We start from the raw sequence: 57,671 nt of genomic DNA on the forward strand, positions 1-57,671 counted from the left end.
CCACCTTTAGATCAAGGTGTAGTATTCCGCCAAATCTCTAGCGGTGGTTTTGCTGGGAGAACTTACCAAACAGTCTTACTCAATGACGGGAGTTTGATTCGTGTACGCATTGGTGATGCTAACGATTCGGAACGCAGTGTGCGCCGTGTTTCTCGCCAACAAGTGCAACAATTTGAACAATTGCTACAACGCACCAGAGGAGAATTTAGAAATGTGAATTATCCAGCACCCACTGGCGCAGCCGATTATATTACTTACACTCTCACCAGCCGTCAGGGTACAGCGCAATACAACGATATTGCCCAAAATAACCTACCGCAAAATTTACAACTAGTCATTAAAGCTTGGAGTGAAATTAACAACAACCAAGCGACAGATGATACCTCTAAGCTTGTACCTATCCCGCAGAGTGAATTACCACCACCTTTAGATCAAGGTGTAGTATTCCGTCAAATCTCTAGCGGTGGTTTTGCGGCTAGAACCTACGAAACTGTATTACGTAATGATGGGACTTTGATTCGAGTACGTGTTGGTGACGCTAACGATTCCGAACGCAGTGTACGCCGTATTTCTCGCCAACAAGTGCAACAATTTGAAAAATTGCTACAACGCACCAGAGGAGAATTTAGAAATGTGAATTATCCAGCACCCACTGGCGCAGCTGATTATATTACTTACACTCTTAGCAGCAGAGTGGGTACAGTGCAATATAACGATATTTCACAAAATAACCTACCCACAAAGTTACAACGAGTAGTTAAAGCCTGGAATCAACTTTTAGGTAATAGTCAATAGTCATAACACTTACGCAAGTGTCAGATTTTTGTCGTTTAGGCTGTCAATGGTCAATAGTCCGAAAAAACCTTGATTTTTGACCATTAACCTTTGACTATTGACTCTTGTACCAGAAAATAGTTGTGCCAGTTGCATAAGTCCTGAGTCAAATGAAGTTTCAATCTGAGCCGAATTATTAATCCAACTCTCGCCGCCCTTCTAAGGCTCTGGCCAAAGTTACTTCGTCGGCGTATTCTAAATCTCCACCCACCGGTAAACCAAAGGCAATCCTTGTCACCTTCGTAAAAGGTTTCAGTAATTGACCAATATATAGTGTGGTGGTTTCTCCTTCTATACTCGGACTGATTGCTAAAATCACTTCCTGGGGTTTTTGCTGGCCTACCCGCCGCACCAAAGGTTGGAGATTCAACTGTTCTGGGCCGATTCCATCCATTGGGGAAATCACTCCACCTAAAACGTGATACTTACCTTTATATTCGCGGGTTTTTTCCAGCGCAATCACATCCCGTGAATCAGCTACGACGCAAATAGTTTGATTGTCGCGGTTAGGATTTCGACAGATTTCACAAACTGGCTCCGCAGATAAGTGAAAACAGACTGAACACAAGCCTATTTGTTTTTTTGCGTCAACCAACGCTTGCGCCAGAGCCTCTACTTCTGCTTCTGGTCGCTTCAAAATGTGCAAAGCCAGTCGCTGGGCTGATTTGGGGCCTACTCCTGGCAGACGTTGCAACTGTTCGATTAACCGTGCTAAAGGGCGTGCGTAAACCGTGGTCTTATCTCCAGAATGTGTTCACCTTAACTATGATGACATAGGCTGAGGAGGAAGGGGAAACAGGGCAGGGTGCAGGGGAGAAACGCCAATGACTGTTGACCATTGACCATTGACTATTGACTATTAACCATTGACTTTTGACACAAAAACAATGGTTGAGCCGATCGCAATACTGCTTCTAATAAACCAGGAAATAGCATTTGTAAATCTTCGCGCCGCAATTGATTGATGTGCTGGGTTCCTTCTTTATGAGTCAAGACTACACCCGACTCTCTGAGAATCTTGAAGTGGTTGGACATGGTAGACTTGGCGATCGCAAAATCAAAATCGGCACAGCATTGCTCCCCTTTGGTTGCTAACAACCGCACAATCTCTAGCCGCACTGGGTCGCCTAACGCATACAATACCGCTGATAGTGATATATCTTTTTTGTCTGGGTGATATAAAAATCTCATACTTGTATTATCTCTTGAACTAGCGTATATTTTAATTATTCGATAAAATCGAATAAACGAATTAAAACAGGAAGGCAACTATGTCATCTGTTACAAATGTCACAGAAGCCACTTTCAAGCCAGAAGTTTTAGACAGTGAGGTACCAGTTTTAGTAGATTTTTGGGCCCCTTGGTGCGGCCCTTGTCGAATGGTCGGGCCAGTTGTTGATGAAGTTGCCACCGAATACGAAGGACAGGTAAAAGTAGTGAAGGTGAACACAGATCAAAATCCCACTGTCGCCAGCCATTACGGAATTCGCACTATACCTACACTTATGATATTTAAGGGTGGGCGACAAGTGGATACGGTTGTCGGTGCAGTGCCAAAATCTACATTAACTAAGACTTTAGCACAGCATATTTCACAGCAGTAATAGCTATGGGTGGGCATTTGCTCACCCAGAAGCTTAAACAAGCTAGTTGAAAATTATACTAAACTCAGGCAGGAGGCAGAAGGTAAACACATTACTGTTTCTGTCCTCATTTGAATGCTCTTGGCTATATAGCAGTCCTAAATCATTTGAGAAAAGATATGGACTTGAAATTAGAAAATAAATCGGCCTTAATTAGTGGTTCGACCACAGGTATTGGTTTGGCGATTGCCCAAACTTTAGCGCAAGAAGGTGCATCAGTAATTGTCAATGGTCGCACAGAACAACGAGTTACCCAAGCAGTTGATAAAATCAAACGTACCAATCCTGACGCGAAAGTTACTGGAATTGTTGCTGATTTAGCGACCAAAGCAGGCATTGAGCAAATTGTTACCCAGGTTCCGCAAGTTGATATTCTCATCAACAATCTGGGAATCTACGAGCCGAAAGGATTTTTCGAGATTACTGACGAAGATTGGCTGCATATATTGGAAGTGAACCTACTCAGCGGAGTTCGTTTGAGTCGCAAATATCTACAAAAGATGCTAGAGCAAAACTGGGGACGAGTAATTTTTATCTCCAGTGAATCAGGTTTTCAAATCCCCGTAGAAATGATTCACTACGGTGTGACGAAAACTGCTCAAATTTCCCTAGCACGCGGTTTAGCAGAAATGACTGTCGGTACAGCAGTTACAGTCAACTCTGTCTTACCAGGGCCAACCCGTTCCGAAGGCGTTGAAGAATTTATCACCCAGATGGGAAAAGAAAAGGGAATCAGCGCCAGCGAAGTTGAGGCGGAATTTTTTCAAAAAGTCCGTCCAAGTTCTCTTATCCAACGCTTTGCAACTAACGAAGAAGTCGCCACACTTGTCGCTTATCTTTCCAGTCCTCTCGCTTCTGCAACTAATGGTGCGGCTGTGCGGGTTGATGGCGGCGTGATTCGCTCGATTATTTAGTGCTGAGTTAGATAACAGGGGACAGGTAATAGGTGACAGGTGATAAAGTGACAAGTCTTTTGCTATCTCAGTTTTATTATTTACCGATGTCCTACTCCTGCTTTCTCTAAACGATAAGTGTTCACATCGAATAGCCAAATATTTATCAATAGTTAAATCTGCTAGTCAACAGGTAGCCAAATATATAATGCCTGTAACCTACCTTTCAGGGGAAATCTCATGAATCCAATTACTCAAACAAAAGCTCTTGATGTACCTACCGCTATTCTTCAGCGTCGTTCTATCAAAACTTTTAAAACAGACCCCATCGAGCCAGAATTACTCAAACAACTAGTAGAGTTAACTGTAGCAGCACCCAGCAGCTTTAACATCCAAGACTGGCGGATTATTCTGATTCAAGATGAGGCACAAAAAGCAGCCTTAGCCGCAGCCTCCTGGAATCAAAAGCAAGTTATCGAAGCACCGGTAACTTTTGTATTCGCAGCTGATTTTACAGCTGGTGAAAAAGATTTGACTCCAATTTTAGACCAGGGATTGCAAACTGGCGCTTGGAATGAAGGTACAGTCAACTACTTTAGAAATTCCATTCCCCAATTCCAAGCTGGTTTAGGAGACAAACGCCGGGAATATGCCATCAAAGATGCCATTATTGCTTCTACCCATTTAGTATTAGCAGCCGAAAGCTTGGGGTTATCCACCTGCTTTATGAATGGCTGGATTGAAGACAAAGTTAAAGAAGTAATTGGTGCAACAGATGATCCAAATTTAGCGATCGCTGTTATCGTTCCTGTAGGTTATGCCGCCGAACCACGCTTAAATCCCGGCCGCTTACCATTTTCTTACAACGTATTTGTAGATAAAGTCGGTAATCCATATCAAGGTTAGAAAAAGTATGAAGTATGAAATTCCATATTTCTGATTTCATACGATGTGCAACTTATTCTTAAAACCCCTCTCCAAACCTCTCACGCCAGTCGCCTCAAGTCGGGAAACCCTTTCGGCAGTTGCTTCAAGTCGGCAAAGCCGCCCAACGCACTGCCTCACCACGGCGCTGGCTCCCCGAAACGGAGAGAGGCTTTGAATCTTACTCCCCTTCCCTGGTAGGGAAGGGGTTGGGGGTTAGGTTTGAAAGAAAGTTGCATATTGCACCAATGACCAATAACCCAGGGGAATCAAATCATGATTAAGCTTTACTATTGGACAACGCCCAACGGTCATAAAATCACGATGTTTCTGGAAGAGGCTGAATTACCTTACAAAATTGTGCCTATTAATATTGGCGCAGGAGAGCAGTTTCAACCAGACTTTCTCAAGATTTCTCCAAATAATCGTATCCCGGCGATCGTTGACCATGAACCAGCAGGTGGAGGTGCGCCAGTCTCAGTTTTTGAATCTGGAGCAATTTTGTTGTATTTAGCCGAAAAAACCGGGAAATTAATTCCTGCTGAACTCAGAAAACGGGTAGAAGTACTGCAATGGTTGTTTTGGCAAATGGGGGGTTTGGGGCCAATGGCGGGACAGAATCACCACTTTAGCACCTACGCTCCTGAAAAAATTGAATATGCAATTAACCGCTATGTCAACGAAACGGGGCGCTTATATGCAGTGCTAAATAAGCAACTGACAGATAGAGAATTCATTGCTGGTGATTATTCTATTGCAGATATCGCTGCTTATCCTTGGATTGTGCCTTATGAACGCCAAGGTCAAAAATTAGAAGATTTTCCCAATATTCAGCGCTGGTTTGAAGCAATTAAAGCTCGTCCTGCAACAATTAGGGCTTACGAGAAAGCCGAAGCATTCAAAAATCAAGCTTTAGATGTGGAAAAATCTCGAAATTTGTTGTTTAACCAATCAGCAAATACAGTTACACATTAAATCTTTATGAAATCGCTGAGTAGTTTTGAATACAACTTTAATGTAAGTGCGAAGGATTGAAAGACCCCTCTCCACACCTCTTCTCGATTCGGGTAGAGGTGTGGAGAGGTTTATCTAACTCACTTTACTCAGCACTTTTTACACAGGAGAACTAAGTGGGTAGGTTAGCAATAGGGCAAACAGGTAAGACACCTGTCTCTTTAGGACTGTTGGGTGCGGCTGCTTTTATGGTGATTGCCGATGTGCGGGTGATTGATCCATTACTGCATATTATTGCTAACGAATTTCATGTTGGTGTTGGTAGTGCAGCAGTAATTGTCTCAGCCTATACAATTCCCTATGGATTATTTCAGTTAGTTTACGGCCCGTTGGGCGATCGCATCGGTAAATTAAAAGTCATTACCGCCGCCTTAACAGCCTTTGCCGTAGGTACAACCCTTTGTGCGTTTGTCTCGAATATTGCCTTACTTACCTTACTGCGGTTTCTTACAGGAATGTTTGCCGCCGGGATTATTCCTGTAACATTAGCTTATATCGGTGACAATTTCCCATATACAGAACGTCAAGCCGCCATTGGTAAATATTTAAGTGCGCTGGTACTAGGTCAAATTCTGGGCGGTAGTTTGGGAGGGATATTTGGCGAGTATATTAGCTGGCGCGATATCTTTTTATTATTCGGGATTGTTTCTTTAGCGATCGCTGGTTTACTATGGCGGGGAACGCGTCATTTTAAAGATGGAAATCGTTCTACAGAGCGATTCAGTCTGGCAACATTTAAGCCATATTACCAATTACTAACTCAACCAACTGCCCGAACGGTGATTATCGCGGTATTTATTGAAGGCTTTTGCTTGATGGGCGCATTTGCCTACATTGGTGCATTTCTCCGCGATAGATACGGCTTACCTTATGTAACCATTGGGTTTATGTTAAGTAGTTTTGGTTTGGGTGGATTAATTTATAGCCGCAGCGTTAAGTGGTTAGTGCAGCGGCTAGGTGAAATTGGACTGATGGGAGTTGGTGGCTGGTTAATGTGCGTTTGCTTTTTAGCGATCGCATTACTGCACAATTGGTTATTATTTATTCCCTTTAGCACCCTAATGGGATTGGCTTTTTATATGATGCACAGCACCCTGCAAACCCAAGCCACCGAACTAACACCAGAAGCGCGAGGTACAGCAGTCTCGTTATTTGCTTTTAACTTATTTATTGGTCAGGGAATTGGTGCAGCAGTCTTTGGGAGAGTGGTAGATAATTTTGGCTATGTACCTTGTTTTATAATTGCCGGAATTGCCCTTGCCATACTCGCAACTTGGTTATTTAAAAAAGGCAAACAGGAAGAAGCGGCTAGAGGTTAAAGACTAGGGATGAGTATTTCAACTCAGTATGTCGCGTCGCAACACACATCAACGATAGGGCTGCTTGTGATGAATTAGGATTAATCCCTGACAATAATTGAGCAAAGCGATACTTCAATTCAGACTGGCCATAATTTCCCTGAAAAGTTTCTGTACCAAGCTGATGGTTGTGAGGATAAGTTTTCACACTAAAACCGAGTGGCTCCAGAATAGTGTGAAAAAGTTCTGATGTGACTCCATCTCCCGGTCGATGATGAACCTCAGTTGCTAATCCCCAGCTTTGTTCTGCGACTGAAGCGTGTCCACCTCGTTTAATTAGCCGATAAAGTCCCAGACGCAACTGCCATAACCACATCCCTAACCCTTGGAAATTCCAAGCACTGCGATGAGGGTCGTGATCTGTGATTAATATCCCACCAGGACGAACTAAACGTGCTGCTTCTGCTAAAACTACATCCATTTGATCACAATGATGTAATGTGGCATTTACCGCCACAATATCAGCAAAACCAGAAATAAAAGGAAGATTGTGAGCATCTGCTAATACAGGTGTATAGCCAAGACTTTGCGCCATTTCCAGCCCGCCATAACTCACATCTACACCAATTAGTAATTTCGGCTTTCCACCCAGTGTGGCAAAGAGATTACCAGGGCCACAACCGATGTCTACCACAATTTTGTTATCCCAACTACCTGTAGCTGCTTGCCAGCGAGACTTAAATATATCGTTACGATGACAAGCTTCAAAGTAGTTTTTTGCCCATTCTGGATGCCCAAAATAATAGCTATTAGCTTCAATTGCTAAGGTTTTTTGGGAGATGGGATAAGTTAAAATGCTTTGTGCATCTAAGTCAGCATTAATGTTAGATGCCAGGTAAGGTTTGAGGGTGGAATATTCAACAGCTTTGATCACTATTACCTCCTTTTTGATTAATAAACTGGGAAAATTAGTAAGCAAAACTTAGTCGAGCTATTTATTGATCTGTAGTTTTTGTATTCTGCACAATCTGATTTACCTGGGCTGAAAGCTGAGTTTTAAGTTGTTGATATTACTTACTTCTTTTCACTTAACCTATCCTGTTGTTTCTAGGTAAGTCTTCCGTAAAATCTCGCAATTCCCAGTTTTCATGATTTCTGCGGAAGGTTCATGAATTTAAGATTGAGGATTTTTAAAACTAAAAAAAGTTGAGGAAAAGTACGTGTTTTAATTTGATGCTAAATCTTATACATTTTTTGGGTTAATGCGTGTAAATTCGTGAAGATTAGAAATTTTGCAATTTCATGAGATGTAATTATCTGGGAAAATAACTTAAAGCAGATTTCAAGTTTTTGAAGCTGCTGTAAACCAGATTATGATGAATTAGTAATGCCCAAAGTTCACGTTAACGAAATTGACATATTTTACGAAGTTAAAGGTAGTGGCGAACCTTTGTTATTGATTGCTGGTTTTATGTGCGATCGCTCTTATTGGTCGCTATTATTACCACACTTAGTTTCGCACTATCAAGTTATTCGTTTTGATAATCGAGGTATTGGGCAAAGTTCTATTCCCAACAGCCCTTATAGCACTCAGCAAATGGCAACAGATACCTCAGCACTACTGGATGTTCTGGGTATAAAGCAAGCACACATCATAGGTCATTCAATGGGTGGTCAAATAGCTCAAGAATTAGCATTGTTGTATCCTGAAAAAATCAAGAGTTTAGTTTTACTTGCTTCTTTAGCTAAAGGTAATGAGCGATTTAATCAACTAGTTGAAAGCTGGGGTGATGTTGCTACAAAAATAGACTTAAAACTATATGAAAAACTCATATTGCCTTGGATATTTACTGATAATTTTTATGCTATACCAGAAATGGTAGACCAACTAATTGAATGGGTAATTAACTATCCTTTTACGCCTACAGCACATGGAATATACCATCAAAGCCGAGCAATCATTAACCATGACACAACCGATAGAATGCAAAATATTCATTGTCCAACTCTAGTCATGGTCGGTAAACAAGATATACTCACTCCTGTAACATTTTCTCAAAAACTTGCTCAAAATATTCCTTTAGCTGAACTGCAAGTAATTGAAGATGGCGGTCATGGTTTTTTAATTGAATCAACAGAAGTAGTTACTCAAGCTATACTGAATTTTTTAGCAAAATTTTAGTAATTAGTTGAATTGATTATTCTATACTAAATAATTTAAATTGCTGATTGTATTATTACTATTGGTGGAAACTATGGAAAACTTCAAACAAACAATAGCCAGTTTTTCAAATAAAGACCTGGAAGTACGAAAAAACTGGTATTCTCCAGCAGCAGAAGCTTATAACAAGGCCAGACCTCGCTATCCACAAAATTTTATTGAACAAGTTATTAAGGCTGCTCAATTATCTCCAGATGCCAAAATTTTAGAAGTAGGATGTGGCCCTGGAACAGCAACAACTTCATTTGCTCAATTAGGTTATTCAATGCTCTGTTTAGAACCAAATCCAGATTTTTTTGAGTTAGCTAAACAAAATTGTCAACTTTATCCAAATGTGGAAATTCAAAACTCATCTTTTGAAGAATGGGATTTGCAACCTGAGCAGTTTGATGCTGTTTTGGCTGCAAGTTCCTTTCACTGGATACCAGCAGAAGTAGGATATCCCAAGGCTGCAAATATTTTAAAAGATAATGGTCATTTACTTTTATTCTGGAATAAAGAATTACAACCTAGTTATGCAGTTTACCAAAGATTATCTGAAGTTTATCAAAAACATGCTCCATCTCTTGACCGTTATGAAAGTTGGGAAACTCAACAAGAAATATTCAAGGGATTCGGGAGTATAGTTATTGATTCGGGAAAATTTAAAGATATACAATTTGGGCAAGTTACTTCTGATGTAGTGTATAGTACCGATGAATATTTAACCCTACTCAATACCTATTCACCATATATACAATTAGATGCAAACACCAAAAAAACCTTATTTGCTGAATTAAGTCAACTAATAAATAATGACTTTGGTGGGAGTCTGCAACTTTCATATATCTCAGCTTTTCATATTGGCAAAAAAAATTAAAATTGCGTTTAGCTTGGTTTTTGCTATCAGACTGATGGAGAATTGCGATCGCTTAACAATTTCTCTAACTCCGTAATTCGCGCTTTTAAAGGAGTCATCATTGCTTCTACCTCATTCACTGAATAGCGAATGGGAATGTGCTGGGGACAATTCTCACTCACAGCTTCAACATGAAACAAAATTACTCTTTCAATTTCTGCTGGGTAGTCAGGGATACGCAGTTGCTCAATTAAAGCTGCATCGCCTTCAATATATTCAGCTGTTCCCCAAACTTTGAGACGTTTGCGGTGACGGTAATCCATTAAAAACAGAAATGCTTTTGCTTCACCTGATAAGTTCCCCACTGTAATGTACTGCAAATTTCCAGAAAAGTCAGCAAAACCCAAGGTTTTTTCATTCAGTACTCTGAGAAAGCCTGGCGCTCCACCGCGAAACTGAATGTAAGGATAGCCATTAGAACTAACTGTTCCCAAATAAAATCCATCAAGATGAGCAATAAATTCCGCAATTTGTGGAGTAATTGAATCGTTAGCAGGGCCATTAGCAATATAGCGTTCATAGGTTTGCCGTGAACCCCGTTGTAACTGCGCGGCTTGAACTTCAGGTGTAAAAGCAATTTCTCCAAACTTGCGTGGCATAATGCACTCCTAAGTGAATTTTATGAGAGTGGACAAGAACCCTTTTGCTCGGCAATTTTTTACTAAGTTCAGTGGGTGATGAGTTGCACAATAAATCTGAAGCGTTGTTTCATACCTGGATTGATGCGATCGCCACCGTTTTAATCGAAGATGGTATGGATGAAGAACTAGTTAAATATAGAGGGGAAAATGCTGCGATCGCAATTCAAGGTTCATTCATTCTGTTTCAGGGGTTGAATGATCTTGCTCTTTTTATGGGCGTTATCCAAAACTTGCCAAAATAACTAATACAAATTCGTAATTAAATCTTACCAGTGACGCAGGACAAAGGACATAAGTAAACCAGCATGAGTGGCAAATTAATTGTATTTGAAGGGGTGGAAGGCTGCGGCAAAACAACGCAAATGCAGCTTTGTGGTCAGTGGTTAGAAAGTTTGGGAATTTCGGTAGTTGTTACTCGTGAACCAGGGGGAACGGAGTTAGGTTCGCATTTACGGCGTTTATTACTGGAGAAATCTGAAGATAAACCAGTTGCAGATGTGACTGAACTGTTATTATATGCGGCTGACCGCGCCCAACACGTTGAACAAGAACTCAAACCCAATTTAGCCGCTGGAAAATATATATTATGCGATCGCTACACTGATTCTACTGTTGCTTATCAAGGTTACGGTCGGGGTTTGAATATGAGTTTAATTGAACAACTCAACTACATTGCGACATCTGGCTTAACAAGTGATTTGACTATTTGGTTAGATGTGGATGTTGAAGTGGGACTCAGCCGCAAACGCAAAGACGCAGCAGGTTTAGACCGCATTGAACAAGAAACCATCGCCTTTCATCACCGTGTTCAACAAGGATATAGCCAGTTAGCTGCGGCGCACCCATCCCGCATTGTGCGAGTAGATGGTAGTTTAAGCAAAGAAACTGTACATAGTTTAATTCAAGAAATTTTGCGCGATCGCCTGCAAGTTCAATCTGTGTAAAACTTACGCAAAAAAAGAAAAATCAAGGGGTTCGGGAAGGGTGTAGATATTCCTTATCCCCCTATACCCAGTCTCAACAGAAAATCTTTGTCTGTAAGCCCTGATAAACTGGAACGTTGATGAAAGTGCGGTTAAAATCACAAGCAAAGCCTCAATTTAAAATCGAGTTATGAAGACTGCTGAAAAATTGGCTGCGGGTTGGCTACTGACACTCGGATTCATGTTTTTGACACTATCTGTCTCTGCGGTAAGTGAGAGAAATACTATGCTCAAGCCAATTCCATCAGGGGATGATGCAGATTCCGGCAAGGATTTTGTGAATAAAGAAGCTCTTTATATGCTGGATACTACCGCCAGCCAAAGTTTTATTTTTGGTGTACCGACAATGATTTTGGGTGGTTGGTTGAGTTTATCTTTATACCGTCGCAGTAAAAGTGAACAAAAAATACTTCAGCAACAAGTAAGCGATCGCTTACAATCGATTTTCTATCAAATGTTACAAGAAAATCATGGCAGAGTTACCGTCTTAGGCTTTGCAATGCAGTCACAACTACCAGCATCTATTGCGCGGGAATTTTTAGACGAAAAAGCTAAAGAATTCAATGCAAATTTTAAAGTCAATGAAGAAGGGGCTGTATCATATCATTTTGATGTCTAAATCTGTTGATAAGTAAGTCTCATGACGCAGATTTTTTTGAGTGTAGCTGCCGTTTTAGGTGGTTTGTCAGTTGCGGCTGGGGCTTTTGCTTCCCATGCTTTGCGAGAGCATATTAGTGAGCGATCGCTGTTAATTTTTGAAACAGGCGCTCGCTACCAAATGTATCATGCTCTAGCACTTTTAGTAGTTGCTCTCCTCATCAGTCGTCTCGAATCACCTCCAACTACTTTAATTGCTAGTGGATGGCTATTTATTATTGGCATTGCTATTTTCTCAGGCAGTTTATACGCCTTGAGCTTAACTGGTATTAAATATTTAGGCGCAATTACTCCATTAGGAGGTGTCGCCTTTATAGCTGGTTGGGGTGCTTTAGCTGTTGCTGCTGGGAATTTAAAGTTTTAAATTTTTTGACGCAGAGAATTGCATAGTATTTTTCGCCAAAATTTAAGGGGTGATTATCAAATCACCCCCATATTCCCCTCTAATTAAAATTTATTTTTAGCACCCTGATAAGGATGTAATCTTACTTTGAAATATTAACTAAATTTTCAACTGGAGCATTAGCCAAGGTTGGCGCTGTAAAAATTTGGGAGTACAGACTTGTGGGCTGTTGACGAGCCACAACTGGTAGCACTTGACGCGCGTGAGTAGCTACTTCTACTGTTTTTACATCATAAGTCTGCGTTACTAGTTTGGGATAGAACCCGATACCGATGATGGGAAGTAGCAGACAAGCAGTGATGAACAATTCACGAGGTTTAACATCAGCAACTACAGCATCTAAATGTAACTCTTCACTTTGTTTGCCGTAGAACACTTGGCGCAGCATGGACAGTAAGTAAATTGGTGTCAAAATCACGCCGACTGCTGACAGTAACACAACTACAATCTTGAAGCTGGAACTGTAAACATCACTGGTAGCTATACCCAGGAACACCATCAATTCGCCAACGAAACCACTCATCCCAGGTAAAGCGAGAGAAGCCATTGCACCAGCAGTATACAGTGCGAAGGTTCTAGGCATTACCTTACCAATGCCACCCATTTTATCCATCATCAAGGTGTGGGTGCGTTCGTAAGTTACACCAGACAGGAAGAATAAACTAGCAGCAATCAAACCGTGGGAAACCATCTGTAACATGGCACCACTGATACCAATTTCTGTATAGGAAGCTAAACCAATCAGCACAAACCCCATGTGGGCAATTGAAGAGTAAGCCAAGCGGCGTTTGAGGTTGGTTTGAGCAAAGGCGCAACAAGCACCATAAACAATGTTGACTACACCCAAGATTGCTAAAACTGGAGCGAAGTAAACATGAGCATTAGGCAACATTTCAATGTTGAAGCGAATTAAGGCATAACCACCCATTTTCAACAACACACCAGCCAAAATCATGGAACCAGGTGCAGATGCTTCACCATGAGCATCAGGTAGCCAAGTGTGCAAGGGGAAGATTGGCAACTTCACACCGAAGGCAATCAATAAACCAGCGTAAACTAATAATTCCAAGGCTTTAGGATATTGTTTCATTCCTAGAGATGCCATGTCGAAGGTGACGGTATCTCCATAGAATGCCATCGCAAAACCAGCTACAAGAATAAATATTGAAGCAGCAGCAGTATAGAGAATAAATTTGGTAGCAGCATAACGGCGTTTTGCACCACCCCAGATAGAAATCAGCAAGTAGACGGGAACTAGCTCGATTTCCCACATGAGGAAGAACAATAGCAAGTCTTGGGCTAGAAACACACCCAACTGAGCGCTATACATTACCAACATCAATCCATAAAACAATCGCGGCTTGTTGGTTACTTTCCAAGCCGCGAAGATTGCGAGTGTGTTGATTAAGCCTGTTAACAAGATGAGGGGCATCGACAAGCCATCAACTGCTACAGACCAATTTAAACCGATTTGGGGAACCCAGGAGTATTTTTCGACGAATTGGTAAGTTGAGCTTTGGAAATCGTAGTTATGCCAGAAAGCATAAATCATTAAGGCAAAATCCGCGATCGCAACTCCTAAACCATACCAGCGGACTGTTTTTCCTTCTTTATCTGGAATTATGGGGATGGCTAGGGCAGCCACCAAGGGCAAAGCAATTATGGCAGTTAGCCAAGGAAATTCCATAGCATTCATCACTTCTGACAATCGTTTTTTGTTTTCGCTTTTAATTACATTATATTAAGTAATCGTTACTTTTGTAAACGTTATTTATCTCCATAAAATTAAATTTTGGTTATTGATGAGAATATATACTCATCAATTCTGTGATTTTGACCATAAACAGGAATAAATACTCATTCTTTTTTATGGCTAGTCCATTCTAGGTATAAATTTTTGTAACGTCAACAAAAACGGCAGCTTCTGCCACCGTTACATTTCTTCATTAAAAATAGGTTTAATCGGAATTTTACCCTAAAGATTTTGGGTTAACCTCTAAACAATACGGTTGACAATTGTCCAAACTTCTCCATCAGAACGGACATAGGGAACTGAGATCGTCTTGAATCCCGTAATAAAGGGCTTGTAATAAACCTGCCAATATAAAGGACTGAGATAATCAGCAGTCGCTTTTAACTGGCGGATTTCACTGGCTAATTCAGCTGCTAGTTCGTTAACACGTTCGGCGTGAACCTGCGCCACTTTTTTGGCTTCTTCTAGTTGCTGGTGTATGGTGAGTTCTTTTGACTCAACTTGCCAACGAGTTAATTGGGCTTGTTTGTGCTGTAGCTGGTTTGTTAAAGCAGCGATCGCATCATCGATACCTTTGAGTTCCACTGACAGTTGAGCATTTTCTCTGGCTTGGCGGCGATAAGCCTCAATCATTGCTGAAGGTGTAATATCGCCAGATATCTCATGATTAAGAGTCAGAACAGCGCGTTCTTGCTGAAGAACTTGAATGTGAGACTTGAGTTCTGCTATCTCGGAATGAATCTGATCCATAGTTAAAATGCTGAGTATTGAGTGCTGAGTTAAAAATTCTCTCCCTGCCTTCTGCCTCCTTCATAAAATTGTTGCGCCTTGGGTGTCTAAAGCAAGCGATCGCACAACTGCATCAATACCAGAGGTTTTCCAGGCTGAAGCCATTGCCAACTCTACATCTGAGGAATGTGCAACATCCGCTAAAGCTAAAAGTGTCGGCCCCGCACCACTAATCACCATCCCATAAGCACCAGCCGCTACCGCCGCCGTATTCACAGCATCGTAACCAGGAATCAAAGCTTTACGGTAAGGCTGATGCAACTTGTCTTGTAAAGCTGCCCTTAACCATTCTCCCTTACCCGTTTCTAAACCGCGTAACAATAAACCTAAATGGGCAGTATTAAAAATTGCATCTGCCCGACTAAACTCAGTAGGTAAAACCCGCCGTGCTTCTGAGGTGGACAATTCAAAATTAGGAATTGCCACGACTGGGACAATACTTTCATGCCAAGGAACATCACAAATTTCCCAACCAACATCACTAGTTGCCGCCAGACGACATCCCCCGATGAATGCTGGAACTACATTATCAGGATGTCCTTCCATTGCGATCGCAATCTCCATCACCTGCACCTGAGATAGAGGTTCACCCGCCAGTTGATTCGCCGCCACCAAACCACCAACAATTGCCGTCGCTGAACTACCCAAACCCCGCGCCAGTGGTACACCTAAAACAATCTCAATTTTCACAGGCGGTGGAGTCTGATCTATATATTGATATAACTTCAAAAACGCCTGATAAAGTAAATTACTCTCATCAGTTTGCACTCGTTCGGCTTCTGCACCTGTGACATGAATTGTTAAACCACCTTCATCTAGGCGTGTAAACTTAAACTGGTTACACAGCGTCAAAGCTGCACCGATGCAATCAAAACCCGGCCCCAAATTAGCAGTTGTAGCAGGGACATTAACTGTAACAGAAGAAATAACAGACATCTGCAAATAACTCACCTAACCAATCAACCAGCATCCCATGTAACTGGTTGATTTGTTCATTTGCCAATCGCATTAAAAATTCAACTACAGTTTAATGGCTAGGGCTGCTAGAGGTATAAAATTGCTCTTAGTCCTTCGTCTACTTCCTCTTGCAAGTAGTCTGTTAATGCTCCAACTTGCTCAACCAAAAAGCTTTTATCAATAGTCAAGAGTTGAGATACATTAACAACAGAATCTCTGGGTAAGCCTGATGCTTCACGCGATAAAAATACATTTCCTGGGGCTGCTGCCAATTGAAGATTGGAGGTAATAACAGCAACTATGACTGTACTGATCCGGCTTTGATTAAATGTATCATCTTGAATTATCAAAACAGGACGACGATAACCAGGCTCAGAAGCAACAGGATCAGGTAGGTTCGCCCACCAAATTTCACCCCGATACATTACCAATCCTCTTGAGGCAGCGACATAAATTGCATCTGTGCCAACACTGAATCTAGTTCAGCAGATTCTTGAGAATAAACTTGGTTCAGCTTGTTCAGAATTTGATTCCGGTTGTGCTTTTGCAGATACGCTTGCAACGCTTTTGTATAAAGTTCACTGCGTGATAAGCCTAACTCTTTAGCCAGTGCTTCTGCTTCTGCAAAAACTGAATCGGGTAGTGAAATAGCAGTTTTCATAGGATTTTTGACAATAATCGCCTATATTTACGGTTATACCTTAGTTATACTTAGGTTGCAATATCTCTCAAGCAACTGAAACATCCCTCTGTTTAACTATTTTTCAAAAACTGCTTGTAAATGCGTTCTCAAATTTTCTATGTTTCCCCAGCGAGACATCAGGTTTGGACTAGTTAGTAATTTTGCTTTCGTATCAAACCAACCCCAATCTGCTTGCAGTGTTTTTCTATCAAACGGAATATTATTAAGATTGTTGAAATCAGCTACCCAATGAACCTTCACCCATCTAAAAATACTCCAGGTATCTGATTTGTCCCATTGGGGCTTATCTTCACTTCCTTCATTAACAAGTTCAACTATATGGGTTAAGTACCGCTCTTGAGCGAATGGGTTTTGGGACAGGATGATTAATGCGCCTTTCGGTAAGTGTAAGGCATGGTTTTCTACTCCTGTACCCTGTTTAAAGTTTAAGTGGTAGTAACCTCCAACCTTGTAGTAATCATATGCCCATTTTTTATCATCATTACTTATATTCTTGATGTATTCCAGACGAGAAAAATCCATTATTTTGTCTGCCAAAGATTTGCGATCGCTACTTTAGCCTTACTTAAGTAATATCGTCAATTTCTATACACTAAATTACCAATTATTCTTTCTCAGCGTTGCGGATTAATTTACCCAAGTGATCACATTAAAATGAAACCACAATTTAATGAATGATTTACCTAAAAACGCTGCAATCATCGGAATGCTAGATTGTAGCTTCTTTGGTAACATCAGATTTTAATCAATAATCTGCCTTCTCATGGATTTAATTTGTCCGTGCTTAGTTTTACTGTCAAGACGTTTTTTTTGAGAATTGCGAGTAGGTTTGGTTGGTTTGCGTATTTGGGGCAATACGACTGCACTTAGTATGAGTTGCTTGAGTCGTTGTAAAGCTTCTTCCCTGTTTTGCTCTTGGCTACGGTGTTCTTGCGCCTTGATGACAACAACTCCATCTTGAGTTATGCGTCGGTCGTTTAGTTTGAGAAGTTGCTGTTTATAGAAAGCGGGTAGTGATGAAGCTTCAATGTCAAAGCGTAAGTGGATAGCTGTAGCAACCTTGTTGACGTTTTGACCACCTGCTCCTTGAGAACGAATCGCGCTAATTTCGAGTTCGCTATCGGGGATGATGATTTTATTCTTAATTTGCAGCATAACTTATATATAGCTTACTGGGCGCGATCGCTATAGTTATAAATTGAGCGAATCACCTTTTAATGACTACAGTTTTGTTTCCAAGCCTGGGTGTTACCCAGGCTTGTAATTACTAGAAGTTATCGAAGTTAGCGATCGCATCTTTCAATTTCTGCACCACTTCATCTACAGAAATTGCACCTAACTCCCCAGAAGCGCGGGTACGAATGCTTAAAGAGTTGGTTTCAACTTCTTTTGCACCTACCACTGCCATTACTGGTATTTTATCTTTCTCGGCGTTGCGGATTAATTTACCCAAGCGATCGCCACTGGTGTCAACTTCGGCACGGATACCCAAAGTCAGCATTTTCGCTACTACAGCTTTCGCAAAATCTAGCTGTGCATCACTCACAGATAGCAAGCGAATCTGCACAGGTGCTAACCACAAGGGGAAATCACCTGCATACTCTTCAATTAATATGCCAATCAGCCGTTCTAAGGAACCGAAAGGTGCGCGGTGAATCATTACTGGACGTTTGCGCGAACCATCTTCAGCGACGTACTCTAAATCAAAGCGCTCTGGTAAGTTGTAGTCAACTTGCACTGTTCCCAGTTGCCATTCTCTTTCCAACGCATCTTGGAAGATAAAGTCAAGCTTCGGCCCGTAAAATGCCGCTTCGCCAATACCTTCAAAATGATCCATTCCTAGCTGTTCCACAGCGCGGCGAATCGCACCTTGAGCTTTTTCCCAAGCTTCATCGGAACCGATATATTTATCACTAGCTGGGTCGCGGAAACTGAGTCTAGCTTTGAAGTTCTTCAATTGCAGACTCTTGAATACCGATAAAATCAAATCCACTACATTGAGGAATTCTGCGTCTAACTGTTCTGGAGTGACAAACAAGTGGGAGTCATCCACAGTAAAGCCGCGCACTCTAGTTAAACCGCCTAATTCCCCTGACTGTTCGTAGCGGTAGACAGTACCGAATTCTGCCAAGCGCATCGGTAGTTCCCGATAAGAACGCAACTCGCTCTTATATATTTGGATGTGGAAGGGACAGTTCATCGGCTTCATAACAAAGCCTTGCTCAAGTGCAGCGGCGGCTTCATCTTCTGCCATCAAGGGAAACATATCTTCTTTATACTTTTGCCAGTGGCCAGAAGTTTTAAATAAATCAACTCTGGCAATGTGGGGAGTCACTACAGGTAAATAACCGCGTTTAAGTTGCTCCTGCTTCAGGAAGTCTTCTAAAACACTCCGCAATACAGTACCCTTGGGAGTCCACAAGGGTAAACCTGGCCCCACTTGGTCTGAAAAGATAAATAATCCGAGTTCTTTGCCGAGTTTGCGGTGGTCACGACGCAGTGCTTCTTCTTTGCGACGTTTATATTCAGCTAGTTGTTCGGGAGTTTCCCAAGCAGTACCGTAAATACGCTGTAACTGTGCTTTGGTTTCATCCCCACGCCAATAAGCACCCGCAACGCTTTCTAAATCAATGGCTTTGGGGTTCAAATCTTGAGTATTTTCCACATGAGGCCCGGCGCACAAATCCCACCATTGATCACCTAAGTGATAAATAGTAATGGGTTCTTTCAAATCTGCCAGAATTTCTAATTTATAAGGCTCGTTAATTTCCTTAATGCGGCGTTCGGCTTCTTCCCGGCTGACTTCTTCTCTAGTTACTGGCAATTTGCGATTGATAATCTTCGCCATCTCTTTTTGGATGGCTTTCAAGTCTTTGTCAGTAAATGGCTCTGGACTGTCGAAGTCGTAGTAAAATCCATTTTCTATCCAGGGGCCGATTGTAACTTGCGCCTTGGGAAACAGCTTCTGCACTGCCATTGCCATCACATGAGAAGTTGTGTGGCGAATCTTTTTTAAATTCTCTGATTCGCTAGTACGGGGTAGCTTAATTTTTTCTGGTTGTTCTGCTTGATGTATATCTTGATTAGGCGACATTGGCTGCTGAACCATTGGCGAAGTGATTGCAAAAAGTAATTTATTAGTTAAAGTGCCGAAAAACTTACCCAAATATAACATCTGGTCATCTTTCAGCTTGACAGACTTTTAGCTGCACTGGATGCACTCTAGCATTCTCTGAAGTCTGAAGTATGAAACTTGATCTTAGCTTGCAGATAGCATTTTCTTTTGTCTACAGTCTTTAGCCTTAACTTTTCAGGGTAAAGGTATTATGTCTTGATTGTTAAAATTTAAATTTTGTAACTACAACGACAGATTTATTTAACTTTTTTTCTAAAGACATAGCATACAATAATATTAAGTTTTGTAAAAAACGTTAATATTAATTAGAAAAATAGAAGTATCCTTCAGATCTATGCAAGACTCAAATTTACCAGGGACTGAGTTGCTAAAAACTGTATTAGAGCCTTTGTTACAAGACTTTCAATATTGGTTTACGCGATCGCGCAACCTTTTAGAAACTGAGCAACTCTCATTTATGAGTCACCAAGAACAATCTGACCTGCTGTTACGAGTCAAGCAAGCACAAGCAGAATTAAATACAGCAAAAATGCTATTTACTGCCACTAATCAACAAGTCGGAATTGATATGACAACTTTAATGCCTTGGCATCAATTGGTTACGGAATGCTGGAAGGTAGCAATGCGTTTCCACCAAGAAAAAGAAAATTAAAGTGTAGTGACTAATTGCCTCTAGCGATATATGACGAGATTCGCATAGATACTATATAATCCTTAATAAATTTTTTATTAACAAATAATGTATCCTATGCTACCGTAAATTGAATAGCCTTTGATAAATTTTTCCAATATTAATCAATAATAAACTCACCAAAAGTGCGTTAAACATTTACACCCGCTGAGATTCCTAGCATCAGCGAAGCTTTTCAGTATAAGGTTTTTAAACTTGCTGCTCCTGGAGGAAAACCATATTATGTTGCACCTACTCTACATTCTTGCTTTTACGATTCTTGCTTGTATCGCGGTTGCTAATTTAATTCGCAATCTAGTCATGTTTAGTTTTGACCGAGAACGAAATTATCCAGTCAGATCTTCTGCAATGGGGAATCAAGGTTATCTTTCTGCCAAAAAATCAGTTCCCCATCCAGAATTGTTAGATAGCGCTGGCAATATTATTAAAGAACCACTGTTAGTTATGCGCTCAATTAACGTTGAAGATGCTAGACAACAGCTAGATGCTATTTACGAAGCTTCTCCCGGACACAAGAGTGAAAATCACGAAAAATAGTAGATAAAGTATAAAGTCTCTAAGAAGAAAGATTTTATACTTCATCATTGATACTTGATTATTAAAGATTACGCTTCGATAACTACCCGGAGATTGCCACGTTTTTTAGCTACGCGGCAAGCCGTAGTATTACCAGAACGCTCAAATTCTAAATCTAGAATTGTCGTGCCAACGCGCAAATTGTGAAATGACAGCTGATTAATCGACTCTGGTAAAGCGGGGTCGATAATTCGTAAGCAGTTATTTTGTGCGTCTGGTACTAAATTGACGATCATTTGCAGTAGTTGGAATACGCTACCAGTAGCCCAAGCTTGGGGTGTACAAGCAACAGGATATTGTACAGGAGCATTGTCGCCATTGCGTTCGTAGCCGCAAAAAAGTTCTGGTGGACGTTGGTATGGCTGCTGACTCGTCATGTCGAAGATGCCTTGAAAAAGTTCCAAGGCTTGATCGATTAAACCAAGCGATCGCAAACCCATCGCAATCAAAGAGTTATCATGAGGCCACACCGAACCAATGTGATAACCCATCGGATTATACGCAGGCGATAAACTGCTTAAAGTCCGAATCCCCCAACCATTAAACATATCAGGTGCGCGTAACCTTTCGGCCACACTGTAAGCTTTTTCTGGGGTAAAGATGCCTAATTGTAAACAATGACCGGGGTTAGATGTAACACTATCGACCTGTTTACCTTCACCATCCAAAGCCAAAGCGCAGAAATCTTGGTCTTCTATCCAAAAGTCACGATTAAAACGCATCTTGAGATTTCTGGCTTCTTCTTGCCAACGGTCTGCTAAATCAAGCCGCTTCTTCATTCTGGCAATTTCAGCTAGGCGAATCTTAGCAGAATAAACGTAAGCTTGGACTTCACACAAGGCAATTGACCCATTAGCCAAATCTCCCTTACGATCAACAATACAATCACCTGAATCTTTCCAACCTTGATTCGTTAAACCACGTTTAGATTTACGATAGTAGCTAAGATAGCCAGTTGCTTGCAGATGAAAATCAATCCAGTCCATTGCAGCTATAGCATTTGGCCAAAGCTGTTCTAAGGTTTCGTGGTCATGAGTCCAAATGTAGTATTCTCCATACAGCATCAACCATAAAGGTGTCGCATCAACTGTACCGTAGTAAGGTGTATGGGGAATTTCTTGGCAACGAGCCATTTCCCCCAAACGTAATTCGTGGAGAATCTTGCCTGGTTCTTCTTCGCGCCATTCATCTTCAGTTTTACCTTGGTATGCTGCCAGTAGCAGCAAGGTTTCTTTAGCAATTTGCGAGTTTAATATTAATGTTTGGGAAGCCGTAATGATGGAATCTCGACCAAACAACGTTGAAAACCAAGGTACACCAGCAGAAACAGTCTTGTACTTGCCAAAGGACTGGCGTAATAAGTACATATCTTGTTCCGCGCGGTCAATAATGTGATTGAGGATACTTTTATCTGAACTAATGCGGGTAATTTGTTGCACCCAATTTTGTTCTTCCATCAATTCTGCGGCTTTGGCCTGTCCTAGGGTAAAAGCAGCACTGACAGTAGAACTAGAGGTATTGTTAGTTAATAAATTGATGCGGTAGCCGATTTTGAGAGTTTCATGAGTTGCTAACTCTAACTGCCATACGGCCGTGTAACCTTTAAAGTAATCTGGTAGGCGATGCTGGAATTGGATACGAGACTCCATCACTAAGCCATCCAGACCTTGATAGGCTAATGTTAAGAATTCGGCTTTGTGGGTCTCAGCATGAAGTGATACAGAACCACCACTATCACCATTCCAGGTGGTTCCATCTTCGGGTTTGGGTTCTACTAAACGGAGAAGTTTACCTCGATTATCTCGGCCATAACCGCGCACTTCAAACAAATCGACAAAATCTGCGTCAAAGCTAATACTGAGTTCAAAACTGACAGTAGTGGTGCTGTAGTTTGATATTTCGATTTCTTCAAATAGTGCGCCATTGAGGACAATTTCACGGCGAATACCGATGTTATCAGCTTTGAGGCGATCGTCAATTCTGGGGTTAGTACACAAAACAGAAAGAGAAAATCCTTTTTCCGCAGTGCTGCCCAGGAGTATAGGCGATCGCCCTTCAATTTGCAATTCCAAACGGTTGAGAAATCGCGTATCACAACAAAACAATCCCATACTTGGGTTGCCTTCATTGAGAGAACAGCCAGAAATGTTCCCTATCGTATCTGTAACTAGGAATAAATCATCATCTTTTACCGTCAGCGTTGGTTGTGGTCTTTCACTCACAACACGAGGCCACTCTGGCATAGGTAACTGTTCTGCTGGAATAAAAGTCTTTCCGTCTAATGAAATTTTTTCTTGGGTGATTAGCAAATCCGGTGTCATCAGCCAAAATTCCGTATACAGGGCTATGTTGTCGTAATTAGAGTAACTTTGATGAATTCAACAGCAGTAAAATCCAAGCAAAAAGATACTGCTCAGAAATGGAAAAAAGACGTTATGGAAAACTTATGAGACAAAATTTACATAACAAATCTTTATAAATTTATATTGTCTTGGGTGAAAGTCAAGGCTGATAATAAAGGATTTTTACTGATATTAAATCAACCCTGGTATATACTCTCGCTTTACTCGCTGTTTCTTCTATTTTGAAGACCAAGCTACACAATTGAAGAGGAATACAGAACTCAGAACTCAGGCAGAGCCAGTCCCGTGGGCAAACTTGAGCCAACGGCCGTACAGAATCAATATCTGGGGAAAAAGACACGCTACTGTTGAAACAAAACTAAATATGTAGATTTATTGGGCGTATTAACACAAAAGTCAATTTTGGATTTTGTAAGAGCGTAGACTTTGCCTTCCCGCAGGGTATGTCCGTTCGCCCATACCACTCCTGATTTCTGTTTTGATAAACTTTCAGTTAACGAAAGAGCAGATCTGACCGAGAATGTATATTGAGCGTAGTAGCTGAGGATTTAAATCATCCCAATGGGCAAAATGTAGATCAAGAAACAACATTTCAGTGAAGACCACAGCATCTTTAGTGTATGGCTATGCCACGTCCGTGCCTAACTACGCTAAGATGCCCACGGAATTGATAACCGTTATTGGTCTTGCCTTTATTCTAGACCGGGATATTTGTCAAGAAAACTACAGACACTCCTCCGACAGTTAGGCAGAGTAACTTGCCATCTGAAGAGTAAAAGCTGAAAAATACACAAAAAAAGTGTTTTGACTTTTAGCAACGTGGAGTGAAAACAAATTGCTGCGACTACCTTTTAACAGCGCTGTTTAGGATTCTTTACATAATGCAAGGTCTGGTCTAGTTTGAGAGTTCATTGTAATTTGTACAATGCAGCTGTGACGTGGATTTTTTCTGTGAAAGTGGCTCCTTAAACAATATTCATGAGCATTTCGACTTCCGTGCTGAGTGATCTGCTACAGTTCATTCCTTACCTACGGCCCCAGCTATATTTCAAAGCTTCACTAACCGCCCTCTCCCACGCGATGGAAGATCAAGTTTTGGCGGCAACTTTAGACAGGCCTTTGGTAATTGCCAGCTTTCAACGAGAGCGCTTTTATCGCCAAGAAGCTCATCGCTATCAAAGACTGGCGCAACGCAGTAATCAAATATACGTTTTATCTGCACCAGAAACGGACTTTGCCAATAGCTCAGAATACTATGAAAAAGTTGCCTTTGAACCGGATGATGCTTTAACTCAAGAGTGGCACTTAGTAGTGATTGCTGATAATTATGCTACTTGCTTGGTATGTCGAGAAAGCCTGGGTTCCATTGCCAAAAATCAACAAGTACCAGAGTTTAGTTCAGGTCTCGATATAGATACAGCACGCAGGTTTGAGGGAGTTTGGACATCGGAGAGAGGAGTCAGCATTAAAGCTGCACAATTGTTATTAGACAGGATTATAGTTTATCGACCAGATTTAGCAAAAAAAATTAAGGAGGCACGCCAACGATTTGGGATTGGGGAGCCAAGAACTTATTCGCAAATCGGACAACCCGAATTTGCTTGTGATATCGATACAGACCCATTTGTGCAGCGATTGGTAACTTATTTGCAAGCTAGTCAGTATAAATTGCACAAAGCTTATCGCTCAATTATTGCCCAAGCCCGCAAAGAACGTTTAATTAATTCTATTAGTACGGCTATTCGGCGATCGCTTGATCCCCATGAAGTATTGCAAATCGCTGCCCAAGAATTAGGGCAACACTTAGGGGCAAGTCGTTGTTTAATTTACCGCGCTCAAGCTACAGAAGCCCAAGCCACAATTGAACATGAATTTTTGACGGCTGACGTTTTATCTGTGTATGGGCAAACCTGGGATTTAGATAATAATCTGTTATTTCAGGAAGTTGTGCAGCAAGGTGAGGGCGTTTGTGTAGCTGACACCCTGAACGACTTGCGGATCAGTACTTCCACAGCCCTTTCCTTAATTGCCAAAAAATTTAGTATTCGTTCTTGGTTGATGGAACCAGTGTTATCTCAAGGACGACTGCTAGGGATCGTTGAATTACACTATTGCAGTGTACCACCCCATCAGTGGCAACCAGGGGAATTTGATTTGGTCAAAGCGATCGCCACGCAAATCGGAGCCGCCTTAATTCAAGCCGAAGCCTACGCCAACCTCGAAGAACTCAACCAACAACTAGAAGCCCTTGATCGTACCCGCAGTAACTTAATCGCTATTACCGGACATGAACTGCGTACCCCCTTATCTACCATTCAAGTATGCTTAGAAAGCCTCGCCAGCGAGCCGGATATGCCCTTGGAATTACAGCAGGTAATGTTAAATACAGCCCTGACCGATTCCGAACGGATGCGGAAACTAGTCCAGGATTTTCTTACTCTATCTAACTTAGAAAGCGGCCGTGTGGAATGGCACCCCGAATCACTCACTTTACAAGAGTGTGTGGATTTAGCACTCAGCCGCATTCGTACCCGCCCTACAATGGAAAATCCTCCCAAAATCAAGGCAGAAATTCCCGATAACCTGCCCTTAGTCAAAGCTGATGGTGATTGGCTAGTGGAAGTATTGGCAAAACTCATCGACAACGCCTGCAAATTTACGCCATCTGAGGGGGAAATTTCCCTTTATGCCATCCAAAACGACAATCAGATGCTGGAAGTCACTGTGGCGGATACAGGGCGTGGTATTGAGCCAAATCGTTTGGAAGTAGTATTTGACCGCTTTTATCAAGAAGAAGGGGCGTTACGGCGTACCACTGGCGGCACAGGTTTGGGTCTAGCTATTTGTCGGCAAATTGTCAATGGTTGGGGTGGTGAAATTTGGGCAGAGTCTAAAGGTAAAGACCAAGGTAGCCAGTTTCATTTCACTATTCCCATTGTTTTGGGTAGCCAGGAAGAGAAGCGGACAAAGATGAAGAGTAAATAGTCATTTGTCAATAGTCATTTGTCAATAGTTATGAAAAATAACAAATAACCAATGACGAATGACAAACAACTGTTACAGACTATGACGCGATCGCAATATGATCGTAATGGCGGTGTTACGATGCCCTAAAAACCTTGAGAGAATGCTCTATGGCAGAAACACTTTCTGGAAAAACCCCACTGTTCGCTGGTAGTACTGGCGGCTTGCTCACCAAAGCAAAAGAGGAAGAAAAGTACGCTATCACTTGGACTAGCCCCAAGGCACAGGTATTTGAATTACCTACAGGTGGCGCTGCTACTATGAACCAAGGCGAAAACTTGCTTTACTTGGCTCGTAAAGAATACGGCATTGCTTTGGGCGGTCAACTCCGCAAGTTCAAAATCACAGACTACAAAATCTACCGGATTTTGCCTAATGGAGAAACCACCTTCATTCACCCAGCAGATGGTGTCTTCCCTGAAAAAGTTAACCCAGGCCGTGAGAAAGTACGTCACGTACCCCGTCGCATTGGCCAAAACCCCAGCCCCTCAGCACTCAAGTTCAGCGGTAAACAAACCTACGATGCCTAGAACATAGGTAAATTCAGGGACTGGGTAAGAAAAAGTATAAAGTGTGAAGTGTAAAGCATGAAATTAATTTTATGCCTTAGCCTTGATGCGGAAATCTTTATCCTGCCCAGTCCCCAATCGTCCATTCCATAACAGTTTATGATTTTTCCCGATTTCTCTGATTTTTCTCAATTAGCTTCGCAAGGTAACTTTGTCCCGGTGTATCAAGAATGGGTAGCAGATTTAGATACACCAGTCTCTGCATGGTACAAAGTTTGTGCTGGACAGCCCTACAGCTTTTTGTTGGAATCGGTGGAAGGCGGTGAAAAAATCGGACGCTATAGTTTTGTCGGTTGCGATCCGTTGTGGGTGTTAGAAGCAAGAGGAGAAACAACAACCCAAACACACCGAGATGGTTCGCAAGTTGTGTTTGCTGGTGATCCGTTTACGGCTTTAGCCCAATGTCTTGAGCCTTATCAGCCCATCAAGTTACCCCAATTACCGCCAGGAATTGGAGGATTATTTGGGTTTTGGGGTTATGAATTGATTCGCTGGATTGAACCGCGTGTCCCCGTCCATCCCCAAGATGAGCGCAATATCCCCGATGGTTTATGGATGCAGGTAGACCAATTAATTATTTTTGACCAAGTAAAGCGGAAAATTTGGGCGATTGCATATTCTGATTTACGTGACCCGAACGTAGATTTACAAGCAGCGTATCAAACAGCCTGCGATCGCGTTACTAATTTGGTCAGTAAGTTGTCTCTACCAGTGTCGCCGCAAAAAACAATCCTGGAATGGACACCTCCCGGTAATCAAAAAGCAGAAAACACCGAATTAGAGTACACCAGCAACTTCACCCGCCCAGAATTCTGCGCCAGCGTCCAAAAGGCCAAAGACTACATCAAAGCAGGTGATATCTTCCAAGTTGTTATTTCCCAGCGACTCTCTACAGAATACACAGGCGACCCTTTTGCCCTTTACCGTTCGCTGCGGCAAATTAATCCTTCGCCTTACATGGCTTATTTCCACTTCCAAGATTGGCAAATTATTGGCTCCAGTCCCGAAGTTATGGTGAAAGCCGAACGTGACCCAGATGAGGGCATTATCGCCACAGTCCGCCCCATTGCAGGCACACGTCCACGAGGTAAAACCACCAAAACAGATGCGGCCTTTGCCGAAGATTTACTCCAAGACCCCAAGGAAATTGCCGAACACGTCATGCTAGTTGACTTAGGACGAAATGATTTGGGGCGAGTTTGTCAAAGCGGTAGTGTTCAAGTTGATGAATTGATGGTAGTTGAGCGCTACTCTCATGTGATGCACATCGTGAGTAATGTGGTAGGTAAATTAGCCCCAAATAAAACTGCTTGGGATTTACTCAAAGCTTGCTTCCCCGCAGGGACTGTTAGCGGCGCACCCAAAATTCGGGCAATGGAAATTATTAACGAATTAGAACCGAGTCGCCGCGGGGTTTATTCTGGCGTGTATGGCTATTACGATTTTGAGGGACAATTAAATAGTGCGATCGCAATTCGCACAATGGTATTACGAGACAACATTGTTAGTGTTCAAGCTGGTGCAGGTTTGGTAGCTGATTCTGAACCCGAAAAAGAATATGAAGAGACACTAAATAAAGCTAGAGGTCTATTAGTCGCCATTCGCTGTTTGCGTTAAAGAAATTTGACGGAAATATAAACAATCCTGAGAACTAACTAGTAGGGACGTAGGCTTGTACTCCACCGGGAGTACGGCTGTTTGCCCCTGCATAGATTTGTTCAAAAATCAAATCGGACTGTTATATCTCTCATATAAAGAGGAACTATCAAGCAACAACTGAGAACTTATTGTAGTTTTGTAACGATTTTGTTATATTTCTTTACAGAGGGTAATTAAATGCGCTCAAGTATTTTGCCTCAGACTTTAATTGCAAAGTCGGTTCAGGTGTACAGTTATTGACCAATTTCAACTACATCAAGTTAGATAAATGATCATTTGGAAGGCGGGCTGTATGGATGCTGATGAACTTCTCAGACGCTATCAGACAGGAGAGAGAAATTTCACTCAGATTTGCCTGCATTCAGTAAATCTTAGTGAGGTGTGTTTAGCTGGGATTAATTTGGATAGCGCCAGCTTGGTAAACGTTACCTTCTCTCATTCCAACCTGAGTGGAGCCAACCTCATTGCTGCAAATTTGGCAGCATCATGTCTGTGGAGAACTAATCTTAGTGGTGCGAACCTAATTTGGACAAACTTAAAAGCTGCTAACTTAATTCGTGCCAATCTGAGTAACGTAGACTTACATAAAGCGTCTCTACAGAAATCAGACCTACGTTTAGCAGATTTATGCAATGCTGACCTCAGTGGTGCAGACTTAAGTGGTGCAGATTTGAGCTACGCCAACCTGAGTGGTGCTAACCTAGCAGGAGCAAATCTCAACGGTGCAAACCTCACTGGAGCCAACTTGAACAAAGCAGATTTAAGCTACACCAGTCTCAAGAAAACCATTTTGTTCAAAGCTGATCTCAGTAATGTAGATTTTTCACAAGTAAGCTTGAAAACAGTTAATTTGGATGACATACTTGTGGCTCAATAGTGCCTGAAATAGCCAACTATTAATCTCAGAGTAAGAGCGTCTCAATTAGGCTTGACACAAGCAATTAGAAGAACCTAATGTATTGTCAATGAAACAACAACTGAGCACCCGAATCATATAATTGTTATCCATAGCGGTGCGTTTCATTTTTTGACGAAGACTACGTTTGTAGGTTTTTTCGCAGTTAAGGGCATTGAGAGCAAAGCGTCTTAAAAGAGCAAAATTCTCGGGACTGTGAAAAGAACGAATACGACAAGCATCTTCGGAAAAAGTACAGTCGAGAGTCCAGTGAGCCTCGTTTTCAATGCCCCAGTGTTTGCGGATAGCTCGACCAATGAATTGAGCATCGCTGTGTAAAGAAGTCAGATAAAACTGAACTTCACGAGTAGTCTGGTTCCAAAGATGACGGACGAGCACAACCATTACTAGGCTTTGCAACCCTGCCCAAACCTTGGGTTGATAAAGCTGACCAATCGCACTTACGGGTACACTCCAAACTTCACGAATTTCCCGACGATGATGAGCTTTCTCAATCCGTTTGTCATAACTAACATCAACGCCTCGGAAATTGTTGGCTTTGTGTGTTTCAAACCATTGTTGGACTTGAGAGTGGAGAGTGGGATGATTAGCTTTGAGTGCTAGGACATAATCAGCTTTCTTAGCAACAATCTGTTTGGCAATTTCGGTTTGTGTCCCCATTGCATCAATAGCAATGATAGCGCCTGTGATATCTAGTAATTCCAATAATGCCGGAATCGCCGTAATTTCATTGGATTTATCTTCGACTTTCACTTGTGCCAATACCAAACGTTGTTCACTTGCCCAGGCACTAATGACGTGAAGTGCTGATTGACCCTGATTGCGGTCATAGGCGTTGCATAAATACGGGATGAAATCATAAAATTCTAATTTTCAAACTCTTGCTCTTTATGCCTTTGCGGCTTTGCGTAAGACAAAAAACATCCCATCAATCAGCAACGCCCGGTCATAGGAACCCCTAATTGTCTTTCCATCTATGGGGATAATCTCTCCTCCCATCGAACCCACCAGGGTTTCCACCCATTGCAGAAAACATCGATTTAATGCTTCTGGGTCGATGAATTCAAATACCCGTCGAAAGGTGTCATCCGATGGAATACCGTTTGGTAACGCCAAAAACTCTTCTAACCATTGTTGCTTGCTGATGCCATAATTTTCGATGTCTTCCCACCCTTGCGCTCCGGCAATGATTGCCAGAACTGCAATTACTAAGATGTCTTGGAGTTGATGTTTTTTGGTTCTCTCTACTCTCGGATCTTTGATATCCCCAAAATGCTCCACTAGACTTTGTTGAATACTGCCGATGTCTGCTATTTCTTTGGACTTTCGCTGACCACGCGAATTTTGAAGTGCATCAGCCGATTTACTTTCAAAGCCTTGTGACATCAACTTGACTCCTGCAATTTTCCACAACAGCATTGAAGTCATCTCATTGATCTTGCTCTTGAGTCAAGTGCGTTTTTTACATCTTTGTTTACCCTTATCTTAATTAATTTGTCAAGCTTAAATTATACCGAATTAGATGAGTTTACCCTGCTATTAATCTATATGAAAAGAAGCGATCGCTTTCTCTTTGATGAAGCGATCGCCTGAATTGTATACTGGCAGATACGAAAATATTTGAAAAAGTACACAGAAAATTCAGTATCTTTTGATAACTCAGAACAGAAAGGTTATTTACTGACTCTGAAACAGTAGTGAGTAGCGAAATTGTAGCTTGTAAATCGATATTGATAGATGCGCCCTTGATATAGGCGTCAAGTTATTAACTTATAACGATTGGAAACATGGTTGTGATGAATTGAAGCCTCAAAAGCTTATTAATCAAGTTGTTAACAATCCAAAAGGCTACTAGCTGTTAGCTTTTTTTTAGAGAACGGCGACGAGTTTTGAGTAAACCAATTGCACCTATACCAGCCAAGGCTAAGGTTGCAGAAGGTTCTGGAACACTAACACCTTTTGTTAATTCATGGGCATTTCTAGAACCAATATCTATGGCAAAAACGACATCATTATAATCTTTGTCGCCGCCTCCCCATAAGTCTTCATAACCCAAGACTAAGAAGTTCTTGTACACATAAGTCATTACGTGTTGTAAACCATCTGGATTGGTAGCTTCATTTAACCCAAATACACCTTTAACTGTTGTTCCTTGTTGGTTCTTTCCGTAGATACCTCCATTGATGTCATTAGAGTGCAATAAGAAATCAAGTGTAGTACCAGCTTGGAATTTACCTAAGCTCACCCAGTCACCAATTTTTAATGGGCTATCTTGTTGGGTTTTATTAGCTAAAGCATCGTTAGGATTTGCACAGAAATCTTTAAAATTTTGAAAAGCACTATCTTTGGTACTACAAGATGTATCGCCAAAGATTTTTCCAGTGGTGACTGTATCACCATAAGTTGCTTTAAAATCTAAACGGTTGCGATAACCACCAGCAGTTTCACCAATAAAGAAGACTTTAGTATCGTGAGCATATTTCAGTGTTAGTTGAGATAAATCAACTTTCTGCGCTCCAATTGTCTCAGGAGATAAGTAACGAGATTCTTTGCCCACAAAATCTTTGAAGTCTTGGATATTATCTTTAAAATCAGCTGGCGCTTCATTTCTGCTTTGAATGTTAACGGCGTTTGCTGGTGCAGCAGATACCCACAAGCCAGCTACTAAAGCTGTTGCAGTAAGTAAATTAGGAAACAATGAATTTTTCATGGCGTTCTATCACTAATTGAATCATGAATCTATTAATAAGAGATTTGCCATGTGTTCGTCTAGTTAATATTGGTGAAATTATTCACTTTTTTATATTTAGAACTATGAATTATAAGTACTTATAAAACTTATGTATTTATACTAAACAGGCATCGATAAACTATCTTTTAATCAGAACTTCTCACAGCTAATTTCTGGGAAAAATACTCAAGTATAAATACACAAAAGACAATATTTAGCAATCCTAAATCATTGGTAAAAAAATATATTATTGACTTTATTTACCAGTAAATTCACAAATCAAATAGGAATGCTGTGGATATTGCGGATAACTCCCAGACATTTTTAGTGATTTTGCTTTTCTTGTTGAGTTTCATCTTCGGAATTTACCAGAGTATGATTACAACAATCTGCGTGCGTGACTGATGGTATTATGTCTGGTACTGGGTCATAACCACCAGGGTGAAATGGATGACAACGCAAGATGCGCCAAATTGCCATCCAGCCACCGCGCACTACTCCAAACCTCTCTATTGCTTGGATGGCGTACATAGAACAAGTTGGTTGAAAGCGACAAGTTGGGGGAAACAACGGCGAGATAAACATTCTGTAACCCCGAATTAGCCAAATAAATAATAGTTTCATTCCTGTTGCCCAAATCTTATAAATTAGAAATAAGGGTAAAAATGTCTAGCGTGTAACATTCTTGTTAATTCTGATTCCTGGTTTAACATCAATTCCACCTTTGTGGCTGCAAATTACCATAGTTGCAGTTTGGGTGTTGCTTATCCTCCTGCTTTCATGGGTGGTAAGTCGCTTTGCTACTGATGATTCAGAAATAGTCAGGAAAATAGTTCATATTGGTACTGGCAATGTGATTCTGCTGGCTTGGTGGCTAGATATCCCGGCTGAAGTAGGTATTACAGCTTCGATTTTAGCGAGTATTGTGACTTTGTTATCTTATCGATTGCCGATTCTGCCGGGGATTAACAGCGTTGGTCGCCAAAGTTTAGGAACATTTTTTTATGCTGTGAGTTTTGGTATTTTAGTTGCCTGGTTTTGGCATTTGCAACAACCACAATATGCGGCGATTGGAATTATGGTAATGACTTGGGGAGATGGTTTAGCAGCATTGGTAGGTCAACGCTTTGGTCAACATAAGTATAAAGTTTTTGGGGTAAATAAAAGCTGGGAAGGCTCTTTGACTATGACGTTAGCCAGCTATATGGTGAGTAGTTTGATTTTGCTGGGTATACAAGGAAATATCTGGCAAATTTGGGTGGTATCATTGGCTGTGGCGATCGCAGCTACTGGTTTAGAAGCTGTTTCCTTGTTAGGTATTGATAATTTAACCGTTCCTTTAGGTAGTGCCAGTTTAGCCTTTGTATTAATGCAACTATTGTCAGCTAACTAGGTTGAGATAGGATGTCTGATCGACAATCCAGAATAATGAATTAATTGAATGGGAATAAGCCAAAAAACTGTACTTATTCACTAAAATTTACTATTTTTACTCGCAGAATACTAGGATATCCTAAACACATAAAAGATTTTTTTATATCTACTGTGAGTAGTAAAACTATTGTTTTGATTTCTATCTATAGATTTATGATTTCCTGACAAACAGTGCTTATAGTTGGTTACTTAGGTGGTCAACCCACCAACTGTAAGTGAGGCTAACAATCATGTCACATCCAATATTTTTATCAGAGTTGTTGAGCGATTTATGCGATCAACGACTAGAGTTAATTTTTACTGGCGCAGAGTTGGCGATCATCTGCGATTTTTATGCTGAATAATTATCACGGTATTGCAAAAGCCAAATTGCTGAAATTTTGGGGTTTTGTAGAATCAAGGGATGAAATTTGTTTTGCAGTTTAACATCTGAACTCATCTCGCATTGATGCAATACCAATTTTTGATATTAGGATTTACGCAGTGAAACGAAAAATCAAAGGTTTAAGGAAGCGTGTAGGGGTATAGATGTTCACAACCCTGACACCCAACCTCAACAGCTAATCTTTGTGCGTAAGTCCTGGATACCACACAGCCATCTGTGCGATCGCTGTCATTATGAGCAGTTTGTTAGTGCCAAAGATAAATAGCTTTTTTCTAGCTTGAAAATCAATTTTGGCAATGATTTTGCCTTAATTAAGAAGAGGGGAGAGGAGATAATTATCACTCGCTCAACGTAAGTGAGGTCTTTGAGGGAGTCTGAGTCTTCTCCTCTGTTTTCTCTCCGCGTTGCCCACGTTAGAGATGTGAGAAAAGTTATTGCTGTGCTTGTTTGGCACACACTTTTCTCTTCCCCCATAACTGATTATAAAGGATTATTTGTGATGATGTTATCTGCTTTTGATCAAGGGAATTTATGCAAAACTTGCTTTGAGCGATCGCATTCTAGATAAAAGCTGAAATTTTCTGAGTTTTTCGCTATGGTGTCAGTGCAGAATTGTCTAATTATTCCTTTTGATTTATTACCAAATAAATAGGAACTCCCTCATTCTTGAGATACACAAAGACAGAATTAACTGTCAATAACAGAGGATGAAGGCAAAAAAAATAAAGATTTTGAAGTTACTGCATCAAGCTTCAGCTTATAGATCAATTTCAAAAATAAGGTGCAATACAGTGAATTTCTTACGCGCTCAGGAAAACTATGCTGACAATAGTTTTAATGACCTGAATCCAGAACAACTCCCTGTATTTGATGTGAATGAATTTCTCCCCAGTATTGGTAAATGGGTAAACATTACTGGGAGCATAATGATCACTATTTTGGTGCTGGGAGTGATTTTATCTTCGATACTCAAGTACAATGTCACAGTGAAAGTTCCGGCAACAATTAGACCTTTAGGAGAACTAAAAGTTGTTGAGTCTGCTATTACTGGAACTGTGCAGAAAATTGAGGCGAAAGATAGTCAGATTGTTAAACAAGGACAAGCGATCGCCTACATTGATGATTCGCGGCTGCAAAATCAAAAAAGTCAACTACAAACCAGCGTTCAAAAGAGTAAATTACAACTAGGTCAAATTGAGGCTCAACTGAGTGAAATTAACATTCAACTTGCGGCTCAAACTGAACTAATGAACCGGACGATTCTTGCGGCGCAAGCGGAGTTAAGTGGTACTGAACGCAACTATCAAGATCAACGAATTAAAGCTTTTGCGGAAATGACGCAAGCACAAACAGCTTTTACTTTAGCGAAATTACAAAAAGACCGATTACGGCGAGAAAAACTCTTAACTACCACTGTGCAAGAAACAGAAGCCGCTTTGGCGTTAGCGAGAGTGCAACGCGATCGCTTACAGGGGGAAAAATTATTGCAATCAACTGTACAAGCAGCTGAAATAGCCTTGCATATCGCTCAAAAGCAAAAAGATAGATTGCAGCGTGATCAATTGTTAAAGATTACTGTGCAAGAAGCAGAAGCCGCTTTGCAAATGGCTAAGTTACAACGCGATCGCTTGCAGTCGATAGTAGCACTAGGAGCCGTACCACTCAATTTATTTGAGGAAAAAGCGCAAGCTGTCAAAGAAGCGGAAGCTAAGTTAGTACAAACCAAAGCCAACACTAAAAATCTTCTGGAAGAAAAAGAACAAGGGGTGATTTCAGCGCAAGCGAAACTCGCCCAAGCTCAAGAAAATGCCAAAAATAGCTTAGAAGAAAAAGTACAAGCAGTCAAAGCGGCGGAAACGAAGTTAGAACAAGCCAAAGCTAATGCGAAAAATAGCTTAGAAGAAAAAGACCAAGCTCTGACAATTGCTGAAACCAACTTAATTAAAGTGAAAACTGCATTGAATCCCAGTGATTCGCCTGTAGCGGTAGCATCTGCACGTATTCAGCAAGAACAGGCCAAGAAAGAAGCAGATTTAGCAGCTTTGAAAAAGGAAAGAGAAACCTTACTTCAGCAGCGCACAGAATTCCAAAAACAACTAGATACCACCCAAAAACAACTCCAACAAACCGACAATGAATTAAGTAAGACTGTAATTCGCGCCCCAAGCGACGGTATTTTATTGCAGTTTAAATTACGCAACCCTGGACAAATTGTACAACCTAGTGAAGCGATCGCTCAGATTGCGCCTCTTGATGCAGCAATGCAAATCAAAGCAAGAGTACCCGCGCAAGATATCGACAAGGTAAAAGCAAATCAACAAGTTCAAATGCAGGTTTCGGCTTGTCCTTATCCAGATTACGGCACACTCAAGGGTACTGTAACCACAATCGCACCAGATGCTTTAGCAGTGGAAAAAAACAGTGCATTGCCTACTGTAGAGCCAGCGCCAGCTTATGAAGTAACTATCGTACCGCAAACTGCATCTGTTGGTAGAGGCGATCGCCAGTGTCATCTCAAACCAGGAATGGAGGGACGCGCTGATATCATTTCTCGCCAAGAAACAATCATGCAATTCATTCTGCGAAAAGCCAGATTAGTTGCAGATATCTAGCACAATTCAGAATCAAAAAATCTATCTTTCTGCATTACGAATTACGAATTATCATGTTTGGTCTATTCAAATTTAAACACCAAAAAAAATATCAGTGTGTTTTACAGTCAAGTGAAGAGGACTGTGGAGCCGCTTGTCTAGTTTCGATTTGCAAACATTACGGACGCTTCTTAAGCATGAGTAAAAGCCGAGAAGCAGTCGGAACAGGACATTTAGGCACAACTTTATTAGGACTCAAACGCGGCTGTGAGACATTGGGATTTAATGCAAGAGCCGTGAAAGCTGCACCGGCGATCGTAGATAGAATTACAGAAATTAATCTACCAGCGATTATTCATTGGCGCGGCTATCACTGGGTTGTGCTGTACAACAAGCGAGGGAAAAAGTATGTGATTGGTGATCCGGCGATCGGCTTACGCTACATTACCCGCGAAGAATTAACTACTGGTTGGAATGGAGTTATGCTCTTATTAGAGCCAGACCCCACGCGTTTTTTTGTGCAGTTTCAGGAAGAAACAAAGCAGGGTTTAGGAAAATTTTTTCAGCGTGTATTACCTTATCGAAATTTACTTGGTCAGGTATTGCTAATTAATATTGCTTTAGGTGTACTGGCGCTGGGTAGTCCTGTTTTACTGCAACTACTAACAGATGATGTTTTAGTACGGGGAGATACTCAATTACTAATTGTTGTGATTTCAGCCGTTGTCATCAGCAGCTTATTTAGTAGTAGTTTGCAAGTCGTACAATCCATGATGATTGCTCATTTTGGTCAACGGCTGCAATTAGGACTGGTAATGGAGTTTGCGCGGAAAATTCTTCAGTTACCTTTGAGTTATTATGAATCGCGCCGCAGTGGGGAAATTTCTAGCCGACTGCGGGATATTGATGAAATCAATCAGTTAGTATCGCAAATAGTCATTCTGTTACCCAGCCAGTTTTTTATTGCGGTAATTTCTTTCAGCATTATGCTGTTTTATAGCTGGGAGTTAACAATTGCAGTTATCTTAGTTGCTTTATTAATTACAGTATCTACTTTACCTTTTTTACCCATTCTCCAACAAAAAACGCGCAGTTTGTTAGTTTTAGGTGCAGAAAATCAAGGTGTGTTGGTAGAAACATTTAAAGGCGCACAGGTAATTAAAACGACTAATGCTGCTCCGCAATTTTGGGATGAATTTCAAAGCCGCTTTGGTCGTTTGGCACATTTAACTTTCAGCACAATTCAAATTGGGATTATTAACGGTACTGTTGCGAGATTAATTTCTACTATTGGTGGAGTAGTTTTATTAGGATTAGGCAGTCTTTTAGTGATTCAAGGAAAATTAAGTATTGGTCAAATCTTGGCTTTTAATGCTTTACAAGTTAATATCTTTAATTTAATTAACTCTTTAGTTGGGTTTGGAGATGAATATTTTCGATCGCAAACGGCTGTCTCTCGGCTTTTAGAAGTTATTGAAGCGACACCAGAAGTAATTGGGGGAAGCCAAAAACCAACTGTGCAAATACTTGCTGATGCAGATATTCGGTTTTCCCAAGTGACCTTTCATCATGCTGGGAGAGTTGATTTGTTAGAAGAATTTTCTCTGAAACTTCCTGGGGGAAATGCGATCGCTTTGATTGGAAAATCAGGGTGTGGGAAAAGTTCTTTAGCAAAACTGATTGCGGGTTTGTATCAGTTGAATTCTGGGAATATCCGCATTGGTTTTTATAATATTCAGGATATCGCCCTTGACTGTTTACGCCAACAAGTAGTTTATGTACCGCAAGAACCGCATTTTTGGAGTCGCTCGATTTTAGATAACTTTCGCTTAGGTAGTCCTCATATTTCCTTTGAGGAAATTGTCAAAGCTTGTGAAATTGCGGATGCAGATAATTTTATTAGTCAACTACCAAATAATTATCAAACTGTTTTAGGAGAGTTTGGTGCTAATCTCTCTGGTGGACAACGACAACGATTAGCGATCGCTAGAGGAATTCTCACTAATCCACCTATATTGATTTTAGATGAAGCAACAGCCGGACTTGACCCTGTGAGCGAAGCACAAGTCTTAGATCGGTTGTTAGCATACCGCAAAGGTAAAACTACAATTTTGATTACTCATCGTCCTAGTGTAGTGCATCGTGCTGATTGGATTGTCATGCTAGATCAAGGTCAAGTGCAATTACAAGGTACACTAGAAACATTTCTCTCTCAACAAGGAGAACATTTAAAGTTTTTATCTTTTTAAACGGTCGTAAATTTGGAACTTAGTCCTTTATATTGCTAATATTTCTGATTTTTTAAGTGTCCAGAAATATTTGTATTTACTCATATTTCATAAATATCGATATTACTATTTATGAATTTTAAAATCAAAAGGTAATTTTAAAATTGTTTTAATTAAGTTAGTCCAAAAGAATGAGCTTTTGTTAAATAAACTATAACCGGAGAATAATTTATTAGAAGACATAATAGCTAATAATAAAGGCGTAGGTTTTACAAAACCTATCAACTAAGTGAGGCAAAGAATTATGTCAAATAAATTAATCACATCTACTTTACTTGTTGACTTATCAACAGAAGAACAGCAGCTGTTATCTGGTGGACAAACTGGTGGACAACCAACAGGTGGTGGTCAATCTCCTTATGGTGGACAATTCCCATCTAACGGACAACCATCATATCCATCACAGGGGGATGAATCCCGCCGTTATCCCACATATATCTGTCGTCCAGTTTACGATGATGACAGTAGTACCTCCGGCGGCGGACAGTAAATAATCAGTAGTTTCAGCTTAAACACTGGGTAATTACCCAAAATTGCTGATTTTGTACCTAGCTCAGTGTTGTCTAGACACTGGGCTTATTGCATTTTAAGCAAAATGGCTTGATTTTAGGCAGCTTTTCTTTAGCTAAATCAGAAAAACTATTACAGCACTCTTGTCACTTTTAAAAGCGTGCAAATTATACTGGTTAGGCTAGTAAAAATAGCTCTAATGCTTGAGCAACCTATGATCGCACTGGAAGGATACAAAATTTTAAGAGAACTGTATGATAGTCCTCGTTCTCAGGTGTATCAGGGATACCGAGAGTCCGATCGCCAACCAGTAGTGTTGAAATTATTGCGGGAGGAATATCCTACCCCAGAAGCGATCGCACGATTTAAACTCGAATACGAACTGACACGCCGCTTTCAAGTTCCGGGAATTATCCAAGCCTACAGCGTCGAAAAATATGCCAACACTTTAGTTCTAGTTTTAGAAGATTTTGGTGGACAACCTCTGCGGAGTTTCCTCAATCAAAAACCTTTAGGACTGGAGAATTTTCTGCACATTGCAATTCAAGTTGCAGCGGCTTTAGGTGCAATTCACCAACAACAAATTATTCATAAAGATATTAATCCTGCTAATATTCTCCTCAATCCCTTAACGCAACAGACAAAGATTATTGATTTTGGCATTGCGACGCTGTTGTCAAAGGAAAATCCTACTTTACTGAACCTGAATATTTTAGAAGGGACACTGGCCTACATTTCGCCGGAACAAACAGGAAGAATGAATCGGGCGATTGATTATCGTAGCGATTTTTATTCTTTGGGTGTGACATTTTACGAATTACTGACGCAACAATTACCCTTTGTTAGTGAAGATCCAGTCGAACTAGTCCACAGCCACATTGCTAAACAAGCGATTTCGCCCCATAAACTAAATCCGGCAATTCCTGTAGTAATTTCTAACTTAGTGATGAAATTGCTCGAAAAGACTGCTGAAGAAAGATATCAAAGCGCCTTTGGTTTGCAAGTAGACTTACAGCAATGTCTCGATTTATTCATAACTACAGGCGAAATTAAAACTTTTCAATTAGGAAAAAAGGATAGTTCTGATAGATTCCAAATTCCCCAAACACTTTATGGCAGAGAACAAGAAGTTACAGATTTATTGATGGCTTTTGATCGGGCGAGTCATGGACAAAGCGAAGTTATGTTGATTGCAGGTTATTCTGGAATTGGCAAATCAGCTTTAGTGCAGGAAATTTATAAACCGATTACCCAAAAACGGGGATATTTCATCTCAGGTAAGTTTGATCAGTTTCAACGCAATATTCCCTACAGTTCTTTAATTCAAGCATTCACAGCTTTAATTCGCCAACTTTTAACCGCAACCGAAACAGAAATCAATCTCTGGCGAGAAAAATTATTACATGCTTTGGGTGACAATGGTCAAGTAATTATTGATGTCATTTCTGAAGTCGAATTAATTATTGGCAAGCAGCCACCTGTTATAGAACTACCACCGCAGGAAGCCCAAAATCGCTTTAATTTAGTATTTCAAAACTTTATTACTGTCTTTACCCAAAAAGAACATCCTTTGGTAATTTTCTTGGATGATTTGCAATGGGCGGATAGTGCATCGTTGCAGTTAATTGAGTTATTAACTAGTCAGTTAGACAGCCGCTACTTGTTGTTGATTGGTGCTTATCGAGATCATGAAGTAGATTCTACCCATCCTTTGCGGAGTGCGATCGCCTCTTTAGAGTCATCTGGTGTCATAATTCACGAAATCACATTAACACCGTTAGAATTACCCCAAATTCATACACTCCTCAGTGATACTTTTAATAGTCACGATTGGGCAAAGTTAACTCCTCTGGCAGAACTATTACAGCAAAAAACTAACGGCAATCCCTTCTTTATGAATGAATTCCTGAAGTCGCTGTATACAGAAGGATTGCTGCAATTTGATGTGCAACGCCGGGAATGGGATTGGCAACTGGGCCAAATTCAAGCGGCGCAAATTACCGATAACGTTGTGGAATTAATGGCAGGTAAAATTCAAAAACTACCAACCGCCTCTCAGCAAGCGTTACAGTTAGCATCTTGTATTGGTAATCAATTTGATTTAAAAACCTTAGCGATTGTCCAAGAAAAATCTTTGCCAGAGACAGCCACTGAGTTATGGGAAGCTGTAGAAATGGGGCTGATTTTTCCTCAAGGTAACGACTATCAATTATTACAAGTAGGTGATCGGGAAATTGCCGCTAACCTGACAAATTTAGATGTTGTCTACAAATTTTTACACGATCGCGTCCAACAAGCAGCTTATTCACTCATTCCCACCAAGGAAAAACAAGCAGTTCACTTGCAAATTGGACAACTGTTATTGCAGAATATCACCACCGAGGAACAAGAAGAAAAGATTTTTGACATTGTTAACCAATTAAACTTCGGCTTAGATTTAGTCACAGATGAATCACAGCGACAGCAATTAGCCCAGTTAAATTTGCTGGCGGGGAACAAAGCCAAAGCCTCCGCCGCTTACGAACCTGCTTTAGATTACCTGACAACGGGCATTAACTGTTTAGCAACATCCTGTTGGCAACAGCAGTATTCTTTGGCTTTATCTCTGCACGAAGCCGCAGTGGAAGCTGCTTATTTGACTGGGGCGTTTGAATACATGGATGAATTAATTGAGATTGTATTACGTCACACCCGCACTACACTTGATCAAGTCCAAGTCTACGCCATCAAAATTCAATCTCTTGTTGCCAGAGATGAATTGTTAACAGCCTCAAAATTAGGTTTGCAAGTTCTTAAACTGTTGAAAATTCCTTTAGTCGCTAACCCTGGACAACTGCAAATTTTGTTAGGACTGTTAAAAACGAAACTGGCTTTGACTAGTAGACAGGTACAAACCTTAGCTGATTTACCGAGACTGACAAATCCTACTAAATTAGCGGCTATTCGTATTTTAGCCAGTATTGCTTCGTCAACTTATCTTGCAGCGCCAAATTTGTTTCCCTTAACTGTGTTTAAACAGGTGGAACTTTCCGCCATACATGGTAACGCGCCAGAATCAGCTTTTGCCTACGCTACTTATGGCTTGATTTTGTGTGGTGTAGTGGGAGATTTGACAGGAGGGTATGAGTTTGGTGAGTTGGCATTAAAACTGATAGAACGGTTTAACGCCAAAAATATGCAAGCAAGAGTATTGTTTGTTGTTAATAGTTTTGTGCGTCACTGGCGAGAACCAATTGTTAATACCATACCTGCATTGCAAATTGCTTTTCAAGTAGGTCGAGATACGGGTGATACTGAATATGCAGCTTTTGCAGCGAATGTTGGTACCAGTCATAGTTATTTTTGTGGTCAAGATTTAAAAGAAGTAGATAAAAGTTTAGCGACTTATTTAGAGGTAATTCAGAAGTTTAAGAAAAAGCCAGTTTTTGATTTAATTCAAATTTATCGGCAGGCGATCGCTAATTTACAAGGCAAAAATGCTAATCCCTGCGAGTTGGTGGGGGAATTTTACGACGCAACTAAAACCTTACCCCTACATATCGAGACTAATTATCGCACAGCAACTTTTACTGTATACAATCATCTACTGACACTGAATTATTGGTTTGAAGATTACAATACTGCTTGGCAAAATGCTGAATTAGCAATTCCTTATTTAGATGCTGTAGTAGCATTATTCATCATTGGATGGTTTAACTTTTATGATTCTTTGGTGCGGTTAGCCTTAGCGCCAACAAAAACTGTCACAGAACGGCAAGCATTACTCAAACAAGTAACAGCAAATCAGAAGAAACTGAAAACTTGGGCGCAATCTGCACCGAGTAACTACGCTCATAAATTAGCCTTGGTAGAAGCAGAATGGTATCGAGTTCAAGGTGAAACAGCAGAAGCGATCGCTTGTTACGATCGTGCCATTAATTTAGCCCAAGAAAACAATTATCCTCACGAAGCTGCTTTGGCAAATGAATTAGCAGCCAAGTTTTATTTAGCCCAAAATAAATTAAAGATTGCCCAAGGATACATGCAGGATGCGTCATATCTTTATTTACAATGGGGCGCAACTGCTAAAGTTAAATATCTAGAAACTCAATATCCTCAACTTTTAAGCCGCAAGTTAGAAAGAATTACTATCCCCCATATTTCTACTAAAAATACTAACGCCAGCAGTATCACCAGTAGCAGTGGTTCCGCATCACTGGATTTGATGACAGTTATGAAAGCTTCGCAAGCTTTGTCAGGAGAAATTCAACTTGATAAATTGCTGGCTAACTTGATGCAAATTTTGATAGAAAATGCTGGGGCGCAACGGGGATTTCTTTTACTGGAAACTAAAGGTAAATTTTTAATAGAAGCCCAGGGAAGCGTTGAACAAAATAATATTCAAGTACTGGAATCTCTAAATATTGAAGATAGTCAGATTCTTTCTGTGGCAATTGTGAATTATGTGATTCGCACCAAAACGAGTGTAGTGCTTAATGATGCTGCTCGCAAAGGTGAATTTATCCGTGATGCTTACATTCGCCAATTTCAACCGCGATCGCTTTTGTGTGCGCCGTTGATTAATCAAGGCAAACTTACAGGTATTATCTATTTAGAAAATAACTTGACCACAGGTGCATTCACTCCTGATCGTTTGGAGTTACTCAACTTACTTTCAGCACAAGCGGCGATTTCTATTGAAAACGCCCGTTTATACACCGACTTAGCAGCCTTAAACCAAGCTTACGAACGCTTCGTTCCCCGTCAATTTCTCCAATTCCTCAACAAACAAAGTATTGTCGATGTGCAGTTAGGTGATCAAGTCCAGCGGGAAATGTCGGTGTTATTTACTGATATTCGTTCTTTCACTACACTTTCAGAAACTTTAACTCCGGCGGAAAACTTTCAATTTATCAACTCTTATTTGAGTTGTATGGAACCAATCATTATTCAACATAATGGTTTCATTGATAAATATATTGGTGATGCCATTATGGCTTTATTTGCTGGTAATGCTGATGATGCAGTACAAGCCGGCATTGCCATGTTACAAGCTTTAGTAACTTACAATCAAGAACGGCAAGCACAAGGAGATTTACCAATTAAAATTGGCATTGGAATTAATACAGGAACACTGATTTTGGGGACAGTCGGCGGATTTAATCGTATGGATGGTACAGTCATTAGTGATGCCGTCAACTTAGCTTCGCGGATAGAAGGGTTAACTAAAACATTCAATACACCGCTATTAATTACAGACCAAACATTTCAGCGGTTAAAAAATTGCGATCGCTCTCATATTCGCGTAGTTGGACAAGTAAAAGTTAAAGGTAAAATCACGGCTGTAACTGTCCATGAAGTATTTACTGCTGATGTTACAGAAGTTCGCCAAGGTAAGTTAGTAACTAAAGAATTGTTTACCGCAGCACTTAAACTTTATGAAGCACAACAATTTACCTCAGCCGCCCAACATTTTCAAGATTGCTTACAACAAAACCCCTTAGATCAAGTTGCACAAATTTATCTTAATCTTTGTCATTCAGAGTTGAAATTATCAACCATTTTTACAGAAGAAATTAAGTTATAAAAATTTTGCTTGTTATGTAAATATAGTAACTAACATTACGAATGTAAAAACTTGCATTGTTAATGCAATTGCTCACATCATGAATGCGATCGCTTGCATAATGAATGTGACAGTTTACATTGTGAATGTAATGACTCACATTCACAATATACCAGTTTGCAATCACACTGCACTCTTAAGTTTAAATATTATCCTACCTAAAAAATTAATCTTACTGATATTTTTTTAGTTGTAATGGGTACATTAAATATGTACTATACTACGGAAGCATAATGGCTACCCAAGACACTACACGTCGTTTATCTCGTCAGACAATCATTCAAGACACCACTTCCTTACACGGTTTGCAAACAATTAACAACTATGCAACCACTCGTGCTGATGCCACAGATGATTCTTTGCAGACAGCTTATCAAAAAATGTTAACACTGCAACAAATTGAAAATGAGAAACTTGCTTTATACCGTGCGGCTACTGATGCAGCAAGATTAGCTGAGTGGGAATTTCACAATGCGGTATTAGCCATGAAAGAAGTTGTACGGGGACAATATGGTTCTGATAGTGATCAAGCCCAAGCCGTAGGATTCAAGAAAAAATCAGACCGTAAGCGTCCCAGTCGCAAAAAGTCAATAGCGATCGCTAGTTAATTAAATTACTTTCACAGTTTAACCTTGTCTAAATACTGTTTACTTTTGCATAGCATAACCATCTCGGTAAGCTAAAGTGCGGAAACTAGCCCACGCAAACGCTCCGCTTTGTCTGTTAACAAAGCAGGGCGTAGCCTGGTAAATTTATCTTCAAGTTGAGCAACGCCCAATTTATTTCTTAAAATAGAGATAGGTAAAAGCGTAAGATTACCGAAAATTTAATTGTGACAACATCTGCTCAAATACTACCACTGGTTAAAGATCCAGAGCGTCTGGAAAGCCGACTAGCTGAAATTCCGCCGGAACCAGGAGTTTATTTTATGCGGGATGGCAGCGATCGCATTATATATATAGGTAAGTCACGGAAGTTGCGATCGCGTGTCCGTTCCTATTTTCGTGAAGGTTATACAAAAAGCGAACGCATCGCCACAATGGCGAGACAAGTAACAGAAATTGAATTTATTGTCACTGATACCGAAGCCGAAGCTTTGGCGTTAGAAGCCAATTTAATCAAGCAGCACCAGCCATACTTTAATGTGCTGCTCAAAGATGATAAAAAATATCCATATCTGTGTATCACTTGGTCAGAAGACTATCCCCGCATCTTCATCACACGCAAACGCCAACTAGGTAAAGAAAAAGATAAATTCTACGGGCCTTATACAGATACAGGTTTATTAAGAGAAATTCTCCGCATTAGTAAGCGCATCTTTTCTCTGCGACAACGACCACAACCTTTATTTAAAGACCGTCCCTGTTTAAATTATGATATGGGGCGTTGTCCTGGTGTCTGTCAACAATTGATTTCCCCAGAAGAATACCGCAAAACTGTGCAGAAAGTAGCGATGGTGTTCCAAGGCCGAACTCAAGAATTAATTGATATTTTGACAGAACAAATGCAAACAGCCGCCGAGGCGCTAAACTTTGAATCGGCGGCGCGAATACGTGACCAAATTTCTGGGTTAAAATCTCTGACGGCAGATCAAAAAGTATCTTTACCAGATGATACAGTTTCGCGGGATGCGATCGCTTTAGCCGCTGATACACAACACGCCTGCATTCAATTATTTCAAATTCGCGCTGGACAATTAGTCGGACGCTTGGCCTTTGTTGCTGATGCACAAGCTGAACCAGGTGCAATTTTACAACGCGTTTTAGAAGAACATTATCAAACTGCTGATGCGGTGGAAATTCCCGCCGAGATTTTGGTACAGCATGAGTTACCCGACGCAGAAATATTAGCGGATGTTTTAACGCAGCGTAAGGGCAGAAAAGTCACAATTTTCACGCCTCAGCGCCAAACTAAGGCAGAATTAATTGAGATGGTCGAGCGTAACGCCCAATACGAATTACAAAGAATGCAAAAATTGGGCGATCGCAATAATCAAGCCATGCAAGATTTAGCTGATGTTCTCGATTTACCAGATTTACCCCACCGCATTGAAGGTTACGACATTTCCCATATTCAAGGTTCCAATGCTGTTGCTTCTCAAGTAGTATTTATTGATGGTTTACCGGGTAAGCAACATTATCGCCATTACAAAATCAAAAATCCCACAGTCACAATTGGACATTCAGATGATTTTGCCAGTTTAGCTGAAGTCATTCAACGGCGATTTCGTAAATATAGCGAAGATACCCAACTACAACGCGCTGGCAATCCTGACTGGCCTGATTTAATTATGATTGATGGCGGTAAGGGTCAGCTATCATCTGTTGTCACTGTGTTGCAAGAGATGAACTTGTTAGAAGACTTGCGAGTTGTGAGTTTGGCAAAACAGCGCGAAGAGATTTTTTTACCGGGAGAGTCACAACCCTTACCAACCGACGCAGAACAACCAGGAGTCCAATTACTGCGAAGGTTGCGGGATGAAGCTCATAGATTTGCTGTGAGTTTCCATCGGCAACAACGCAGTGATAAACTGAGGCGATCGCGTTTAGACGAAATCCCCGGCTTAGGACATCATCGCCAAAAGCAACTATTAGGGCATTTTCGCTCAGTCGATTATATCCGCCAAGCTACACCCGCACAACTCGCCGAAGTTGCGGGAATTGGGACAAGACTAGCGCAGGAAATTTACGATTACTTTCATCCTGCTTGAAAAATTAAACAGCAATATTTCTAAAAAAAAGCATGGTATTAATTAACTAATACCATGCCCATCAAATTATCTTGGAAATCTAACGAGCCATTCCATGAGCAGTAGCAGCATCAATTGGCTTCATCAAGTACAACTTCAAGAAGTGCCAACCATTGGAGATATACAATGGCAACTTCTGGAAGATTTGCAGGAATTGGGGTGTGTTAGAGTTAGCGATCGCACCCAATTTTTCGTTATTCTTGATACATAAATCCAGGCGATCGTAAAACTCTGGATTGTCTACATCCAACATTACCGGGAAGACTCTACCAGCGGTTTCATTGGTTTTCTTGATGACGTAAATATCGTATTCCCGTGCATCTAAACCAATAGAAGCGTAAAAGTCTTTACGTTGGATGTCATTGAGATACATCGTCACAAACACAGACAACAAGAAGAACCGACTCCACAGTTTTGCTTTCCAATCATTCAGCATCTGTGGTTGCGCTCTCATGATGGCATCAAAGAAATCACCATGACGGTTTTCATCTTGACACCAATTTTCAAAGAACCGGAAAATTGGATAAATTCTGTCTTCGGGATGCGCCTCTAAATGACGATAAATGGTGATATAACGCCAATAACCTATTTTTTCGGAAAGATAGGTGGCGTAGAAAATGAATTTGGGTTTGAAGAAAGTGTAATTGCGGCTCTTTGTCAAAAACCCTAAATCTAGAGACAAATTAAAGTCTGACATCGCTTTATTCAAAAAGCCAGCGTGACGTGCTTCATCCCGTGACATGAGGTTGAAACACTCAGCAAGGAGGGGACTTTTATCTTTTAAGCGGCGGCCTAATTCCTTATACAGCAAGAAGCCAGAAAATTCTGCTGTACAAGAACGCTCTAGAAATTCAATGAACAACTGGCGAGTTTCCCCGTCGATGTGATCCCAGGATTGTTCAAACTCGGCATCCCGAACAAAGTGATGGCGGTTATAGTCAGTGCGGAACTCTTCTAAGATGGCTTGTAACTCATCTTCATTTACAGAGATGTCCATCCGTGCCATCTCATCAAAATCGGTAGTATAAAACCGTGGTGTTAATAAGGTTTCTTTTGCCGGGACTTTTATCCCTGGCCGTATTTCTTCAAAGCCTGGTTTTTTGAGGGAATCTACCATGTCTTGATTGCCACGAGTGTATTATCTTGATTACGCCAGAGAACCAAAAGTAATGCTCTCATAAGGCGCAGCAAAGGACAATAATTAATTTGTATAAATTTCAGTCTACCAAGGGGCAGCGGAAAACTGGTATGTGAAACGTTAAGAGTTGCAACAATACTTCAAACTTTTTCTCTGCAAATTTGAACTATCGGCAATTATTTCATCGCTGTTGCTTTGGGACAGGCGTAAGCATTAGACTTTAAAGGATTATCAGCTGTCCCAGATACATCAGAAATGAGAGTAACTTCCCCGGCACCATTGAAGACCCAACCATTGGCAGGTACAATTGCCACGGTTTTGTTTACAGAAGGTGATTTCGTAGTTACGGGTTGATTTCGTCTAGCGATAATCTCTCTTCCGCGAGTATCTGACCACAGAACATCATTCCCCAGCACTTCATAAGGATTGTCAGGTAATCCACCACGTCCCGTCACAATAAATTGGCTATTGTCATTCTCGTCGTCTTTTGAACAATCAGCTGCCAGTAATGTTGAGCTATCAACAACTGTAGCAGGCAATTCACTTAAGCCTTGGATAGGATCAACTTCTGGGGTAGTAATAGTAACTTCTCCATTGACTCCCAGTTGAGAACTAGCAGTAATATCACTAAACCTTGTGTCTCTAAAACGTGGCGTAATCCCAAAAATGCTTTGCGCGGTAATATCTACTCTGCCACCCCTACCATTAAAAGCATTGGCGCTAATGTCGCTATTTTCACCAGAGACAGCAATTAAAAATATAGTGTTGATATTGATGTTTCCCCCATTACCCCCCGCGTTAGCAGTACCTGCATTGGCGGAAATACTACTACCATTTCGCAGTAATACAATATCTCTCACATTGAGATTAATATTTCCCCCTTCACCAGCAGTTGTCCCCGTTGTAATTGTGCCTTGCTCATTTAGTAGTAAAGAACGAGCATTTACTGTGATATCCCCAGCACTGGCGCGTTCACGACCTCGCACACGAGCAAATAAACCACTATTAGCACCGTCATTATTAATTGAGTCACTACCAAATTCTGCCAAACGCGCTGCAAAAGTAGGATCGCTACCAGCAATACTCACCCTATTTTTTGCTTCGATAGTAATGTTACCTGCATTCCCAATATTGGAAGCACTAGTCAGAATTTGACCACCATTATTTAAATCAACGGTATCGGCAATAATATTAATGTTGCCGCCAGTACCTGCACTACCACTACTGGCGCTCACTAATGCTCCATCTGTTATCTGCAAACTCCGAGTTGTAATGTCAATATTTCCCGCTTTACCAATCGCATTACCCACGGTGTCAGTAAATAAACCTGAAGTGTAAAATCTGAATTTTGGGTCTGGAGAAAATCCTACTAATTTGACCGAATCAGTAGCATTAATTTGAATGTTTCCACCATTTCTTGACCCAGTGGTTGCAGATGAAATTGCTGCACCATTAGTTAAAGTTAGGTTTCTAGTATTAATATCAATTAGTCCTGGACTAGCCATACCATCTACTGGAGTTCCAATAAAACTTCTGTTTTTTAAGAAGATATTTTGAGCCTTAATTATTATGTTGCCAGAAACCCCTGTATTGAAGGCAGATGAGTCTAAGGAGGAGGCATCTAAAAAAATGTCTCTAGCTCGGATATTCAGAGTACTAGCATTGCCAGTACTCTCTTGAGTCGCAGTCGTGCTTATGGAACTGTTAGTTAACACAACAGAATTATTAGCTTTTATCAATACTCCATTTGTATTACCCTGTCCTGAAGAGATGGCAGTCAATCTACTATTCCCATTCGTACTACTTAAAGAAACCGAATCAGCCAAGATTTGAACACCATCTGTGTTGCCTATTGCACCACTATTAATATCACTACTAATGACACTGTTATTGCCAATAGAAACAGCACCACTCGCTTCTATCAAGATTCCACTAGTATTTCCTGTTCCATAGGTACTAGCACTCAATGTCGTATTATTCAATAATACTGACCCAGCTTGAATATGAATACCGTCAGTATTACCTGTGGCTGAAGAGAAAATATTGCCCACATCACTATTAATGAAACTATCATTCAAAAACAGTAATCTAGCTTTGATATCAATACCGCCAGTATTACCTGTGGCTGAAGTAAAAAAGCCTCCAAGATTATTGGTTATGTTACTCTCTGTAATATTTATCCTTTCTGTTGCATCAATGATAATATCTCCCGCCTGAGTTCCATTATCGGTCAGACCACCTGTTAGCTGACTACCTGTAATTTCTATATTTCTGCCATTGATTATCAAACTACCGCCACTATTAGAACTCACATTCACATTGGCAGATCCTTTGATAATTGAAATATCGCCTCGCGTTAAGTTCTGGGGATAATTCAAACGCAGATTCTGATTATTTGTATTCAGTTCTACACTTCCTTGTCCGGTTACTGCTCCTAATTCAATTCTTCCACCTGGAGCAGATAAATGTCCGCCATCTAAGGTGACACTACCACCTAATAACAATAAGCTTTGACCATTAGGAACTGATAGACCAATTACAGATGGTGTGGATAGATTTTGATATGTAGATTTATTGGTAATAGATGAACCAATAATTTGGTTGAATAAAAAAGCCGAAGGATTGACTGTAAGCAATGCTGGATTATTGGGGACAGAAGCATTGAAAGAACCTTGATTGCCAAATGCGATCGCATTTGCTGTTGTAGCCACAAATGAGCCACCAACATTTAAACTAGCATTAGAGCCAAATAAGATTCCATGAGGATTCAGCAAAAATAAGTTTGGACTACCAATTCCAGAAGTTTTGAGAGTCCCGAAAATATCAGAACGGCTTCCACCCGTTACCCTAACTAAAATATTTTGAATATTTGCACTAGGATTTATAAAATCTGCTGTGTGCATTTCAGGAATACTAAATTTCTGGAAACTATGAAAAAGGTTATTACCTGCTACAGTACCTGCTGTAATTTCCCATGTCATATTATTGGGTGTAACAACAGAACTTTTAGGTATTGTTGTATCAGGAATAATTTGAGCTTGAGTAACGTTTATCGGAGTCAGACAACACCATATTATGCCACTAACTAAGCAAGAGTTAAAAATGTAATTCTTCATTATGCTGTGTGCCTGAGTTAATTGTTAATGTATTTAAGATAGGTTTGTGATAAATAACTGAGCAAAAATTAAACAAATAGCTATTATTTAGTGATAGTTAATCACACTTCATCTTCCTCAAATTTAGGAGCGAACAGATGCTCGCTCCTACTGAGCTTTTCAAAAATTAGATCGGACTGCTATATTGTATTGCCTAGGATGGGCAAGTTTGAGGCGAAACTTGGTAATTAACCTTGTAACCTTTAAAATCCATTGTGTTTGAAGACACAGTTGCAAAATTCAGAGCAGAAAGTGTTTGCTGAGTTTGAAGTTTTGTAACCGCATCAGCAAATTGTACGGTTGTTGTTGTGGTAAAACAGGTGTCAAGATTTAGTGGTAATTCTTCTCCTGGGGCGAGCGATAAAATGCTAGTTTTTTTGACACTAGTCCCTTGGAGTACAACAATTACTTGACCTGGCTGAGTACTAGAATTTTTTATGGATGTTACGCGCATTTGACTTAGACCTAATAGTGCTATAACAATGGGCTTCTGCATAACATTTTGATTTACAAATACCATTTGTTCGGGAATTATACTTGTAGATTTAGCTGCTAAGGCAGTATTTCCTGGAAATATTAAGGTTATAGTTAGAATGACTACAAAAAACAATTTCAATAGTCGATTTTGCCAAAATTGAAACATATTAATAACTCCTGAATCACAGCAATGAATTTTTCCTATCAGTTATAAAATAATGTGCTGGTTACTCTATTTTGAGAGCTACACTATTCATGAGATTTAGTGTGTTTTACATTACTCTGTCTAACTGATTTGATATATAACTAAGGCTTGAATTTATACTACTTTTAAATCCAGCTATTTGCTGGTTAAATTTTGTATTTTTTTTAAATAAAAATAATTTAAAATTTGTTGCACTTCTCATGGTGTGAATTGCCAAAAGGATATTAAAAAATCTCAGAAAGCAAGAGGAAAGCTCAAATTAGTTTCTTTCTCTTACTTCCTGAGATATGTTTCCTTTGACAAAACAAAGGATTGGTTTGTAACAATAGTTTACGGAATTATTCTTTGCCGAATGTCTAATTTCTACCTAACCATTTTTGACTATTCAAGCGCCGCACTAAGCCAAATACCAACAAGTCAAGGGTAGTTTTGCGTTCGTCAATTAAGAATGACTCAAGAGTGCTGGTTTTTTTGCCTTCGTTGCATGAAAATCCTTTTTGCCCTTGAATATCTTCATCGGGGAAATACACGTTAAATTGACGCTGACCATTTTGCCAACTGCCAATAACTTGCCAGTATTCTTCGTCTGAGGGTAAGCCAGCGATGGGCAGTTTTTGTTTAGCAAAAGATAATTGTAAATCTTTTACGCCTTCCTCCGCGATCGCCTTTTGTAAAGCTGGTAAGTACTCTTGCTGGATAAACTCTGGAAATGGTTTATCTTCAACGGCTGGGGCTTTCTCTTTTTTCGCGGCTTTAGCAGCAGCTGGTTTTTCTTCTCCATCTGCGGCTTTCGCGGCGGCGGGTTTAGCAGCGTTAGGGTTAGCTTTAGGGTTGGCTGCTTTGGGGTCTGGCGTGTTGGCAGTAGGTATATCTGTGGCTACTGGTTCGCTGGTGCTGGGAACTTGATTGTGATTGGTTTCATCTGCCATTGCTCAGGTCAATCCTTTATCTAGCTTTCAGAGCGATCGCTCACCTTTCTGTACTAATTTATCTTGATTTTGACATATAAGAGCTAGTTGATAGTCAAGAGTTAATAGTCCATAGTCAAAAGTCAATGGTTCATAGTTAAAAAGCTTATATTTCTTCAGCAAAATTTAGGATTACTGAGTATTACTTGTATAAGGATTTAGTCTTTTCCCGGTTGTGCTGACATAGCTTAAGAGAAAAAGTTTAACAGATGATGCTAGACACTTTATTTGTTTATGATTTGTTGTACTATTTTAGGCGATCGCTGCCTGAATATCTCTCACTAACTCATCCATTCTGGCTTTAGTTGTATTCCAAGAACACATAAAACGTACTCCCCCGACACCGATAAATGTATAAAATTGCCAATTCTGCTCTTTTAACTTTTGAATAACTTGCTCTGGTAATTTGACAAACACAGCATTAGCTTCCCGCGGAAACATGATTTCTACACCATCTATTTGTAATAGTTGGTTTTCTAAATATTCTGCACATTGATTAGCATGACGGGCATTTTTTAGCCACGCACCTGTTTCTAGTAAACCCAACCAAGGCGCAGAAATAAACCGCATTTTAGAAGCTAGTTGTCCTGCTTGCTTGCAGCGATAATCAAAATCTTCTGCTAAGGCTTTATTAAAAAAAAGAATTGCTTCCCCTAAAGCCATACCATTTTTTGTTCCGCAAAAACACAACACATCTACACCACTTTTCCAGGTTATTTCTGCCGGGGTTTTATTGATTGCAGCGACAGCATTAGCAAATCGAGCGCCATCCATGTGAATTTTTAATTTATACTTCTGAGCAATTTCTTTAATCTCCAAAAGTTCTTCAATGGTATAGATAGTTCCTAATTCTGTTGATTGGGTAATACTAATAACTTTAGGTTTAGGATAATGAATATCTTGACGCTTGGTGACAATGGCTTCTATGCTTTGCGCTGTTAATTTGCCGTTTTCGCCTGGAGCTAGTAGCAATTTAGAACCGTTAGAAGCAAATTCTGGCGCACCACATTCATCTGTTTCTATATGTGCCGTCTCATGACAAATCACACTATGATATGACTGACATAATGCAGCTAAAGATAAAGAATTTGCTGCTGTACCATTAAAGGTAAAAAAGACCTCACAATTAATTTCAAATAGTTCTCGAAAATAGTCAGTTGCTTTTTGAGTCCATTCATCATTACCGTAAGCTGGCGCACTACCAAGGTTAGCTTGCAGCATATACTCTAGTGCTTCTGGACAAATACCGGAGTAATTGTCACTAGCAAATTGTTCGGCATTCATACTCATATTTTTTTGAATAACAAATTACTGAATTAATCAATGGGAAATTATCTGAATTTTAGTTTGAACTACTATAGCAGTCTTAAATCAAGGACAAACAATTTACTCTCTATTCTCTATCTCAATAAAACAAAATCCACCTAAACAATTGTTTGGTGGATTAGTTGGTTATCTTTAGTGGATCCGAGCAGAGTCGAACTGCTGTCCAAATTGGGTATTGACTCCCCGCTCATTCACAGGTTTAGCCTTTCTGACCCTCAAGGCGGGAATCGTTCATTATCCCGAACGTAGGATGCTCTGATTTAATCTTAGCTAACAAGCCAACCAGAGAACGCTTGTTAGAGCATCCGTTGGGGGTTGGTCTCTAATCCTTAACGGAGTCAAACTAGAGACGCTCGAACCTATAAGAGGCGTTTTAGGCAGCTACTAGAGCTTCCCGACGAGCAAATTTAACGATGTTATTCGCATTTACTTTTTTTTGAGCCTTTGATTTGCGAGAGGAGACTCACTCTCGACCTGAATCACAGAGTAGCGTTCGCCAACCTGTCGAAACCGTTACGGACCCAAGTGGTTTATATCTTTATTATAATTCCTAGTGAGAAAAATGTGTTACAAGATGACAAAGAAATATTAAAGGCTGATTTTGGGCGATCGCCTTTGATGGCAATATTCCTATAGATTCTAGAAAACAGAGCCAGATTCAAGGTAAGTTGTGATCGAACCTTGATCAACTCGCGCTACTGTGGATACCTCCGTTTTTGTGCAAACATTCGTTGCGGTGTTTGTCTTGGCAGATGCTGTAGGCAATGTACCAATAGTTTTAGCTTTAACCAAAGGCATGACACCAGAAGATAGAAATAAAGTGATTGATAAAGGAAGTATTGTAGCGATCTCAGTTTTGTTGTTATTTGCCTTTGCTGGTCAATATATTTTAAGTTATCTCGAAGTCAGTATGGCATCTTTGCAGGTGGCTGGCGGGTTATTACTGTTGTTAATCGCCTTACAAATGCTGCGAGGAGAACTAGATACACCCATTCAAGAAGCAGGACGGGATGTGGCAATTACACCCTTAGCTTTGCCATTATTAGCCGGGCCGGGTACGCTGACGACAGTGATGTTATTAATGTCAAAATCTCAGAGTCCCCATTTGGGTGTAGTGCTGGGTATTGTGGTGGCGATGTTGGTCACTTGGTTAATTTTGCGGTTGGCGAACCAGATTGATAAATTCATTGGGGTTGAGGGTACGGTAATTGTGACCCAGCTATTTGGTTTTTTATTAGCAGCGTTAGCCGTAGAAATTGGCAGTACAGGAATTAAAGAGTTGTTTCTACACTAATAAATATTGTGAATTTGCTGGCAAGAAATAGTTCAGAATTTTGAGCAGAAAGTAATGATTGATCGTATTTGATGGTATCAATCTATATCTGCGTTGGGAAGTAATCAGGTATGTCAGATTTTATAGATAAAGGTTCATATCTGACATATCAATTAAACAGTTGAATATAAGATAGGAATTGTTCAGCATAAAATTTTATTTATCGTATGTGAGTAACTACTTACTTATCTATCAAAAATAAAAGTTAAGTACTACTTTCATTTTGCAGAAATTGAGCAATAAATATCCTAATGCTCAATTGACATGACTGCATTGGTTTAAATTCTAACTCAAGCATTATCAAAGTATCTAAGAATTTCATATCCCATAAATCGCCTAGATACTGATTCGTCAAGGTTATTTAATTGTGATTAATGGATAACCGCTGTAATTTCATGAAAAATTAATCCAGTAGAATTCACCAATTTTCTAATATGAACACAACACACCAAGCAGAGAGCAAAAAAACTGCTCTTATCACTGGGGCTGCGAGTGGAATTGGTTACGAATTAGCCTGTATTTTTGCTCGGAACAATTATAATCTGGTATTAGTAGATAGAAATGCAGTTAAACTGACAGAAGTTTCTGCAAAATTTCAACAAGAATTGCCTATTGTTGTCAAAGAGATTGTCAAAGATTTAGCTGTATCAACAGCACCAGAGGAAATATTTAGGGAGTTACAACAAGCAAATATTCAAGTTAATGTACTAGTCAATAATGCAGGGTTTGGTACTTATGGATTATTCAGCGATACAAACTTGAATGCTGAACTAGAAATGCTGCAAGTTAATTTAGTATGTCTGACACATTTAACTAAATTATTCCTCAAAGATATGATTAAACAAGGAGAAGGTAAAATATTAAACGTAGCGTCGGCTGCTGCTTTTCAACCAGGGCCTTTGATGGCAGTTTACTTTGCTACCAAAGCTTATGTATTATCTTTTTCTGAAGCGATCGCCAATGAATTAGAAGGTACAGGTGTAAGTGTGACAGTGCTGTGTCCAGGTACAACAGCATCAGCTTTTCATGAAAGAACTGGGATGGCTGATTCCAAGCTGGTGAAGCGTCAGAAAATGATGGATGCTGAAACTGTAGCCCAAATTGGTTATGATGCCTTGATGAAAGGTAAAACCTTGGTGATTCCTGGTTTGATGAATAAATTCCTAGCCAAAATTGTCAGATTTGTACCGAGAAAGTTAGTGCCAAAAATTGTTAGAAGTATGCAGGAAGA

General features: G+C 40.4%; 46 protein-coding genes, 1 other RNA gene and 2 pseudogenes (1 of these 49 only partly in view). 27 read left to right on the forward strand and 22 right to left on the reverse strand.

Annotated features, from left to right (window positions below; genetic code table 11):
- Positions 1 to 795 (forward strand): annotated as a pseudogene (locus NCWK1_RS30045) (hypothetical protein); the annotation flags it as partial.
- Between the two features lie 175 nt (positions 796 to 970).
- Here NCWK1_RS30045 and recR read toward each other — a convergent pair.
- Both recR and NCWK1_RS06005 read right to left on the reverse strand, forming a co-directional pair.
- Entirely contained in the window at positions 971 to 1,528 is a 558-nt protein-coding gene (recR, locus tag NCWK1_RS06000; protein ID WP_245894836.1) for a recombination mediator RecR, read from the reverse strand.
- 155 nt (positions 1,529 to 1,683) lie between these two features.
- Positions 1,684 to 2,025, reverse strand: a complete 342-nt coding sequence (locus NCWK1_RS06005; RefSeq protein WP_103124076.1) for an ArsR/SmtB family transcription factor — start codon at positions 2,023 to 2,025, stop codon at positions 1,684 to 1,686.
- Between the two features lie 80 nt (positions 2,026 to 2,105).
- On the opposite strand from NCWK1_RS06005, the gene trxA reads away from it, so the two are divergent.
- From trxA to NCWK1_RS06030, 5 genes are all read left to right on the forward strand, one after another.
- A complete protein-coding gene (gene trxA / locus NCWK1_RS06010; protein ID WP_096581138.1) occupies positions 2,106 to 2,438 on the forward strand; it encodes a thioredoxin in 333 nt (110 codons plus the stop codon).
- A 158-nt stretch (positions 2,439 to 2,596) separates the two neighbouring features.
- Positions 2,597 to 3,391 (forward strand): SDR family NAD(P)-dependent oxidoreductase, encoded by a 795-nt coding sequence (locus tag NCWK1_RS06015; protein ID WP_103124077.1) that lies wholly within the window; start codon positions 2,597 to 2,599, stop codon positions 3,389 to 3,391.
- A 219-nt stretch (positions 3,392 to 3,610) separates the two neighbouring features.
- Entirely contained in the window at positions 3,611 to 4,276 is a 666-nt protein-coding gene (locus tag NCWK1_RS06020) for a nitroreductase family protein (protein WP_096581142.1), read from the forward strand.
- 294 nt (positions 4,277 to 4,570) lie between these two features.
- On the forward strand, positions 4,571 to 5,269 hold the full coding sequence (locus tag NCWK1_RS06025) for a glutathione binding-like protein (RefSeq protein ID WP_103124078.1): 699 nt from the start codon (positions 4,571 to 4,573) through the stop codon (positions 5,267 to 5,269).
- Between the two features lie 155 nt (positions 5,270 to 5,424).
- Positions 5,425 to 6,627, forward strand: a complete 1,203-nt coding sequence (locus tag NCWK1_RS06030) for an MFS transporter (RefSeq protein WP_103124079.1) — start codon at positions 5,425 to 5,427, stop codon at positions 6,625 to 6,627.
- On the opposite strand, the gene NCWK1_RS06035 is transcribed toward NCWK1_RS06030, so the two are convergent.
- Positions 6,617 to 7,540 carry a class I SAM-dependent methyltransferase gene (locus tag NCWK1_RS06035; RefSeq protein ID WP_245894837.1) on the reverse strand — a complete coding sequence of 308 codons (924 nt, stop codon included), beginning with the start codon at positions 7,538 to 7,540 and terminating at the stop codon, positions 6,617 to 6,619. The two genes, NCWK1_RS06030 and NCWK1_RS06035, sit on opposite strands and share 11 nt — an antisense overlap.
- A gap of 453 nt (positions 7,541 to 7,993) precedes the next feature.
- Here NCWK1_RS06035 and NCWK1_RS06040 point away from each other — a divergent pair, with 453 nt between their 5' ends.
- Positions 7,994 to 8,788, forward strand: coding sequence for an alpha/beta fold hydrolase (locus NCWK1_RS06040; protein WP_103124080.1), 795 nt, complete (start codon positions 7,994 to 7,996; stop codon positions 8,786 to 8,788).
- Positions 8,789 to 8,861: 73 nt separating this feature from the next.
- On the forward strand, positions 8,862 to 9,686 hold the full coding sequence (locus tag NCWK1_RS06045; RefSeq protein ID WP_103124081.1) for a class I SAM-dependent methyltransferase: 825 nt from the start codon (positions 8,862 to 8,864) through the stop codon (positions 9,684 to 9,686).
- A 26-nt stretch (positions 9,687 to 9,712) separates the two neighbouring features.
- Here NCWK1_RS06045 and NCWK1_RS06050 read toward each other — a convergent pair whose 3' ends face one another.
- Positions 9,713 to 10,324: a pyridoxamine 5'-phosphate oxidase family protein gene (locus NCWK1_RS06050; RefSeq protein ID WP_103124082.1), complete on the reverse strand. Its 612-nt coding sequence runs from the start codon at positions 10,322 to 10,324 to the stop codon at positions 9,713 to 9,715.
- Positions 10,325 to 10,368: 44 nt separating this feature from the next.
- On the opposite strand from NCWK1_RS06050, the gene NCWK1_RS06055 reads away from it, so the two are divergent.
- From NCWK1_RS06055 to NCWK1_RS06070, 4 genes are all read left to right on the forward strand, one after another.
- On the forward strand, positions 10,369 to 10,608 hold the full coding sequence (locus NCWK1_RS06055; protein WP_146033951.1) for a hypothetical protein: 240 nt from the start codon (positions 10,369 to 10,371) through the stop codon (positions 10,606 to 10,608).
- A gap of 63 nt (positions 10,609 to 10,671) precedes the next feature.
- Positions 10,672 to 11,310, forward strand: a complete 639-nt coding sequence (tmk, locus tag NCWK1_RS06060; RefSeq protein ID WP_103124084.1) for a dTMP kinase — start codon at positions 10,672 to 10,674, stop codon at positions 11,308 to 11,310.
- 169 nt (positions 11,311 to 11,479) lie between these two features.
- Positions 11,480 to 11,968, forward strand: coding sequence for a hypothetical protein (locus tag NCWK1_RS06065; RefSeq protein ID WP_103124085.1), 489 nt, complete (start codon positions 11,480 to 11,482; stop codon positions 11,966 to 11,968).
- Positions 11,969 to 11,989: 21 nt separating this feature from the next.
- The gene (locus NCWK1_RS06070) at positions 11,990 to 12,370 is read left to right on the forward strand and encodes a DUF423 domain-containing protein (protein ID WP_096581162.1); all 381 of its coding nucleotides are present in this window, start codon (positions 11,990 to 11,992) and stop codon (positions 12,368 to 12,370) included.
- Between the two features lie 121 nt (positions 12,371 to 12,491).
- On the opposite strand, the gene NCWK1_RS06075 is transcribed toward NCWK1_RS06070, so the two are convergent.
- From NCWK1_RS06075 to thrS, 8 genes are all read right to left on the reverse strand, one after another.
- Complete coding sequence (locus tag NCWK1_RS06075) at positions 12,492 to 14,105, reverse strand: NAD(P)H-quinone oxidoreductase subunit 4 (RefSeq protein WP_103124086.1); 1,614 nt, start codon at positions 14,103 to 14,105, stop codon at positions 12,492 to 12,494.
- Between the two features lie 300 nt (positions 14,106 to 14,405).
- On the reverse strand, positions 14,406 to 14,912 hold the full coding sequence (locus tag NCWK1_RS06080) for a hypothetical protein (protein WP_103124087.1): 507 nt from the start codon (positions 14,910 to 14,912) through the stop codon (positions 14,406 to 14,408).
- A 60-nt stretch (positions 14,913 to 14,972) separates the two neighbouring features.
- Entirely contained in the window at positions 14,973 to 15,887 is a 915-nt protein-coding gene (gene thrB / locus NCWK1_RS06085) for a homoserine kinase (protein WP_103124088.1), read from the reverse strand.
- Between the two features lie 107 nt (positions 15,888 to 15,994).
- Positions 15,995 to 16,333, reverse strand: a complete 339-nt coding sequence (locus tag NCWK1_RS06090; protein ID WP_281259085.1) for a type II toxin-antitoxin system PemK/MazF family toxin — start codon at positions 16,331 to 16,333, stop codon at positions 15,995 to 15,997.
- Positions 16,333 to 16,569, reverse strand: coding sequence for a hypothetical protein (locus NCWK1_RS06095; protein WP_103124090.1), 237 nt, complete (start codon positions 16,567 to 16,569; stop codon positions 16,333 to 16,335). The genes NCWK1_RS06090 and NCWK1_RS06095 overlap by 1 nt, the downstream gene beginning before the upstream one ends.
- Before the next feature lie 96 nt (positions 16,570 to 16,665).
- The gene (locus tag NCWK1_RS06100; RefSeq protein WP_103124091.1) at positions 16,666 to 17,133 is read right to left on the reverse strand and encodes a hypothetical protein; all 468 of its coding nucleotides are present in this window, start codon (positions 17,131 to 17,133) and stop codon (positions 16,666 to 16,668) included.
- 219 nt (positions 17,134 to 17,352) lie between these two features.
- Complete coding sequence (gene arfB, locus NCWK1_RS06105; RefSeq protein ID WP_103124092.1) at positions 17,353 to 17,766, reverse strand: alternative ribosome rescue aminoacyl-tRNA hydrolase ArfB; 414 nt, start codon at positions 17,764 to 17,766, stop codon at positions 17,353 to 17,355.
- A gap of 112 nt (positions 17,767 to 17,878) precedes the next feature.
- Positions 17,879 to 19,720, reverse strand: coding sequence for a threonine--tRNA ligase (gene thrS, locus NCWK1_RS06110; protein WP_103124140.1), 1,842 nt, complete (start codon positions 19,718 to 19,720; stop codon positions 17,879 to 17,881).
- Between the two features lie 361 nt (positions 19,721 to 20,081).
- Between thrS and NCWK1_RS06115 the strand changes: the two genes are divergently transcribed.
- Both NCWK1_RS06115 and NCWK1_RS06120 read left to right on the forward strand, forming a co-directional pair.
- Positions 20,082 to 20,399: a DUF2605 domain-containing protein gene (locus tag NCWK1_RS06115; RefSeq protein WP_096581177.1), complete on the forward strand. Its 318-nt coding sequence runs from the start codon at positions 20,082 to 20,084 to the stop codon at positions 20,397 to 20,399.
- A 261-nt stretch (positions 20,400 to 20,660) separates the two neighbouring features.
- Entirely contained in the window at positions 20,661 to 20,975 is a 315-nt protein-coding gene (locus NCWK1_RS06120) for a DUF2973 domain-containing protein (RefSeq protein WP_103124093.1), read from the forward strand.
- A 68-nt stretch (positions 20,976 to 21,043) separates the two neighbouring features.
- On the opposite strand, the gene NCWK1_RS06125 is transcribed toward NCWK1_RS06120, so the two are convergent.
- A complete protein-coding gene (locus NCWK1_RS06125) occupies positions 21,044 to 23,335 on the reverse strand; it encodes an amylo-alpha-1,6-glucosidase (RefSeq protein ID WP_096581181.1) in 2,292 nt (763 codons plus the stop codon).
- A gap of 1,020 nt (positions 23,336 to 24,355) precedes the next feature.
- On the opposite strand from NCWK1_RS06125, the gene NCWK1_RS06130 reads away from it, so the two are divergent.
- The 4 genes from NCWK1_RS06130 (at position 24,356) to NCWK1_RS06145 (ending at position 29,506) form a co-directional block, all read left to right on the forward strand.
- Positions 24,356 to 26,362 carry a DICT sensory domain-containing protein gene (locus tag NCWK1_RS06130; protein ID WP_103124094.1) on the forward strand — a complete coding sequence of 669 codons (2,007 nt, stop codon included), beginning with the start codon at positions 24,356 to 24,358 and terminating at the stop codon, positions 26,360 to 26,362.
- Positions 26,363 to 26,511: 149 nt separating this feature from the next.
- Positions 26,512 to 26,931 carry a photosystem I reaction center subunit II PsaD gene (locus NCWK1_RS06135; protein ID WP_096581185.1) on the forward strand — a complete coding sequence of 140 codons (420 nt, stop codon included), beginning with the start codon at positions 26,512 to 26,514 and terminating at the stop codon, positions 26,929 to 26,931.
- 138 nt (positions 26,932 to 27,069) lie between these two features.
- Positions 27,070 to 28,587 (forward strand): anthranilate synthase component I, encoded by a 1,518-nt coding sequence (gene trpE / locus NCWK1_RS06140; protein WP_096581187.1) that lies wholly within the window; start codon positions 27,070 to 27,072, stop codon positions 28,585 to 28,587.
- A 310-nt stretch (positions 28,588 to 28,897) separates the two neighbouring features.
- A complete protein-coding gene (locus NCWK1_RS06145; RefSeq protein ID WP_245894838.1) occupies positions 28,898 to 29,506 on the forward strand; it encodes a pentapeptide repeat-containing protein in 609 nt (202 codons plus the stop codon).
- Positions 29,507 to 29,551: 45 nt separating this feature from the next.
- On the opposite strand, the pseudogene NCWK1_RS30580 reads toward NCWK1_RS06145, so the two are convergent.
- The 3 genes and pseudogenes from NCWK1_RS30580 to yidD form a co-directional block, all read right to left on the reverse strand.
- Positions 29,552 to 30,859: pseudogene (locus NCWK1_RS30580) on the reverse strand (ISAs1 family transposase); the annotation flags it as partial.
- 544 nt (positions 30,860 to 31,403) lie between these two features.
- Positions 31,404 to 32,255 (reverse strand): DUF4114 domain-containing protein, encoded by an 852-nt coding sequence (locus NCWK1_RS06160; protein WP_103124096.1) that lies wholly within the window; start codon positions 32,253 to 32,255, stop codon positions 31,404 to 31,406.
- Between the two features lie 345 nt (positions 32,256 to 32,600).
- Positions 32,601 to 32,900: a membrane protein insertion efficiency factor YidD gene (gene yidD, locus NCWK1_RS06165; protein ID WP_103124097.1), complete on the reverse strand. Its 300-nt coding sequence runs from the start codon at positions 32,898 to 32,900 to the stop codon at positions 32,601 to 32,603.
- A gap of 61 nt (positions 32,901 to 32,961) precedes the next feature.
- On the opposite strand from yidD, the gene NCWK1_RS06170 reads away from it, so the two are divergent.
- The 7 genes from NCWK1_RS06170 to uvrC all read left to right on the forward strand — a co-directional run bounded on the left by NCWK1_RS06170 (position 32,962) and on the right by uvrC (position 47,799).
- Complete coding sequence (locus tag NCWK1_RS06170; protein ID WP_187308067.1) at positions 32,962 to 33,669, forward strand: diacylglycerol/polyprenol kinase family protein; 708 nt, start codon at positions 32,962 to 32,964, stop codon at positions 33,667 to 33,669.
- Between the two features lie 1,217 nt (positions 33,670 to 34,886).
- The gene (locus NCWK1_RS06175; protein ID WP_103124142.1) at positions 34,887 to 36,707 is read left to right on the forward strand and encodes a beta-barrel domain-containing protein; all 1,821 of its coding nucleotides are present in this window, start codon (positions 34,887 to 34,889) and stop codon (positions 36,705 to 36,707) included.
- 53 nt (positions 36,708 to 36,760) lie between these two features.
- A complete protein-coding gene (locus tag NCWK1_RS06180) occupies positions 36,761 to 38,935 on the forward strand; it encodes a peptidase domain-containing ABC transporter (RefSeq protein ID WP_103124098.1) in 2,175 nt (724 codons plus the stop codon).
- A gap of 283 nt (positions 38,936 to 39,218) precedes the next feature.
- A complete protein-coding gene (locus NCWK1_RS06185; protein ID WP_096581205.1) occupies positions 39,219 to 39,464 on the forward strand; it encodes a hypothetical protein in 246 nt (81 codons plus the stop codon).
- Between the two features lie 219 nt (positions 39,465 to 39,683).
- The gene (locus NCWK1_RS06190) at positions 39,684 to 45,050 is read left to right on the forward strand and encodes an AAA family ATPase (protein WP_245894839.1); all 5,367 of its coding nucleotides are present in this window, start codon (positions 39,684 to 39,686) and stop codon (positions 45,048 to 45,050) included.
- A gap of 272 nt (positions 45,051 to 45,322) precedes the next feature.
- Entirely contained in the window at positions 45,323 to 45,697 is a 375-nt protein-coding gene (locus NCWK1_RS06195; protein WP_103124100.1) for a hypothetical protein, read from the forward strand.
- A gap of 224 nt (positions 45,698 to 45,921) precedes the next feature.
- On the forward strand, positions 45,922 to 47,799 hold the full coding sequence (uvrC, locus tag NCWK1_RS06200) for an excinuclease ABC subunit UvrC (RefSeq protein WP_103124101.1): 1,878 nt from the start codon (positions 45,922 to 45,924) through the stop codon (positions 47,797 to 47,799).
- Positions 47,800 to 47,878: 79 nt separating this feature from the next.
- Here uvrC and acsF read toward each other — a convergent pair whose 3' ends face one another.
- The 6 genes from acsF to ssrA all read right to left on the reverse strand — a co-directional run bounded on the left by acsF (position 47,879) and on the right by ssrA (position 55,630).
- The gene (gene acsF, locus NCWK1_RS06205) at positions 47,879 to 48,955 is read right to left on the reverse strand and encodes a magnesium-protoporphyrin IX monomethyl ester (oxidative) cyclase (protein WP_103124102.1); all 1,077 of its coding nucleotides are present in this window, start codon (positions 48,953 to 48,955) and stop codon (positions 47,879 to 47,881) included.
- 197 nt (positions 48,956 to 49,152) lie between these two features.
- Positions 49,153 to 52,092 (reverse strand): two-partner secretion domain-containing protein, encoded by a 2,940-nt coding sequence (locus NCWK1_RS06210; RefSeq protein ID WP_103124103.1) that lies wholly within the window; start codon positions 52,090 to 52,092, stop codon positions 49,153 to 49,155.
- A gap of 193 nt (positions 52,093 to 52,285) precedes the next feature.
- Positions 52,286 to 52,774 (reverse strand): hypothetical protein, encoded by a 489-nt coding sequence (locus NCWK1_RS06215; protein ID WP_103124104.1) that lies wholly within the window; start codon positions 52,772 to 52,774, stop codon positions 52,286 to 52,288.
- Between the two features lie 395 nt (positions 52,775 to 53,169).
- Complete coding sequence (locus tag NCWK1_RS06220; RefSeq protein ID WP_103124105.1) at positions 53,170 to 53,742, reverse strand: DUF2996 domain-containing protein; 573 nt, start codon at positions 53,740 to 53,742, stop codon at positions 53,170 to 53,172.
- Positions 53,743 to 54,033: 291 nt separating this feature from the next.
- Positions 54,034 to 55,071: a threonine aldolase family protein gene (locus NCWK1_RS06225; RefSeq protein ID WP_103124106.1), complete on the reverse strand. Its 1,038-nt coding sequence runs from the start codon at positions 55,069 to 55,071 to the stop codon at positions 54,034 to 54,036.
- A gap of 169 nt (positions 55,072 to 55,240) precedes the next feature.
- Positions 55,241 to 55,630, reverse strand: a transfer-messenger RNA (tmRNA) gene (ssrA, locus tag NCWK1_RS06230).
- A 177-nt stretch (positions 55,631 to 55,807) separates the two neighbouring features.
- Here ssrA and NCWK1_RS06235 point away from each other — a divergent pair.
- Together NCWK1_RS06235 and NCWK1_RS06240 are read left to right on the forward strand one after the other, a co-directional pair.
- Entirely contained in the window at positions 55,808 to 56,401 is a 594-nt protein-coding gene (locus tag NCWK1_RS06235) for a MarC family protein (protein WP_103124107.1), read from the forward strand.
- Between the two features lie 473 nt (positions 56,402 to 56,874).
- A protein-coding gene (locus NCWK1_RS06240; RefSeq protein WP_096581234.1) for an SDR family NAD(P)-dependent oxidoreductase crosses the window boundary here: on the forward strand, positions 56,875 to 57,671 show its 5' portion. 7 nt of this gene lie beyond the right edge of the window; only the first 797 of its 804 coding nucleotides appear in the window; its start codon is at positions 56,875 to 56,877; its stop codon lies beyond the right edge, outside the window.

Source organism: Nostoc cycadae WK-1 (genome assembly GCF_002897135.1).
Taxonomy (GTDB): Bacteria; Cyanobacteriota; Cyanobacteriia; order Cyanobacteriales; family Nostocaceae; genus Nostoc_B.

Excerpts from the sequence above, each read along its gene's own strand:
- NCWK1_RS06005 (WP_103124076.1), bottom strand. The coding sequence starts at position 2,025 with ATGAGATTTTTATATCACCCAGACAAAAAAGATATATCACTATCAGCG.
- trxA (WP_096581138.1), top strand. The coding sequence starts at position 2,106 with ATGTCATCTGTTACAAATGTCACAGAAGCCACTTTCAAGCCAGAAGTT.
- NCWK1_RS06015 (WP_103124077.1), top strand. The coding sequence starts at position 2,597 with ATGGACTTGAAATTAGAAAATAAATCGGCCTTAATTAGTGGTTCGACC.
- NCWK1_RS06020 (WP_096581142.1), top strand. The coding sequence starts at position 3,611 with ATGAATCCAATTACTCAAACAAAAGCTCTTGATGTACCTACCGCTATT.
- NCWK1_RS06025 (WP_103124078.1), top strand. The coding sequence starts at position 4,571 with ATGATTAAGCTTTACTATTGGACAACGCCCAACGGTCATAAAATCACG.
- NCWK1_RS06040 (WP_103124080.1), top strand. The coding sequence starts at position 7,994 with ATGCCCAAAGTTCACGTTAACGAAATTGACATATTTTACGAAGTTAAA.
- NCWK1_RS06045 (WP_103124081.1), top strand. The coding sequence starts at position 8,862 with ATGGAAAACTTCAAACAAACAATAGCCAGTTTTTCAAATAAAGACCTG.
- NCWK1_RS06050 (WP_103124082.1), bottom strand. The coding sequence starts at position 10,324 with ATGCCACGCAAGTTTGGAGAAATTGCTTTTACACCTGAAGTTCAAGCC.
- tmk (WP_103124084.1), top strand. The coding sequence starts at position 10,672 with ATGAGTGGCAAATTAATTGTATTTGAAGGGGTGGAAGGCTGCGGCAAA.
- NCWK1_RS06065 (WP_103124085.1), top strand. The coding sequence starts at position 11,480 with ATGAAGACTGCTGAAAAATTGGCTGCGGGTTGGCTACTGACACTCGGA.
- NCWK1_RS06070 (WP_096581162.1), top strand. The coding sequence starts at position 11,990 with ATGACGCAGATTTTTTTGAGTGTAGCTGCCGTTTTAGGTGGTTTGTCA.
- NCWK1_RS06075 (WP_103124086.1), bottom strand. The coding sequence starts at position 14,105 with ATGAATGCTATGGAATTTCCTTGGCTAACTGCCATAATTGCTTTGCCC.
- NCWK1_RS06080 (WP_103124087.1), bottom strand. The coding sequence starts at position 14,912 with ATGGATCAGATTCATTCCGAGATAGCAGAACTCAAGTCTCACATTCAA.
- thrB (WP_103124088.1), bottom strand. The coding sequence starts at position 15,887 with ATGTCTGTTATTTCTTCTGTTACAGTTAATGTCCCTGCTACAACTGCT.
- NCWK1_RS06090 (WP_281259085.1), bottom strand. The coding sequence starts at position 16,333 with ATGTATCGGGGTGAAATTTGGTGGGCGAACCTACCTGATCCTGTTGCT.
- NCWK1_RS06095 (WP_103124090.1), bottom strand. The coding sequence starts at position 16,569 with ATGAAAACTGCTATTTCACTACCCGATTCAGTTTTTGCAGAAGCAGAA.
- NCWK1_RS06100 (WP_103124091.1), bottom strand. The coding sequence starts at position 17,133 with ATGGATTTTTCTCGTCTGGAATACATCAAGAATATAAGTAATGATGAT.
- arfB (WP_103124092.1), bottom strand. The coding sequence starts at position 17,766 with ATGCTGCAAATTAAGAATAAAATCATCATCCCCGATAGCGAACTCGAA.
- thrS (WP_103124140.1), bottom strand. The coding sequence starts at position 19,720 with ATGGTTCAGCAGCCAATGTCGCCTAATCAAGATATACATCAAGCAGAA.
- NCWK1_RS06115 (WP_096581177.1), top strand. The coding sequence starts at position 20,082 with ATGCAAGACTCAAATTTACCAGGGACTGAGTTGCTAAAAACTGTATTA.
- NCWK1_RS06120 (WP_103124093.1), top strand. The coding sequence starts at position 20,661 with ATGTTGCACCTACTCTACATTCTTGCTTTTACGATTCTTGCTTGTATC.
- NCWK1_RS06125 (WP_096581181.1), bottom strand. The coding sequence starts at position 23,335 with ATGACACCGGATTTGCTAATCACCCAAGAAAAAATTTCATTAGACGGA.
- NCWK1_RS06130 (WP_103124094.1), top strand. The coding sequence starts at position 24,356 with ATGAGCATTTCGACTTCCGTGCTGAGTGATCTGCTACAGTTCATTCCT.
- NCWK1_RS06135 (WP_096581185.1), top strand. The coding sequence starts at position 26,512 with ATGGCAGAAACACTTTCTGGAAAAACCCCACTGTTCGCTGGTAGTACT.
- trpE (WP_096581187.1), top strand. The coding sequence starts at position 27,070 with ATGATTTTTCCCGATTTCTCTGATTTTTCTCAATTAGCTTCGCAAGGT.
- NCWK1_RS06145 (WP_245894838.1), top strand. The coding sequence starts at position 28,898 with ATGATCATTTGGAAGGCGGGCTGTATGGATGCTGATGAACTTCTCAGA.
- NCWK1_RS06160 (WP_103124096.1), bottom strand. The coding sequence starts at position 32,255 with ATGAAAAATTCATTGTTTCCTAATTTACTTACTGCAACAGCTTTAGTA.
- yidD (WP_103124097.1), bottom strand. The coding sequence starts at position 32,900 with ATGAAACTATTATTTATTTGGCTAATTCGGGGTTACAGAATGTTTATC.
- NCWK1_RS06180 (WP_103124098.1), top strand. The coding sequence starts at position 36,761 with ATGTTTGGTCTATTCAAATTTAAACACCAAAAAAAATATCAGTGTGTT.
- NCWK1_RS06185 (WP_096581205.1), top strand. The coding sequence starts at position 39,219 with ATGTCAAATAAATTAATCACATCTACTTTACTTGTTGACTTATCAACA.
- NCWK1_RS06190 (WP_245894839.1), top strand. The coding sequence starts at position 39,684 with ATGCTTGAGCAACCTATGATCGCACTGGAAGGATACAAAATTTTAAGA.
- NCWK1_RS06195 (WP_103124100.1), top strand. The coding sequence starts at position 45,323 with ATGGCTACCCAAGACACTACACGTCGTTTATCTCGTCAGACAATCATT.
- acsF (WP_103124102.1), bottom strand. The coding sequence starts at position 48,955 with ATGGTAGATTCCCTCAAAAAACCAGGCTTTGAAGAAATACGGCCAGGG.
- NCWK1_RS06210 (WP_103124103.1), bottom strand. The coding sequence starts at position 52,092 with ATGAAGAATTACATTTTTAACTCTTGCTTAGTTAGTGGCATAATATGG.
- NCWK1_RS06215 (WP_103124104.1), bottom strand. The coding sequence starts at position 52,774 with ATGTTTCAATTTTGGCAAAATCGACTATTGAAATTGTTTTTTGTAGTC.
- NCWK1_RS06220 (WP_103124105.1), bottom strand. The coding sequence starts at position 53,742 with ATGGCAGATGAAACCAATCACAATCAAGTTCCCAGCACCAGCGAACCA.
- NCWK1_RS06225 (WP_103124106.1), bottom strand. The coding sequence starts at position 55,071 with ATGAGTATGAATGCCGAACAATTTGCTAGTGACAATTACTCCGGTATT.